This window comes from Janthinobacterium sp. NKUCC08_JDC (genome assembly GCF_019345575.1).
Taxonomy (GTDB): Bacteria; Pseudomonadota; Gammaproteobacteria; order Burkholderiales; family Burkholderiaceae_D; genus Janthinobacterium; species Janthinobacterium aestuarii.
On the sequence record NZ_JAHKQW010000011.1, the window covers coordinates 56253 to 113220 of the forward strand.

Genomic DNA, 56968 nt, shown 5'->3' on the forward strand with positions numbered 1-56968 from the left:
ATGCGTTTCATTGCGCAAATACGGCCCTATCAGGGACAGCACCTGGTAGCAGCCGCGCGCCAGTGCATCGGACATCGATTGCTGCTCGCTGTACTTGCGCGGGTTGCGCACGTACTCGTACGACAGCCAGTAGGTGGCGACGACGACCATATTTGTCGCCATGGCGGCCACTTCCATGTCCGACGCTTCGAGCGACTGTTCGCTGCGCAAGTCTTCGCACAGCTGCGTGGCCACCTTGATCTTGTGCGCCAGAATCAGTTTGAAGTGCAGTTCCAGCTTGCGGTTGCGCGACAGCAAATCGTTGAGGTCGCGATAGAAAAAGCGGTAGCGCCAGATCAGCTCGAACATCAGGTGCAAATACAGCCAGACGTCCTCGATATTCGAACGGCGCCCGTCGGGCACGGTCAGGATGCGTTCGATTTCCGCCTCAAACTGGACGAAGATCGAGTTGACGATGTCGTCCTTGTTACGGAAGTGGTAATACAGGTTTCCCGGCGAAATGTTCATCTCTTCCGCAATCACGGTCGTCGTGATATTCGGCTCACCAAACTCATTGAACAGGCGCAGCGACAACTCCAGGATGCGTTCGCGGGTACGGCGTGGTGCTTTTTGTAGCATAGCGGGCAATCTCTCTGTGTTCTGCCCCAAGCATACCACCTAAGATAGTCGTAATGAAACACTGCGCCCGCTGGCACCGGCGAAAACCGCAAGCAAAAAAAAGCCTGCGCGAGCAGGCTGGAGGAATGCGGCGCCAGCTCAGGCGGCCGGCGCTTTTTTCTTCGCCGCCGGCCTTGCGGCGGGTTTGCTCACCGCTTTGCTCGCGGCGCGCGGCGCGGCCTTGGCGGCAGCCGCTTTCGGTGCAGTTTTTGGTACGGCTTTCGGTGCGGCTTTCGGTGTCGCCTTCACGGCGGGCTTGGCCGCCGCCTTCGGCTTGGGCGCTGGCGCTGGCTTGGCTGACAGCGCCGCCACTTGCCGGCTCAAGGCATCGATCTGCGCGTGCAGCGCGGTGATGTCCTGCTGCGTGGGCACGCCGATGGTGGCCAGCGCGCGCGCCACGCGCTCTTCGAACACTTGTTCCAGCTTGTCCCAGGAGCCGCTGGCCTGCTTGCCCACGCCATCGGCCAGTTTGCCGACGCTGCCGCTGACGTCGGCCACCTTGTCTTCGGCCCGTTTCTGGAATTCCGTGCCTTCCTTCACCAGCCGGGAAAACACGCGTCCGCCCTCTTCCTGCGCCTTCGCAAAAGCGCCGAGGCCCGCTTGCCAGATCTGCTGCGCGGACGAGCGCACGGCACTCGCCAATTCCGTGTCTTCCGTCAGCGCCTTCAATTTCTTCACCATCGCCAGCTCCCGTCATGTGAAAGGCCATGCCACTTCATGGATGCGTTTTATTCTAGAGAGCAAAACTAGAGACGGGAGTCTAATCCGATGGAAAGCTGCTGCGCAAGGTGCGCCAGCGCACGCGGCGGCCAATTACCCGCTGCGGAAAATCCTCAGGCCGCCGCTTTCACCTGGCCATGCAGCAGCTTGTGCAGGCGGAAGCCTTCACGGATATTCTCGCGCAGCACGGCGCCTTTCCACGGCTTGGTATAGAAGCGGTCGACAGCGCCGCGGTTGATGGCCGCCATGATGGGCGTCAGATCGGCAAAGGCCGACAGCATGATGCGGAAGGTGTCGGGGCACAAATGCTTGACCCGCTCCATGAATTCGGTGCCGCTCATCAGCGGCATGCACTGGTCGCACAGGATCACCTGCACCTTGTGGCGCGCCAGGATGTCGAAACCCTCGGCGGCCGTCTGCGCCGTCAGGATGCGGTAGCCGTCCTGCGCCAGGAAGTCGCTGAGCACGTCGAGCATGAAGACATCGTCGTCGACGATCAGCAGGGTTTGCTGCTCTTCGCTGCCAGCATCCTGCGGCGCCTGCAGCAGCTTGCCGCCCATGAGCATCTGCTCGAATTCTTCCTGCGGCACGGGGCGGCTGAAATAATAACCCTGCATCTCGTCGCAGCCGTGGCGACGCAGATAGGCCAGCTGCGCATCGTTTTCCACGCCTTCGGCGATCACTTCCAGCTTCATGCTGTGGGCCATGCTGATGATGGCCAGCACGATGGCCGCGTCGTCCGGATTGCTCGTCACTTCGCGCACGAAGGCGATGTCGATCTTCAGCTTGTCGATGGGGAAGCGCTTCAGGTAGGCCAGGCTGGAATAGCCGGTGCCGAAATCGTCGATGGAAATCTGGATGCCCAGCGCCTTCAGGTTGCGCAGCACGGCGATGGTTTCCTCGGCATTCGACATCAGCGAGCTTTCCGTCAGCTCCAGCTCCAGCAGGTCGGGCGCGATATCGTGCTTGCGGATCGCCTTGAGCACCTCTTCTTCCAGGCCGCCGACGAAAAACTGGATGCCCGACACGTTCACCGACAGGTGTACGGGACCGATGCTGCTGGTGCCCCACTCGCTGATCTTCTTGCAGGCCTCGTCGAGCACCCAGTTACCGACGCGCACGATGAGACCCGTTTCTTCCAGCAGGGGGATGAACAGGGCCGGTGAAACCATGCCGTGGCCGGGACGGCGCCAGCGTATCAGCGCCTCGGCGCCGCTGATGCGCCCCGAGATGATATTCACCTTGGGCTGGAAGAACAGCACGAATTCCTCGTTGTCGATGGCACGCCGCAGGGCATTTTCCATGTCCAGCCGCGCCATCGATTGCGCGTTCATTTCCGCCGTGAAGAAGCGGAAGGCGTCGCGCCCTGCTTCCTTGGCGCGGTACATGGCCGTGTCGGCATATTGAATCAGGGTGTCCGCATCGGCCGCATCCTCGGGGAAGACGGAAATGCCGATGCTGACCGTCACCGTCACCTCGTGGCCCTGCAAGTCGAAGGGCTTGCGCATCGCCTCGCGGATCTTGTCGACCACGCCGACGGCATGCTGCGCGCCTTCGGGCAGCAGCAGGATGGTGGCAAATTCATCGCCGCCAAAGCGGCCGATGGTGTCGCGCACGCGCAGGCAATCGACGAGGCGGCTGGAAAACTGGCGCAGCAGGTCGTCCCCGATCGTGTGGCCCAGGGTATCGTTGATATTCTTGAAGCGGTCGACATCCATGAACAGCACGGCCACGGCCCACTGGTGCTCGGCGGCCTGGGCCAGCGAATGGGTCAGCGAGGCGTAGAACTGGCTGCGGTTCGGCAAACCCGTCAAGGTGTCGAAATGGGCCAGTTTCATCAGGCGCTGCTCGGCGTCCTTGCGCTCCGTGATGTCGCGCGCCACGGCCACCAGGATCCAGCTCTGCCCCGAGCGCAAGGTGCGCCGCTGCACTTCCACCGACAGGGGCGATCCGTCCTTGCGCTGCAGCTGCAATTCCGTCATCGGGCCGCCCTGGTCGCCGGCCAGCAGCTTGTTGTACAGCTCTTCCAGCTGGGATTCGCCCTCGTGCGCACGGCCCGGGCCCACGCGCAGGAAATCCTCGCGCTCGAAACCGAGCATGCGGCACGCCGTCTGGTTGACGTCGACGAAGCACATGCCGGCGCGGTCGACGAGGAAAATCGCGTCGGCCGTGGCGTCCATCGCCAGGCGGAAGCGGCGCAAGTCTTCATCGAGGCGGATGCGCGCCGCCATGTCCAGGGTCAGCTGCTCGTGGTGGCGCTTGATCTCGTCGTACAGCAGCAGATTATCGTAGGCGACGGCGATCTGCGCCGCCACCGTGGCGGCGACCCGTTCGTCGACTTCGGAAAATTCATTCGCCCCCAGCTTGTCGACCAGGTACAGCCAGCCGTGGCTGCGCTCGCGCGAGGCGATGGCCACGCCGAGGAAGGAGTGTACGGGCGGGTGCGTGTCGGGCAGGCCCAGCGCGCCGGGGTCGCCCTTCAAGCCATTGACGCGGTAAGGCTGGCGCTGTTCCAGCAAGCGGTTCAAAATGCCCGTGCGCGGCGTGCTGGCGATGCGATCGAGGTTTTTCTCGGCGCCGCACGAGGAAAAATAGCTGAGCTTTTCGGCGCCCTCTTCCAGTACGCCGATGCAGGCGTACTTGGAGACGCAGATATTCTGCGCCACCTTGCAGCCCGCCTCGATCAGGGCGCGCGGATCGCGTTCGGCACCCAGCTCGATGCCCAGTTCGATCAGGGCCGTCAGGCGCAGGCTCACCGCCTGCAGGCTCGACAGCGAGCGCGACAAGCGCTCCGTCATGATGCCCAGGTCTTCGGGGAGCGCAGCTTGGCCCTCGCGCTGGCTGGCCAGCTGCGAAATCTGCTGGCTGCTCGATTCGAGTTCGTCGAGGTAGCCGCTGACCTGGTGCTCGATGCCGGCCAGCTGGCCCGTGGCGGGAAGCGCCGCCCCGCCACCCGCGCCCGGCGCCGCCGGCACCTGGGGCGCCGCCGGCATCAGTCCCAGCGCCTCGTTGACGGTGCGTACGATGACTTCGGGATCGGACGGCTTGGGCAAGACCCAGCGCACGCCGCACGCCTGCGCCAGCAGGATCGCTTCCTGCTCGCGGTAGGTGGCCGTATAAAAGATGATGGGCACGTCGGCCAGCGCGGGATCGGCATGCACGCGCGTGACAAATTCGTAGCCGTCCATGTTCGGCATGAGGATGTCGGAGATGATCAGGTTGGGCCGCTCGGTACGCAGTATTTCCAGCGCGTCGGCGCCGTTGGCCGCCTCCAGCAGGCGGTGGCCGCCGTAGCCGAGAAGTGCGGTCAGGAACTCGCGGTTCAGCACATGATCATCGACGATCAGGATGGTGGCTATGTCGTTTTTAACTGGCGTCGACGGCGCCCCGGGTAAAAAAGACTCCAGCTCCGCGACGAACAGGTCGGGTTCGATCGGCTTGCCGATGTAGCCATTGAAGCCCGCTTCGAGCAGGCGCTCGCGGTCGCCCACCATGGCCAGCGCCGTCACGGCCAGCGCCGGGATCTTGCGCAGCTGCGGGTCCTTCTTCAGCTCCGCCACCACGCCATAGCCATCGAGCTTGGGCAAATGCACGTCGCAAATGATCAAGTCCGGCAACTCGCTGCGCGCCATGCGCACGCCCTCTTCGCCGTCATAGGCGGCCAGCGGCGTGTACCCGAAGGCACGCAGCAAGTACACCATCAATTCCATATTGGTGGCGTTATCTTCGATAATCAGGATACGTGCGGACAATTAGCGCCCCCAATAAAAACGGCATGGACTCATTTTTCCGCATGCGCGGGCTACATAACAATCGTATAACATCTTGCCATAGATTCAGAGAAATTTCTGGCCCACGTACGCCTGCAGAACGGCTCAAGCGGCCTCATGAACAAATTTTCCCCGCTTATCTTCTGACGTTAGCTTAATACAGTACGCCAGTGGAAAACAGCATTTTCTGCCTCGTGCGTTGTTAAACATGGGCAACAGCAGAGTCAAAAGAGACAGTCTTGCCATGCAGACAAAACACAACAGGACTCAGGCGAAATGGGGAGCGGAGGGAGGCTGGGCGACTTCGCTCTTGATAGTGATTTCTGCCAGTAGCTGGCGCAGCACGCGCGCATCGCTGGCCAGCGCCACGTGGCCGATGCCGCCGAAAGCGATATTGCGCGCGCCCGGCAGCTGCGCGGACGCTTGCGGCGCGACGATATTGTCGTGATGCGAATAGATCGACGTGATCAGGGCGCGCGTCTCGGGCGTCTCGCTGGCGGCCAGCTGCGCCAGCCAGCCGCTGGGCGTGCCATCGACGCGGCTCATCTGGCGCGCATTGGCACCCGCCGCCAGGTTGGCCAGCGCCGTGCCGTGGTGCGGCGTGCCGATCGTGACGATGCGCGCCACGCGGGCCGCGCCGTAATGGCGCAGCCAGGCGCGCGCCACCAGGCCGCCCATGCTGTGGGCGACGAGAATCACGCGGTCGGTGCCCGTGCGGGCGCATAGCTCGGTGATGGCTTGTTCCACCAGCGGCACGAACTCCTCGATATCGGCGTTGATCGGTTCCAGGTCGATCGCCTTGTGCACGATACCGGCCCGTGCCAGCTGCCGGCTCAGCTTAGTCCAATAGCCGCCGTTGCACACATAGCCGTGCACCAGCAGCACCGGCAGGCCCTGGCCGAGGATGCTGCCGGCCGCATGCAGGCGCGGACGCAGCATGCCCCATGACGACGTCCACAGGGTGGCACGCAGTTCGCCCAAAAACAGGCGCGCCGCGCCCATGGTGCCCAGCTGGTATTCAGGCGGCACGGGGCTGCCCAGGCGCCGGCTCTCCCAGAAATTGCGCACGACGATCAGCGCGCGCACGGCCAGCAGCATGGCCAGCGCCAGCAGCACGGCCAGCAGCGGCGAAGCGACGCCCCACGCCTGCATGGCCAGGTACGCCAAGCCCAGCACGGCCAGCACTTGCAGCAGCATCAACCACTTGAGGATGCGCGCGATCATGCGGCGCCTGTTGCGGCGGCAGGCATGGGAACGGGCGCCGGCTTGCCCGTCAGCGCTTGCGCCAGGCCGCTGGCCAGGCGCGCTGTCAGCGCGTAGATCGTCAGTTGCGGATTGGCGCCGATCGACGTGGGGAACAGCGAGCCGTCGTGCACGGACAGGTTGCGTACGCCGTGATAGCGGCCGTCGGCGCCCGTCACGCCCAGGCGCGCATCGTCCGACATGGCGCAGCCGCCCATCACGTGGGCCGACACCACGCGCGCCAGCAGCGCCTTCATCGGCAAATCACCGATGGCCTGCTTCGCCTGCGCCCAGCTCGTGTAGTGGCTGGCCATCTCATGCACGGGATAGACGCTCCGCGCGCCGGCCGCGAACTGGATTTCCGCCATCGACAGCAGCGCGCGCCGCACGCCATCCCAGAGAAAAGGCGTGAGCGGATAGTCGAGCACGGGCGCGCCGAAACTGTCGATGGAGACGCTGCCGCCCGCCGCATCATGGTGAAAGCCGTCGCGCAGCAGCGCCAGCAAGGCGTGCGCATGGGGAAATTCGCGCATGGTGCGCGCATGCTCGTCGCCGAAGCCGCCCATGGTGGTGGCCATCAGCAGCGGGTGCAAGGGCGGCGCTTCGAGCTTGTAGCCGATAGGGCCATCGATGGGCGCCGTGTGCAGGAAATGGTCGGAATAAATCGTCTGTGGCGCGCCCGCATAGGCGTCGACCCTCTGCTTGAACAGGCCCGCCGACACCACGGTCGGATGCAAGAAGGTGCGCCGGCCCAGCAAGCCGTGCGGGTCGGGCGCCTGCGAGCGCAGCAGCAGCGCGGGCGAGTTGATGGCGCCGCCGGCCAGCACAAAGTGTTTCGCGCGCAGCGTGAGGCGCACGCCCGTCGGCGCCTGCCCGGCAGAGTCCAGCGCCGTCACCTGCAGGCTGTCGATGCGCTCGCCCTTGAAAGTGAAACGTTCGGCGCGCGCATGCACGAGCAGGCCCGCGCCCAGCGCCAGCGCCGACGGGATCGTCGTCACCAGCATCGACTGCTTGGCGTTGGTCGGGCAGCCCATGCCGCAGTAGCCGAGGTTCCAGCAGCCGTTCACGTTGCGCCGGATGGCGGCCGTGGAGATGCCCAGCGCCGTAGCGCCACGGCGCAGCAGATCGTTGTTTTCATTGGGCGGCGCGGCCCAGTCGCTTACGTGCAGGCGCTTTTCCATCATGGCGAACCACGGCGCCATGGCATCGACGCCATAGCCGGACAAGCCAAAGTGCTTGCGCCAGTATTCGAGGGTGCCGGGCGGCGTGCGGAAGCTCGAGGTCCAGTTGACGGTGGTCGAACCGCCGACCGTGCGTCCCTGCAGGATATTGATCGCCTTGTCGCGCGTCTTGCGCGCGGCCGATTCCTGGTACAGCGCGGGATAAGCGTCCGCTTCGCGCATCTTGAAGTCTTGCGAGGACTTCAAGCCGCCCTCCTCGACGATCAAGACCTTCAAACCGGCCAGCGCGAGGATTTCCGCCGTCACGCCGCCGCCGGCGCCGCTGCCGATGACGACGACGTCCGCCTCGAAAGTGCGGTCGGCGGCCAGGCTGCTGGCGTCGGTGACGTTCCAGCCTGCGGCCAGGCCGGCGGCAATCGGGTCGGGTATGGGGGATGTGCTCATGGATGCCTTATGCGCTCAGTTCGGGCAGCGGTCCCGGATAGCCGATGGCGGCCCAGTGGGCGGCATCGGCATACCAGGCGCCGAGAATCAAATCGTGCAGGGCCAGATAGGCCGTCTGCAGTGTCGCCAGGCGGTGCGTGCGCCACGACTGCAGAAAGGCGGCCACCTGTGCCGGGTCAGCGTCAAGCCAGCCGCCATGCACGCCGGCGACGAAGCGCCGCGCGGGCGCCAGCGCCAGCAAGCCAAACAAATCCTGCACTTCCTGTTGCGCCGCCAGCGGCAAGCCGCGGATGGCCGTGTCCACGCCGGCGATGGCGCCATCGAGCGCCACAGCCCGCGCGGTCGCGTCCCGAGTCAGTGCGCTGCCCAGCATGGCCGGCACGATGGCCGCCAGCGCCGCGCGCGCTTCGCCATCGAGCACGAAGCGGCCAGGCGGCGCCGGCCCGCGCACAAGGCGGTAGGCGGCGCCACCGGCGGCCAGCACACCGGCGCCAAGCACGCCCAGTTTCAGAAACGATCTGCGTCGCATCCCCATGTCTCCCTTGTTTTGTACGGCCTTTTGCAGGCCAGTGTACGCCAAAGGGGGCGGCGATCCGCGCGCAAAAACTAGAGCGACCCGTCTAGTTTGCGCGACGGGAACCACAGCAGCAGCATGGCCAGCAGCGCCGCCAGCGCGCCGCCGATGGCGATGCTGGGCAAGCCAAAGGCGACGATCAGCGCACCGCCGAGCGCGCCACCGGCCGCCGTGCCCGCATTGAAGGCGGCGATATTCAAGCCCGCCGCCACGGCGTCGCTGCCAGGGCAATGCTGCTGCGCCAGGGCTAGCTGCCGCACGGTGGACAGGGTCACGAGGGCGAAGAACAGCAAGCCCAGGGTGCCGCACAGGGCCAGCATGGCCACGGGCTGGGCGCGCAGCGCATAAAACCCCAGCAAGTTGAGCGCCAGCGCGGCCAGGGCCAGCACGGTGGCGCGCAGCGCGTGGGGCCTATCCGCGCACCAGCCTCCCAGCAGGTTGCCGCCGATGGCGCACGCGCCAAAGCACAGCATGGCGGCGCCCAGCCAGCCCGCATCGAGTCCGCCCAGCTGCAGCAGGAACGGCGAGATATACGTGAAAAAACTGAAGGTGGCCACGCTGACCAGCGCCGCCACGCCGGCCGCCAGCAACAGGGGCGGCTGCAAGATGGCGCGCAGGCTGGCCAGCGCCGATACGGCGGCAAGCTGCTGGCGCGCGGCCGGCATGGCGAAGCGCAAGCCGGCGCCGCCGCACAGGGCCAGCACGCCGATGGCCGCAAATACCCAGCGCCACGACGAGACGGCGCCCAGCCACGTCCCCAGCGGCACGCCGCCCGCCAGCGCCAGGGTCAGGCCCAGCCAGACGATGGATAGCGCCCGTCCCGCGCGCGACGGGTCGACCAGGCTGGTGGCCGCATGCGAGGCGACGGCCATGAACACGCCATGCGCGAGTCCCACGGCAAAGCGCACACCGAGCAGCGCGCCCAGCGCCGGCGCGGCCGCCATGGCCACGCTGCCGGCCGCCAGCACGAGCATCGTGGCCACCAGCACCTGGCGCGTGGGCCGGCGCGCCAGCATGGCCGTCAGGATCGGTGCGCCGATGGCCGCCCCCAGCGCATACGCGGCAATGGCGCCGCCTGCCGCCGCCACGCTGGCGTGCAAGTCGCGCGCCATGGGGGTCAACAGGCCGGCGGCGATGAATTCGGACAAGCCGAAGGCGAAGCTGCACAACGACAGCAGATAAATGGAGAGTGGCAGCCCGCGGCTGCGCGATGAAACGATGGACATGGCAATTCCCGACAATCAAAACGCCATGCTGGCCCCTGGATCACCATCTGTAAAATATCTTATTTATCTCGAAATGAGACCTTGCAAGTCTCAATGCGAGGCAGACAGCCGCAACTGCTCCAGCAGCCGCTCGCGCACGGGCGATGGGCGCTGCGGGTCCCACGCCATGTACAGGTCGAGCTGGCGCAGCACTTCGGGCGCGCTGCTTGCCAGCGGCAGCATGATGACGCCGGCAGGCTTGGACGTCGCCAGGCTGGCCGGCAGCAGGGCCACGCCAAAGCCGGCCGCCACCAGGCCCAGCACCGTTTGCAAGCGGCGCGCCTGCTGCACCACGCGCGGCACGAAGCCCGCATGCAGGCACAGGCTGGCCAGCTGGTCGTGGAAACCCTGGCCCAGATCGCGCGGGGAAGCGACGAAATCGTCGTGGGCCAGATCCGCCAGATCCACCATCGCCTGGCCCGCGCAATGGTGGTCCGAGGGCAGCGCGATCACGATGTCTTCGCCGGACAGGCGCTCGAAGCGCAAGCCCGGCGTGCTGCAGCCCGGTGCGCGCAGCAGCGCGATATCGACCTCGCCCCGCTCCAGCCACTCGACCTGCTGCTGCGTCGACGCTTCGCGCAAGGTGAATTGCACGGCGGACGAGGCGGCGCGGAAGGCGCGCAAGGCATTGAGCACGTGGGCATACGGCGTGATATGGATGAAACTGAGGCGCAAGTGGCCCTCGACGCCCTGCGCCACGCGGCGCGCAGCGGCCATGCCCTCTTCCAGGCTGGCCAGCACCTGGCGCGCCGTGGCCAAAAAAGTGCTGCCGGCCGGCGTCAAGGCGACCTTGCGGTTCGTGCGCTCGAATACGGGGTAGCCGAGCACCTCTTCCAGCCGCAATATCGCCTGCGACAACGGCGGCTGCGCCATGTGCAGCCGTTCGGCCGCGCGCCGGAAATTGAGCTCCTCGGCGACGGCAATGAACTGGCGCAGCAGCCGCGTCTCTATCATGGACCTTTTTTGGCTACCGCCAGGATATGCCGGGCGATGCCGCGCAGGATGTTGACTTCTTCCGTTTCCAGTCCCGTGCGAGAAAACAGGCGTTTCAGGCGCGGCATGAGCTTTTTCGGGTTGTCGGCGTCGAGGAAATCGATGGCGACCAGGGCCTGCTCCAGATGCGCATACATGCCGTCGACCTGCGCCAGGCTGGCCGCGTCGCCATGGAAACCGACGGGGCTGGCGGCTTGTCCATCGCCGAGGGCCGCCACGCGGCATTCATAGGCGACCACCTGCGCCGCCTGCGACAGGTTCAGCGAGGAATACTCGGGATTGGCGGGAATGTTGATCAGCACATTGCACTGCTCGACGATCTCGTTGGGCAAGCCGAAGCGCTCGTTGCCGAAGATGACGGCCGCGTGCAAGTCTGCGCCGGCCGCCAGCTGGGCCGCGATGGCGCGCGGGGCCGTGACGGGCGGCGAGAATTCGCGCAATCGGGCCGACACGGCGGCCGCGTAATTGCAGCCTTCGAGCGCTTCGGTGATCGACGCGACGATGCGCGCGCCCGACAAAATATCCTGCGCGCCGCTGGCGAAGGCCACCGCTTCCGCATCCGTCAAGGCATCGGGAAAGCGGGGGTTGACCAGCACCAGATCGGAAAAACCCATCGTTTTCATGGCGCGCGCGACGCCGCCAATGTTGCCAGGACGACTAGTTTCGACAAGAATAAATCGCAGGCGTTTGAAAAGAGACGTGTTGATTTCGGGCAGATTCATTTAAAATAGCGCTATTGCGCGGTATCGATACAGGAAATTTCGGGAAACGGAGTCACAAAACGCTGACGCCAGGCCGGGATTTTAACCACTTCGGCACCGCTCCGCTCTTTAATTCATTCTTGCACTCTATCGTACCGGCGCCGCAAGGCGGCCATGGGCGGTCGCGTGCTTTTAACGGAAGCTCACATGCACCCAATGCTCAACACGGCGATCAAAGCCGCCCGCCGCGGCGCCGCCGTCATCAATCGCGCCTCTTTTGACCTCGACCGCGTCGTCGTCACGGAAAAACAACATAACGATTTCGTCACCGACGTCGACCAGGCGGCCGAACAAGCCATCATCGAGGTGCTGTCCAAAGCCTACCCGGACCACGCGTTCCTGGCTGAGGAATCGGGAGCTTCCGCCAACTCGCACGACGAGAATGAATATCAGTGGATCATCGATCCGCTGGACGGCACCACCAACTTCATCCACGGTTTCCCGCAATACTGCATCTCGATCGCCCTCGCGCATCGCGGCGTCGTCACGCAAGCCGTCATCTACGACCCGGTACGCAACGACCTGTTCACGGCCACCAAGGGCGCCGGCGCCTACCTGAACGAAAAACGCATCCGCGTCACCAAGCTCGACCGCATCTCGAACGCCCTGCTGGGCACCGGCTACGTGGCCGGCAGCGCCCGTGCGCTGGACGAATACCTGAAGATGTACGCGATCATGGGTGAACGCAGCCAGGGCGTGCGCCGCGCAGGCTCGGCCGCGCTGGACCTGGCCTACGTCGCTTGCGGCCGCCTGGACGGCTTCTACGAAAAAGGCTTGAAGCCTTGGGATATCGCCGCCGGCGCCCTGATGATCACGGAATCGGGCGGCATCGTCGGTGAATTTTCCGGCGAATCGGACTACCTGTACAAGGGCGACGTCATCGCCGCCAGCCCGAAGATCTTTGGCCAGATGATCACCTTGCTGACGCCATTCGCCTGATTGCCAGTCAAGGGCTGATGTAAAAAAGCTGCCGGAGGAAACTCCGGCAGCTTTTTTTTGCCCGCTCGACGACCCTTCAGCTGCCCCGCATGGCCGGCAGCAGCACGCGGTAAATCTGTAGGAACGCCGGGCCCATCAGCACGACCATCAGCGATGGAAAAATGAAAAAGATCAGCGGAAACAGCAGCTTGAGGGCGATCCTGGCCGCCGTTTCTTCGGCGCGCTGGCGCCGCTTGGTGCGCAGCTGGTCGGACTGCACGCGCAGCGATGCGGCGATGCTCGTGCCGAAGCGCTCGGCCTGGATCAGCAAGGTCACCAGCGCATCCACATCGTCCACGCCCGTGCGCAGGGCCAGGTTGCGCAAGGCCTTGTCCTTGGCGCTGCCGGCGCGCAGTTCCAGCGTCACCAGTTGCAGCTCTTCGGCCAGCACCGCGCTTTTCAGGCCGATTTCCTGCGCCACGCGCGCCAGCGCCGCATCCATCGCCAGCCCCGCTTCGACGCACACCGTCATCAGGTCGAGCGCATCGGGAAAGGTCTCGAACACTTCGCGCTGGCGCTGCCTCAAACAGTGCGACAGCCAGGCATTGGGCAGGTAATAGCCGAGGGCGGCCGCCGCAACCAGCCACAACAGCATATTCTGCCCGCCCTGGCGCAGCAGGAAATACACGAGCAGCGGCAAGCCCACGAACAGGCCCGTCTTGGCCGCATAAAACAGGGCCGGCGCGGCCTGGCTGCGCCAGCCGGCATGGACGAAGCGGCTGCGGATGGGCGAACTTTCCCAGCCTTCGTCGGGCAGCGACAGCCTGGCCAGCGGGCGCGTGAGGCTGACGGCGTGCGCCAGCCAGCGCCGCCTCGCATGGCGCTCCCGGTCGCCGGCGGCACCCGCATCACCGAGCGATTGCAGCCGCTGCTGCACGGCACTGCCGGCAAACAGGCGCAGCACCAGCACGGCCAGCGCGAAAACAATCAGGAACAGCAGGCCCAGCAAAGCCAGCTGCGCCGCATTCATGCCGCTCATCGTGTTTGCTCTTTCATGTCACACCCGGATATGGATAATTTTTCGGATACAGAGCACGCCAACCAGCAGCAAGCCCAGCGCCACACCGACCATCTTGCGCCCGCCCGCATCCGTGTACAGCACGGCAATGAACTGCGGATTCATCACGTGCATCATCAGCGCCGCGCCAAACGGCAGCAAGCCCAGTACCCAGGCCGACATGCGCCCTTCGGCCGACAGCACGCGCACCTGCCCCAGCAGTTTCAATCGGTCGCGGATGATGGCGCTGATGCTGCCCAGCAATTCAGTCAGGTTGCCGCCCGTTTCCCGCTGGATCAGCACGGCGATGACGACATAGCGCAAGTCCGTGCTGGGCACGCGCGCGGCCAGGTTGCCCAGCGCATCGGCCATCGCCACGCCAAAACTGACTTCGTCGAACACGGCGCGGAACTCGTCGGCCAGCGGCCCCGTCATCTCCTCGCCCACCATTTTCAGCGCGGTGGGAAACGCATGGCCGGCACGCATGGCGCGGCCCATCAGGTCCAGCGCGTCCGGCAATTGCTGCTCGATGCGCACCAGCCGCCGGCTCCTGGCGCGGCGCGCCAGCAGATAAGGCAGCGCGGCGCCGCCCGCGCCCAGGCCCAGGCGCACATACCATGGCAAGGGCAGCGCGCTGGCCGCCAGCAGGCCGGCGGTCGCGCCAAGCGCGCAATAGCCGAGGAAGCCGGCCACGAGCCAGCGCATGCCCGCCTGCAGCAGCAACTGCTCGATGCGCCACACGCCGGGCAAGCCTTCCAGCACGCCCTGCAGGAAGGGATTGCTGCTCAGCGGGCGCTGCTTGGTGATCGACAGCGCCTGTTCGCCATCGCTGGCCGTGTACATGGACTGCAGGCGCCGCGCCACCCGCGCCGCACTTGGGCCCCGCGCCGCCTGCCACGCCAGCCAGGCGCCCGCCACCAGCAGCACGACGGCAAGGAAAAGGAACAAATAGACAAGATAGGAAAGCATGGCGGTCAGCGTCCCGCCGCCGCAGGCTCGAACAGGGCGGCCGAGACGCCGATGCCAAAGCTTTTCAGGCGCTCGAGGAAACGGGGGCGGATGCCGCTGGCCGAGAACTGCCCCACCACGGCGCCGCCCTCGGCCACGCCCGTCTGCTTGAAGCTGAAGATTTCCTGCATCGTGATGACCTCCCCTTCCATGCCCGTGATTTCCTGGATCGACGTCACCTTGCGCTTGCCATCGATCAGGCGCGACACTTGCACCACCACCGACACGGCCGAGCTGATCTGCTGCCGGATGGCCTTGCTGGGCAAATTCGCCGCCGCCATGCTGATCATGTTTTCCAGCCGCGTCAGCGCGTCGCGCGGCGTATTCGCATGGATGGTGGCCATCGAACCTTCATGGCCCGTGTTCATCGCGCCCAGCATGTCGAGCGCCTCGGCGCCGCGCACCTCGCCCAGGATGATGCGGTCGGGGCGCATGCGCAGCGCATTGCGCACCAGCGCGCGCTGGCTCACTTCGCCCTTGCCTTCGATATTCGCGGGCCGCGTTTCCAGGCGCACGACGTGCGGCTGCTGCAATTGCAGTTCGGCCGCGTCTTCCACCGTGACGATGCGTTCCGTATGGCCGATGAAGCCGGAAATCACGTTGAGCATGGTGGTCTTGCCGCTGCCCGTGCCGCCGGAAATGAGGATGTTCATCTTCGCCTTGCCCAGGCCCTGCAGCACTTCGGCCATCTCGGCCGTCATGCTGCGGTAGGCGACCAGGTCGGCCAGGCGCAGCGGATCGACGGAAAAACGCCGGATCGACATCACGGGACCGTCGATGGCCAGCGGCGGGATGATGGCGTTCACGCGCGAACCGTCGGGCAGGCGCGCATCGACCATGGGACTCGACTCGTCGATGCGCCGGCCCACGCGCGAGACGATCTTGTCGATGATCTTCATCAGATGGGCGTCATCGTCGAAGCAGATGTCGGTCAGCTCCAGGCGGCCAGCGCGCTCCACATACACCTGTTTGTGGCCGTTGACGAGGATGTCCGACACGCTGGCGTCCGACAGCAAGGTTTCGAGCGGCCCGAAGCCCAGCATCTCGTGCTGGATGTCGCGCGTGAGGCTCCGGCGCTCGGCGTCGTTGATGACGACCGCCTCTTCGTCCAACAGGCGCTCGACGAGGCCGCGCAATTCTTCGCGGATGCGCTCCTGCGACAGGCGCTGCATGCTTTCCAGGTCGACCCGTTCCAGCAGCAGCCCATGGATGCGCAGCTTGAGGGCGCGGTAGCCGTGGTTGTCGATGGCCGCCGCGCGTTGCGGCGCGAGCGCGGCGATCTTGGCGCTGCCGAGCCTTTCGCGGATGGACAAGGCGGCGGTGGGGGAACTAGCCATGCAATGCTCCTGTTCTGGGGTGTGGGTCAAGCATGTGCATCAAGCGCGCCGCAGGACGCGGCCCAGCCAGCCCTGGCGCGCCGTGCTGGCCGCGCCGCCGCCCAGGCTGGCGGCGAACTCCTGCAGCGAGCGGGTGATCGGGCTGGCTTTGTCGAGCTGCAAAATCGGCATGCCCTGGTTGACGGAGGCGGCCGCCGAGGCGTAGTGATTGGGTACCGTGCGGTAGACAGCCGTGCCATACGCCGCTTCCAGGTCGCGCAGGCGGATTTCGCCGCCCTTGTCGTGGCGGTTGACGATGATGTGCACCTTCTCCTTCGCGTATTCGAGCGAGCGGAACATGCCCAGCAGGCGCTTGCCGTCGCGGATGTACGGCAAGGTCGCCTGCAGGACGGGAAAGATCATGTCGGCGTGGTCGAGCGCGCGCACGCTGACGGCGTCGAGGTTGCGGCCCACGTCGAGCACGATGAAATCGTACTGGCGCCTGGCTTGCCGGATGATGGCGTCGATGTGTTCGGGCGCCACTTCGCTGGCGTGGGCCGGATCCTCGGGCGCGGCCAGCACGCTGTAGTTGGGCAGGATGTGCAGCATGCTCGATCCCAGGAACGAGGAGTCGAGCCGGTGGATGTCGCGCGTGACGTCGGACAGCGTGGCCAGCGGCTTGTTCTCGGAAACGAAGAGCGAGGCGTCGCCAAAATGCAGGTTCATGTCGATCAGGGCAACGCGCTGCTGGCCGCCGGCGGCCAGCGCATAACCGAGATTGCTGGCGATGAAGGTCGCGCCGCTGCCGCCCTTGCAGGAAATGAAGGCCAGCACCTTGCCGTTGCCATGCTCGCGCCGCTCCAGCTTTTCCTCGATGCGTTCGAGCGCCGCATGCAGGTTGGCCGGCACGGCGGGAAACGGCAGCACGTCGCGCACGCCCGCGCGCATGGCCTGCAGCAGGAATTCGGGCTGCTGCTGGTGGCACAGCACGATGAAGGCCATGCGCGGATGCAGGTTGCTGAGGCGCTCGATGGCGGCCAGGTCGGCGCCGTCGTTCGACGGGCGGTCGAAGATCAGCACGTCGGGCAGCGACTGCGCCGCCAGCAGCGGTTCGAGCGATTCACCGCCCGCGCTGATCTCGTCGAGCCGGTTGCGGCTGCGCAGCAGCCGGCCCAGTTCGGACAGTATTTTTTCATCCCTGGAATTGATGGCGATTTTCACGATATGCCTTGCTGATTCTGTGGTGACGGTGCCAGGCTCACGGGCGCGCCCCGACGCCGATGGTCAGGGCGGCCCCTTGCGGCGCGGGCGCGGCAAAGCTTTTCTGGTACGCCGCGTGGGCGGCCTGCGCGGCCTTGCCGTCGATGCCGGCCACGGGGTCGCGGTTCGCGCCCGCCTGCGGCGCCAGCACCTGGCGCGCGCGCAGCTGCTCGACGCTGTGGCCGAACTGGCGGTCCAGGTTCGGCGTGGCGGCGCAGCCGCTGGCGGCCAGGGCGGCCAGCAGCACGAGGAGGGAAAGGGAATGCTGCATGGTGTGCTCCTATTGAATGTCGGGGCCGGCCGGCGCTGTCTGCGTGGCCGCTTCCTGCCGTGGCCGTGGTGGGGCGGCACCTTCCATTTTTCCTTGCAAGAAGAACTCGCCGCGGCTCGGTGCCACGTAGGCGTCGGTCGGCAGCACGATATCGGTGCCATCGGCGGTATCAAGCGGCTTGACCAGATGCGGCGTGATGATGAACACCAGCTCGGTACGGTCGGTCTGGAAATCGCTGCTGCGGAACAGCGCGCCCAGCACGGGAATCTCGCCGAGGAAGGGCAAAGCCTTGATATTGGTCGTCACATTGTTCTTGATCAAGCCGCCAACGGCAAAGCTCTGGCCATCGAACAGCTGCACCGTCGTCGTGGTGCGCCGCGTGGTAAAGGCCGGCAGCACCGCATTGGCGGCGGCGCCCCCGCCCGTGGTGATGCCGATGCCTTCGCGGTTCAGCTCCGACACTTCCGGCGCCACCTTCAGGTTGATGCGTCCCCCTTCCAGCACGGTGGGCGTGAACTTGACGGCGATGCCGAATTCCTTTTCTTCCAGCGTGACCTTGTTGGTCGTGCTGTCTTGCGCGACCGGAATGAAAATCTTGCCGCCCGCCAGGAAACTGGCTTCCTGGCCGCTGATGGCCATGATGTTCGGTTCGGCCAGCACCTTGACGAGGCCGTCGCGCTTTTGCGCATCGAGTGTCAGGCCGTTGCCATTCTTGCCGTGCACGGCGCCCAGCTGGCTGGGGTTGCCGCTGAGCAGGTTCGACAGCAAGCCGTAGCTCCAGTTGCCGCGCGTGCCGCTGATGCCCACGCTGGCACCGAGCTGGTCGACGAGGGTCTTCGACACTTCGGCGATTTTCACTTCCAGCATCACCTGTTGCGGCGCCGCGACCGACAGCATATTGATGACCTTGACGGCGCCGCCCGTACTGGCGGCGCCATCGGCCGGCGTAGCCGGTGCAGCCGCTTCGCCCACGCCGCGCTGCGCATAGGCTTGCGCCATCTCGAGGATCTGGCTGGCCTTGACGCCGTCGCTCACCTGCCCCGACAGCACGATGCTGCCGCCGGCCGCGCCAACTTTCACGGCGCGCTCGCCAGGGAAGACATAGGCCAGCTGCGCCTGCAAGCCTTCGACGTCGATCTCGACTTCAATATCGACGATCACGGGGCGCTGCTGCCGGTCCCACAGGATCAGGTTGGTGCTGCCCGGGGCCAGGCCCCACACGAACAGCTGGCTGGACGAGCCCAGCATCCTGGCGCCGGCCACGCGCGCATCGTTGACGGCGATCTGCGACACCGGCAGGCTCAGCTTGCGCAAGGTGGACTTGCCCACGGCGATGCGCACGGGCTCGCCCAGACGGGCGATATCGGCGCCCAGCGACATGGCCGGTGCCGCCACGGGCGACATGACGGCCTGCCTGGCCGGCGCCGCCGCGATGGCGATGGCAGGCCAGGCCAGTCCTGCCGCCAGGGCCAGGCGCATGCCCGCACTCGCGGCGTGCTTACGAAATGTATTCATCGGTCATCCTTGCTTGCCTGCTGATTGTTAAAATTGCTGGACGCTCGTATCCATGCCCTTGACGACGGTGACGCTGTCGCGCGCGGCGGCGCGTGCCGGGGCCGCCTGGCGCCGCGCCGCGCGCACGGGCACGGCCGCCGGCGCCGGCGCCTTCAGTTCCAGCAACGACTCCTTGGTGGCGCCGCCCGTGTTGACGGGGTCCGGATCGACCTGGTTGCGCAGCACCAGCGACAGGCTGCCCACGCTGCGCGCCAGGTCCAGCTTTTCCACCTGCTCCGGCGTCAGTTCCAGGGTCACGGCGTTGACCACCTTGGGCTTGTTGTCGTCACGGCCCGACTCCTGCGCCACGGCCAGCACGAGGATGCGTTCAAGCACGATTTTGGAAATGGCCAGTGGCGCGCCGCCTGCCGGCCTGGCGCGGTCATCCTGCGTATGGACGAGAATGTCGACGAAATTGCCCGGCAGGGCGAAGCCGGCCACGCCCACCACGTCATTGACGCGCACGGTCATGGCGCGCTTGCCGGCCGCCACGATGGCCGACAGGCCGCCGGTGGCGCCGGGCGGCGCGAGTTTGCTTTCCAGCACGGGCTCGCCTCGGCTGACGGCGCTGCGCGTGATGCGCCCGTCCAGCGCGCCGGCCTCGCCGAACGCCCCGGGCGGCATGGCGCCGGCGGGCCAGTCCATGCCGCGCAGCATGGCCGGCGTCACCTTCGCGCCCACGTCGATATCGACCAGCGCGACCATCACCGTCTGGCTGGCCGGCGCGCCCTGCCCCGACATCCAGCGCGCGGCCGCCAGCACGGCGGCCCCCGCCATCAGCAGCGCCAGCAGCAGCACGATCGCAACGCGGCTATTTCTCATTGTTTTTCCTCTTGATCAAGCGTGGGGTTCCGGACGGGCGTGTCATGCATGGCCGCCGGCCGCCAGGGCCAGCCAGATGGCGGTGCCGGCGGCAATGGCGATCGCGTACGGCAAGTTGCCGCCCGGCGCGGCAGGCGCACCAAGCTGCGGTGCCTCGCCCGCTGCGGCGCGCAGCCAGCCTTGCAGCAACAATTGGCGGGCATTCGCCAGCGCCTGGCGCAGCGTGCCCTGGCACAGAGCGACGGCCAGCGCCAGCACGCCGCCGGCAAGCAGGCTGCACAGCACGGCAAGCACGGTGTGGCGCGGGCCCAGAAACGCCCCCACCATCGCCATCAGCTTGACGTCGCCCGCGCCAAGCGCCTTCATCGCATGCATGGGCAGCAGCAAGCCCAGGCCGACGGCCAGGCCGCCCAACGCCAGCCACGGTCCGGCCGTCGTTACCCCGGGCAAGGTCAGGCTGTTGAGCAACACGCCCAGCACGGCGCCGGAAAACACGAGCCGGTTGGGAATGCGCCGGCGGCGCACGTCATGCCAGACAGCCGCGGCAAGCAGCCCCCACAAGACTATGGCGGGGCTGAACGTCCAGAAAGAATGAGGGTCCATCGTGTACCTGATGCAAGCCGAGCGCAGCACAGCATGCGCATCGTTGGGCGGGAAGTCGGCAGGCCGGGCCGGATCGGCAGCCGGCCTGTCGGGGTGCAGCGCGGTGGGCCGGCGTTTTAGATCGCCGCGCCCGTCAGCTTGGTGCCGATCGCCTTGAAGGCGCCATCGAGGCCGGTGGTGAAATAGCCGACGGCCGTTACCAGCGCCGCAGCCACCAGCGCCGCGATCAGCGCATATTCGATCGCAGTCACGCCGTCTTCTTCGGCGATAAAGTTTTTAATGCAATTCATATTATTCCCTTTCAGGTCAAGTTTCAAACATGATAAAAACTGAAAATACAGTCTGAAAATAAAAACATCATCCTTGTTCTTATTTGCTAATTTCTGATGCGTGTATTTTATATAAACAAACATCAAATCGAATCAGAGAAAAGTCATTTTATGTGCAGTACAAAACATCTTAATTTTTTATTCACACCCAGTACATATGTACCGTCATTCCACATGGATGGGCTCGGCCAGCCGGTTGCGGGTGGCGTACACATATAATTCCAGGCGGTTGGTGACATCGAGCTTGCTGTAGATCGATGTCAGATGATTACGCAAGGTTTGCTCCGAGATAAAAGCGCGCTGGGCTATCGCGCGGTTCAGCGCACCATTTCCTTCCACCATCATGGCAACGATCTTGCGCTCCTTCAGCGTCAGCCTGGCGATCCGCTGCTCTTCCGGATCGGGCGCCGCTTCCGGCTTGTTCAGCACGCCCAGCATGCTGTCGAGCAGCGCCGGATCCAGGCACAACTCGCCTTGATACAGGCGGGCGATAGCGTCGACCATCTGCTTGACGGGCGTTTCCTTGCCCACCACCGCGCGCGCGCCGCTGCGCACGGCGCGCCCGCATGCGGCCTGGTCCTGCGTGCCGCTGAACAGCAAGGCGCGCGACACGCCATTGCCGAGCAGCTGCGGCAGATAGTCGATGGCGCAGGCGCTGGCGCCGCTGCAGCCCAGGTCGGCGTCCAGCACGATGACGTCGGGACACAGGGTCCGCGCCAGCAGCAGCGCGCTGTCGATCTCGGTGGAGCTGGCCACCACCTGCATCGCCGGCTGGGCACCGGCGAGCAACTGCTCCAGGCCCCACAGCCAGGTCTTGTGGTCCGACACCAGCATGACGCGGATGACATTTTTTGTTGACATGCTTTACCTCTTTACTTGAAGCCCACTCCCCTCGGGGGAATGTTGTTGATCCGAATCGGCTTGCCTGCCTCGCCCGCGCACGCCTTCCGCGGCTGCGCGCAGGGGAAAGAAGTCATGGAGGCACGAGGGAAAAGGCATTGGGCCGGCACGCGCAAACGCGGTGCGTGGCCCAGGCCAGCGGGCGCCGCATGGCGGGCGTGTGCCGATGGATGGGCAGCGTGGCCAGGGCGTATATGGCGCGGGCGCGCCATCGCGGCTGCCACCGCTGCTGTTGCTTACATTGCAGCATTTTTGTTGCATCACCTTGCAAAACAAGTCCTTGCCTGCACGCAGGACAATCCTGACACCAGGCCTGTTTTCATACCCGCGCATATTACTCCCGGCCTTGTAAGGACGGGGCCGGGACAATTGAAATATGGCGATTAATTTCGATTATCTTGACCTGTAATAATTTAAATGGCGGCCACGCCCTTGAAAATCGATATAGAATAATCGCCAGTCAAATGGCGCATTGCCATCCGCCCGACATTCGTCATCGCGAAACTTTACCGGATTATTCCCATGCGTTTAAAAAAGGCCGATTCCCGTATATTGCGCAAGCACGGCGGACAAGGCGGCACCACCTTGCTTGAATTTGCCCTGATAACGCCGGTCTTTCTCATGCTGATAATCGGCATCATCGAATTGAGCATGGCTTATTTTGCCAATATGACCATGCAGCACGCGGTGCGCGAAGGCGCGCGCTATGCCGTCACGGGGGCCAAGGACCTGGACCCCGACAGCGCCAACCAGCAGCGCTACCAGGCCGTGATACAGAAGATCAGGGACAGTTCCATGGGCATGTATGACAAGGTCAGCCCCGTGATCGCCGTCAACGGCAGCGATGCCGTCGGCGCCGCCATGTTCGGCCAGGCCGGCGATATCGTCGTCATTTCCGTCGATTGCCGCTGGGCGTTTGCCACGCCGATGATCCGTGCCCTGTTCCGCGATGGGCAGGCGCATTTCGTCGTAGCCGCCACCATGCGCAATGAAAGCTTTGGCGGCCTGTGATGCGCGGCTACTTTCCTGCGCGCGCCGCGCGCGGCATCGCCGCCGTGGAATTTGCCATCGTGCTGCCGCTGCTGGCGCTGCTGCTGTTCATGGTGGTCGATCTGTCACGCGCCATCCAGGCCAAGACCATCTTGCTCAACATCAGCCGCGAAGGCGCCAACCTGGCTTCGCGCTCCACCTCCGACCTGAGCGGATCTAGCCAGGCCATCATGAACGCGCTGGCGGCCAGCACGCCGCCGCTGGACATGAACCAGCGCGGCATGATCTACATCACCAAGATCATGGGCTACACGGCCAAGAGCGGCATGCGCAACATCGTGCTGGAACAGTACCGCTGGGATGCGGGCACGAAGGCCAGCGGCTACCTGCCCGCCAGCCAGGTGTGGCAATGCGGCAGCTGGAGCAATGGCGCGTGCACGGGCATCGCCAAGGACGAGTCCGCCCCCACGGTGGCCTTGATGCGGAACCAGCTGTCCGACGGCGAACTGATCTACGCCGTGGAAACTTTCTACAATTTCGACATGCTGTTCGGCACCTTGAAATTTGGCAACAGCACGACGCCCGTACTGGGCCCCAACCTCACTTCGATGACGGTATTCTGATGCGCATTCCACACAAGCGGCAAGGCGGGCAAGTGCTGATCATGGTGGCGCTGTCGGCCGTCGTCCTGATCGCCTCGGTGGGCCTGGCCGTCGATTCGGCCCTCGGCTACTTCGTCAAGGCCAAGCTCAACGCGGCCGTCGACTCGGCCAGCCTGGCGGCGGCGCGCGGCGTCACGGCGGGCAGCTCGGAAGAGGAACAGCGGACCAATGCGCGCCAGTCGGCCAAGGAATTTTTCGACATCAATTATCCGGACCAGTTCCTGCTGTCGACGCCGACCCTGCATCCGGTCGGCGTCACGTTCGACAAGGGCAACGTCACCATCGACGTCTCTGCCACCGCGTCGCTGCCCGTCTCGCTGATGGGCGTACTCGGCTTCAAGACCCTGAACGTGGCCGCCAGCGCGCAAACCATCCGCAAGGACCTGGACATGGTGCTGGTGATGGATACCTCCGGTTCGCTGAAAAACAATGCGGACGCCGTGCGGGCGGCGGGCAAGTCCTTCCTGAACAAATTCAACTCCACGGTCGACCGGGTCGGCTTGCTGCATTTCGCTTCGGAAGCGCAGATCGATGTCCCGATCAGACAGGTCGAGCGCGGTTTCGACCGCGCCAGCATGACCATGAAAGGTGGAAAGATCGATCAATTCGCCTTTGTCGGCGGCACCAATTCCTCCGCAGGCATGTACCAGGCACGCAAGCAGCTGAACGACATCGGACAGGTCAACCGCTCCAGCCTGCGCGTCATCGTGTTTTTTTCCGACGGCTCGCCTGCGGCATTTTCCTCGTACTTCCCCAATACAGGCGGCAAATGCAAGACGGCGGGCGCGCTGGCCACCTTTACGGCTTTGCAAAACCCAGCGCTGGCCGGCCTGTACAGGATGGCAGTGAGCGACACGCGCCAGTACGGCGACTGCGATGCCACACAGATCACGGCGCTTCCTCCTTGGTACAACGCGAATAATGCGTACGCCAAAGCCAACGACGTAGGGCTGCGCGAATTTCCCATCGTCACCAGCACACCGCGCGTCGTGACCTCGTCCATCGCCTCGGCGCAGGTGCAATGGACGAATGTGCACCGCGCCTCGCGCAACCTGGTCGAGGCGATGGCGGCCAAAGCGCGCCAGGAAGGCATTTACGTCTTTACCCTGGGCATGGGCGCCTCGCTGAAAAGCAAGGAAGGGCCGGACAAGGAGCTCGGAGAAGACTTGCTGCGCTGCCTGGCCAATACGACCGATGCGAAAGCGGCTTGCCGCAAGCCGGCCGAACCCGTGGGCCTGTACTGCTATGCCGCCACGGACAGCGACCTGAGCCCGTGTTTCACGCGGCTCGCCTCGGCCATCCTGCGTATTTCCAGATAAGGCCCGGCCAGCTACTAGAAGGCGAAGCAGCTGCAGCCCAGGGTGCCCCAGAAGCCGGAAAAATCGCTGACCGGCACGGCCGACTTGCGCGCCCGGTCGTGGGCGTGGGCGTGCACGCCGCAGGCGCCCGCGCACTGGTGTGGCATGGCGGCTTGCACCTGCTTGGCAACCGGCCGGTAATGGCCGGGCACCGTGCGCACGGGCGACCACTCTGGCAGTACGGGAATCGGTGGCGGCGCCAGATTGGTGAACTCCCCCTGACCATAGACGACCTTGCCGCCCACCATGGTCAGCACGGATTCGATCGACTTGATCGCCTCTTCCGGCACCGTGAAATAATCGGCCGACAGCACGGACAGGTCGGCCAGCATGCCCTCGCGGATGCGCCCCTTCTTGCCTTGTTCGCTAGAGAACCAGGCGCTGCCCGCCGTCCACAGTTCCAGCGCCGTGTCGCGCGACAATCTGCCCGCCGCATCCGTCAAGGCCAAGCCGCCCACGGTGCGCCCCGAGACCAGCCAGTACAGCGCCGTCCACGGGTTGTAGCTGGCGACCCGCGTGGCGTCCGTGCCGCCGCCGACGGGCACGCCCGCGTCCAGCATGCGCTGCACGGGCGGCGTGGCTTTGGCCGCGTCCGCGCCATAGCGCTCGACAAAGTACTCGCCCTGGAAGGCCATGCGGTGCTGGATGGCCAGGCCGCCGCCCAGCGCCTTGACCCGGTCGATATTGCGCGGGCTGATGGTTTCCGCGTGGTCGAACAGCCAGTGCAGGCCACCGAACGGCGTGTCGCGGTTGACCTTTTCGAATACGTCGAGCATGCGGCTGATCGATTCGTCATAGGTGGCGTGCAGGCGGAACGGCCAGCGCTGCTCGACCAGGTGGCGCACGACCTTTTCCAGCTCGTCTTCCATGCCGGCCGCCAGCTCGGCGCGCGGCTCGAGGAAATCCTCGAAGTCGGCGGCGGAAAACACGAGCATTTCGCCGGCGCCGTTATGCCGGTAAAAGTCCGTGCCGTCACCGGGCTTGATCATGCCCGTCCACCTCTGGAAGTCCTGCAATTCCGCGCCCTTGTTTTGTGTGAACAGGTTGTAGGCGATGCGGATGGTCAGCTGTTCTTTTTGCGCCAGCTCGTCGACAACGGCGTAATCCTCGGGATAATTCTGGAAGCCGCCGCCCGCGTCGATGGCGCTGGTGATGCCGAGGCGGTTCAATTCGCGCATGAACTGGCGCGTGGAGTTCACTTGCAATTCCAGCGGCAGCTTGGGGCCTTTCGCCAGCGTGGCATACAGGATCATGGCGTTCGGGCGGGCGATCAGCAAACCTGTCGGGTTGCCGGCCGCATCGCGTACGATCTCGCCGCCGGGCGGGTTCGGCGTGTTCTTGTCGTAGCCGACGGCGCGCAGTGCGGCCCGGTTCAGCAAGGCGCGGTCGTACAGGTGCAGGATGAAGACGGGCGTGTCGGGCGCGGCCGCATTGATTTCATCGAGGGTCGGCATGCGCTTTTCCGCGAACTGGAACTCCGTCCAGCCGCCCACGACGCGCACCCATTGCGGGTTCGGCGTACGCAAGGCCTGTTCCTTCAGCATGCGCAAGGCATCGGCCAGCGAGGGCACGCCTTCCCAGCGCAATTCCAGGTTGTAGTTCAAGCCGCCGCGGATCAGGTGCAGGTGCGAGTCGTTCAGGCCGGGAATCACCGTGCGGCCAGCCAGGTCGATCACCTGCGTGGCGGGGCCGCGATGGCGCATCACGTCTTCCACGTCGCCCACGGCGAGAAATTTGCCATCGGCGATGGCGACGGCGGACGCCAGCGGCTGCGTCCTGTCGACCGTGTGGAAACGGCCGTTGAGCAAGATGGTGTTTGCGTGCATGGGAACTCCCGGATCAAATGAAAACACGGCCCCGCCGGCGGGTGGCGGAGCCAAAATCAGCGAAAAATCAATGGCCTTCGCTGGCGTTGAACATCGATTTGGCGTAGATCAGGCCCAGGCCATAACCGCCGCCGTGCGCCACGGCCGTCGCCACCGTCTCATTGTAGGTCTCGCCGCGGGCCCAGTCGCGCTGCAGTTCCAGCAAGTATTGCACGGACGTCATCGGCTGCGCACCCGCCTGTATCATGCGCTGCATGGCCATCGCATGGGCTTCGTCGGAGACGTCGCCGCTGGCGTCGGCAATCACGTAGACTTCAAAGCCCTGCTCCAGCGCCGACAGCGCAGGGCCGACGATGCAGACGGAGGTCCACAGGCCGGCCAGCACGATCTTGCCCTTGCCGTAGCCATTCACCTTGTCGGCGATGCGCGCATCTTCCCAGGTATTCATGCTGGTGCGGTCGATCGGCGCCTGATCCGGGAAGACGGACTGGATCTCGTCGAAGATCGGGCCGGAGAACGATTTGGCGGCCACCGTCGTCAAAATCGTCGGCACCTTGAATTCCGCCGCCGCCTTGGCCACCAGGGCCGCATTATTGCGCAGCAGGGCCAGGTCGATGGAGCGCGTGGCGAAGGCCATCTGCGACTGGTGGTCGATCATGATCAGGGTATGATCGTTCGGGGTCAGCAGTTTTTGGGCGGCTTGGGCGGTGGCGATAGGCATGATGTTTTCCTTAGTGAAAATAATTGAATATAAAAATACGGATGTCGTTATACGGTGCTGCTGCTCCTGCCCTTGCGTCACGCTGTGTGTGCCGGGCCAGTGCTATGCAGTATGGACGAGATACTTTGAAAACAAAAACGGAAAGAATGCCAAGCTATATGCAATTTTTTCGATAATGAAAAATGGCCGCGACAGCAGCCTGTCCTCTAGGAGACAACATGGGATTTGAATTCAGGATCACGGCCGGCCTGACGCCAGAGCAGCGTCAGCACATCGCGCAGCTGCTAGAGTTGGCGGCGCGCCCGCCCGGCGGCGCCATGCCCGATACCGACGCCAGGCTGACGGACGCCGGCCTGTATATCTGCCAGTACCTGCGCCCGGAGCCGTGGCACGGCCTGGAAGCCCTGCGCGCCTGGTTTGATACGCACGGCGTGCGCCACACCGTCGGCGAGATCGACGACTGAATAAAACCTACAAGGAGCCTTCGAGCATGACGCGCAGGGTGCGGTAGCTGCCCGTATCGACCGTGCGCAGCAGGCTGCCGCCGCCATCCGCATACAGGCTGCGCGTACGCTCAAGCTGGCGCAGCAGATTGGCGCCCGACACGCGCAGGCGCAGCTGGTCGCTGAAGGTCCACAACGCGTACAGATCCAGTTCGCGCCGGGCGCCCTGCCAGACCAGCAACTGGCTTGACTCGCGCGTCCGTCCGCCGCCCTGGAAATGCAGATTGCCGCCCAGGGTCAAGGGCTGGCCGGCCAGCCGGTAATCGGCGCCCAGGTTGGCGCTCCACGGCAGCTGGCCATCGAGGCGGTTGTCCGGGCCGGCGACGGCGTCCAGCGTCGACCAGTTGCGCGCCACGTTCGCCCGCAGGTCCAGCGCCGGAGCGCCCGCCCACAGCGCCGACAGCGGCAGCTTCGCTTCCAGTTCGATGCCGCGCACCTGCGCCCTGCCCTGATTGACGGGCGTGGCCACCCAGCGCCCCTGATCCTGATACAGCCGGTCCAGCATTACGTCGTCGATGCGCCGCAGCGAAGCGCTGGCGCCCAGCATGGCGCCTTGCCCAAGATAGTATTCGTAGGCCGCATCCAGGCCCCACGCCAGTTCCGGGCGCAGCGCCGGGTTGCCCTGGCTATCGGGATTCACGGGACTATTGCCGTTGTCGTTGAGGTAGGGGCGCGGGATCAGCTGGAAAATCTGCGGCGCCTTGTAGGTGCGGGTGACGGCCAGGCGCACCTGATCCTTGCCGGCCAGCTTCCACAGGCTTTGCAGCACGGGGCTCCATACCTGCGCGCGCACGTCGACGCGGCGCTGCGCGCCACCATTGGCGCTGGCCGTGCGCAAGGCTTCCCAGCGCAGCCCCAGATACAGCGACCAGCGCGCGGAGATATCCCATTCATCCTGCGCGAACAGGGCCAGGCGCCGCACTGTGGCCGCATAGTCTTCGTCCGGCAGCACGGGTGGCCCGCCCGGCGACAGCTGGCGTTCGCGGCGGAACTCCGTGCGCCGCCGGCTGCCCGCATCCCAGCCCGTCGCCAACGCATGTCCCTGGCCCAGAGTCCGGCGATAGGTGCCGCTGGTCTGCACGCCCACATCATCGAGGCCCGCATCGACCCGGCGCACATTCGCCGGCCCGGGCGCGCCGCTGACGCCCTGGAACAGATAGTCGCTGCCACGGTGGTTGGCATCGAGGCCCAGTTTCATATCGAGGCTATCCCCTTGTCCGAACTTGCGCAGCCAGTGCAGATCGCTGCGCACGGTGCTGCTGTCCTGAGTGAACGCGGCGTCGTTGTCCGGATAGTCGGTATGGCCGCCCAGGTAAGCCGTTTCCACGACTTGACGGCGGCTGGCCAGGCGGCGCAAGCTGACTAGGCTTTGCCAGGCCAGGCTGTCTTCGCCCGCCAGCGCCCATTGCAAACGGGGCGCCAGCTCGAACGTATCGCTGGTCACGCGCTCGGTCAGCGGCATACGGCGCACCACCGTGGGCCTGCCTTCGCCATCAAATGCGCGGTTCCATTCGTCGAGCAAGCCCCGGCGTCCCGTGTGCGCGAGCGTGCCGGCCAGCGCATACGACAGGCGGCCGTCCTTGTCCGCCCACTGTACGGTGGCGCTGCCGGCGGGCATGCCGTGGCTGCCGGATGCCCCCAGCTTGAAGGTGCGTTCGCGCCGCTTGCCCGATTTTTTCAGCACGATATTGATGGAGCCGGCGATCGCCTGGGCGGAAAATTGCGCCGTGGCGGCACGCATGATTTCCACGCGCTCGACCAGTTCCGGGTCCAGCGAATCGAGCGAAAAACCGGGCGGCACGGGCACGCCGTCGAGCATGATCAAGGTGTAACCCTGGCCCAGTCCGCGCAGCTGGATTTGCCCGCCAGCCGTGCCCGAAGCCGTGCCGCCGATAGTAATGCCGGGCAGGCGTTTCAGGGCGTCGGACAGGGCACGGTCGCCCTGGCGTATCAATTCCTCGTGGCCGACGACGATGGCGGTGACGGTGTCGTTGCGGCGCTGCTCCACCTTGCCCGCATTGACCGTCACGGAAGGCAGGACGTCTTCTGCACGCACGTGCGCCGTCAAGGGCAGCGCAAGGCTGCACAATAAAATACTCAATCGCATGGAAAATCCTGAAAAGGGCTGTGGTGGTGTCGGCTAGCGCGTTCCCGCGCTCAGCCGACCTGCGGCCAGCTCACGCTAATGGCCGAACTGTTCCTTGCGCACGCGCAGGGCGCGCGCGGTGGCGTTGGCATCAAGGCCGGCCAGCCACTGTTGCGGATCCTGCAAGCGCCCGTCCCGGGTGACCTCGAAATGCAGATGCGGCCCCGTCGCCAGACCGGTGGCACCCACGGTGCCGATGGCCTGCCCTGCCGTGACGGCCATGCCGGTCGTCAGCGTGACCCGGTCGAGATGGGCATACAGCGACGCGACGCCAGCGCCGTGGTCGATGCGGACGGCCTTGCCAAGGCGCGCATCTTCGCTGACGCTGGCGATGCCGTCGGCCGCCGCATGCACGGGCGTGCCGCGCCTGGCGCCCAGATCGATGCCGCGATGGCCTTGCGGCGTCAACTCGCGCACGACGCCAAAGAAGCCGGTCACGCGCATGCTGTCCAGGGGATTGCGCAAGAGAGCTGGCGCCGTCGCCGGCGCAGCGAGCATGCTTGCCGGCGCGGCTGCCACGGCCCACGCCAGTGCCGGCTGCAGCGCCAGGCTGGCCGCGCCGATCGCGCACAGCAGCAGCGCCGTCAGCACCCGCAAGGCCGGAGGTGGGCGACCCTGGCCGTCACGCATGCGCAGCAGGCGCTCGGCCATGCTGCCGCCGCCAAAGGCCAGCCCCGGCAGCGGTTGTGCCTGCAGGCCCAGTTGCCTGACCAGCGCCGCCGCATATTGCTGGCGCTGGCGCGGGGGCCGGCCAGCCAGTACCTGGCGGTCGCAACCGAGCTCTTGCGCCCAAGCCAGCTGGCCGGCCAGCCAGCGCGCGGCAGGATTGAACCACAGCAGCGCCTGCAGGACGGTGGCCAGCAGCCGGAGCACGGGGTCGCGCCGGCGTGCATGGGTCAGCTCATGGGCGATCACCAGTTGCTGCTGTTCCGGCGTAAATTGCGCCAGGTGCGCCGGCAACAGCAGACGCGGCCGCCACACGCCCACCAGCATCGGCGAGATCGGCGCCGCCACTTCCAGCACATCCATGTCATGCAGCCGACGGCGCCGCGCAAGCCGCAGCAAGGTGCGCAACATGGCGTGGCCACGCCGCCAGCGCCAGACGGTCCAAGCGACGCCCAGCAGATAGATCAGGCACCAGGCGGACGGTACCAGCACCAGCCACGAAGCAGCGGATGGCAGCCCGGCGGCTGGCGCAGCCATGGCCAGCTGCACGCCGGGCGCCGCGCCGGCCAGGGAAACGGGCACGCTCAGTTCGGGCACCACGCTCAGTTGCCGCGTGTCAGGCAGCAGCGGCAGCACAAACACGGCGACCAGCACGAGCTGAGCACCCAGCCACACGCTGCGCTGCGCCGCCAGCGCGGGCCAGCGCCGTTGCGCCAGACTCAGCAAAGCCCACAGCAGCGGACCGGTCACGAGACAGGCGACGCTGGCCTGCAACAGCGTGAGGGAAAACAGCAGCATCGCTTATTCCTTTCCCTCGAGCGGCCAGTCCTGCAGCAGTTGCTCCAGCGCCGCCAGTTCCTGCTGATCCACCAGTTTGCTGCCCGTAAACATACTGACCGGCAAGGGACTGTCGATTTCCATCACGCGCCGGCCAAAGTCGTGGGCGAACGCTGCCAGGGTGGCCACCTTGTCCACGTTCGCTTCATACACGAGCACGCCGTGCACGCTGCGCTGCAGCAGCATGCCCTTGTCCAGCATGCGTTCAAGCGTCTTGCGCGTGGATGAAAACGACCATCCCAATTCTTCTTCCACCCTGGCGTGCAATTCACGCGCGGATAGCGGGTGGTCTTTCCACAAGGCTTTCAATAACGACAGTTCGGTGACGGAGGGCGTGCTCATAGTGCATCCTTTTAGTGACTATTGACGCAATTATGCGACAAGAGTCACACACACGCAAGCGCTATGTGCGACAGCTGTCGCATGCACTAAAACGCCTCCCGCGCGTCTTGCGCTCGGGCACGGCATTTCCAGGTGGCGGCGAAAGGCCGCCTTGCCCGTGATCACGTCGCCGCTGCCCCGTTTCCCTATCGTATAGCTCAGGCTTTCCAGGACGGCAGCGCGCCTTGGCCTGACTTTTCTTTACTTGCGACATTGCAAACCTGAAACAAAACAGGCGCGTTTTTGCCAGGCTGTTATACTTCGCGTGTGCGGCACATATGACCAGTCCCCTTGCCGCTGTCTTTCGACCCCTAATCTGATTGCCTGCGACTGGCGCCTCACGATGGCGACAGGCCGATCTCACAATAAAGTTACCATGTCCTTTTCCTCCCTCGGATTGTCCGACGCTATCGTACGTGCCGTTACCGAACACGGCTACACCGTGCCGACCCCGATCCAGTCGCAGGCGATTCCCGCCGTGCTGGCTGGCGGCGACTTGCTGGCCGGCGCACAAACCGGTACCGGCAAGACGGCCGGCTTCACCCTGCCCGTGCTGCACCGCCTGTCGACGGACGCCAATGGCGCATCCATCACCAGCAACACCTCGACGCGCCCTATCCGCGCCCTGATCCTGGCCCCGACGCGCGAACTCGCCGCGCAGGTCGAGGAAAGCGTGCGCGCCTACAGCAAGTACACCAAATTGAACTCGACCGTGATTTTCGGCGGCGTCGGCATCAACCCGCAAATCAAGCAGCTCAAGCATGGCGTCGACATCCTCGTCGCCACGCCGGGCCGTTTGCTGGACCACATGGGCCAGGGCACGGTCGACCTGTCGAAAGTGGAAATCCTGATTCTCGACGAAGCCGACCGCATGCTCGACATGGGTTTCATCCGCGACATCAAGAAAGTGCTGGCCGTACTGCCGCCAAAACGCCAGAACCTGCTGTTCTCGGCCACGTTCTCGGAAGAGATCAAGGCCCTGGCCGACGGCTTGCTGAACAAGCCAGCCATGATCGAAGTGGCACGCCGCAATTCGACCGTGGAAGTGATCAAGCAAAAGATCCATCCGGTCGACCGCGACAAGAAGCACCCGATGCTGTCCTACCTGATCAAGTCGAACAACTGGACGCAAGTGCTGGTATTTACGCGCACCAAGCATGGCGCCAATAAACTGGTCGAACAGCTGGGCGCGGACGGCATCGGCGCCCTGGCCATCCACGGCAACAAGAGCCAGTCGGCGCGCACGCGTGCGCTGTCCGAGTTCAAGGATGGCACCTTGCAAGTGCTGGTCGCCACCGACATCGCCGCGCGCGGTATCGATATCGACCAGTTGCCGCACGTCGTCAACTACGACTTGCCGAACATTCCGGAAGACTATGTGCACCGTATCGGCCGCACGGGCCGTGCCGGCGCCAAGGGCGAAGCCGTGTCGCTGGTCTGCGTGGATGAGCACGAAATGTTGAAAGACATCGAAAAGCTGATCAAGCAAACCCTGCCGCGCGAAGTCATCGAAGGCTTCGAGCCCGACCTGAACGCTCGCGCCCAGCCTGTGCAATTGCGCAGCGGCACCGGTGGTCACCGCAACAACAGCCGCGCGCCAGCGGGCGCCGTCGTGCGCGTGAAAACCGGCGGCAGCGGCGCCAAGCCACGCAGCGCCGGCCCATCGGGCGGCGGTGGCGGCGGTAACCGCAGCGGCAATGCGCCGCGTTCGGCAGCATCGCACCGTTCCGGCGGTCGCGGCCGTTAATACCCGCGGGTAAGCGTATCGCAGCAATCAAAACCGTTCCAGAACTTGTTTCTGGAACGGTTTTTTCATGCCCGCCACCAATTGCCGATTTGGGCTAGGATAGTGTCCATTGCCCCCACCTGCGTGCCGCCATGCCGAACTTCGCTGCCAACCTCAGCATGATGTTTACCGAACTGCCCTTCCTCGACCGCTTTGCCGCCGCCAGGGAAGCGGGCTTCGATGCCGTCGAATTCCTGTTTCCCTATGCCGTCGAGGCGCGGCAGATTGCCATGCGGCTGGAGCGCCACCATCTGCAGCTGGCCCTCTTCAACTTCCCGCCCGGCGACTGGGAGCGCGGCGAGCGCGGCATTGCCTGCGACCCGCGCCGGGGCGAGGAATTCCGCGGCAACGTGCAGCTGGCGCTCAACTATGCGCTGGCGCTCGGAGCAAAACAGCTGCACTGCATGTCCGGCATCGTGCCGCCCGGCATGAGCCTGGAGCGGGCGCGGCAAAGCCTGATCGGCAACCTGCAATTTGCGGCCGACGCCTGCCGTCCGCATGGCATCAATGTGCTGATCGAGCCGATCAACCACCACGACATGCCCGGTTACTTTCTGAACCATAGCCAGCAGGCGGCCGACATCATCGCCGACTGCCAGCGCAGCAATATCTTCCTGCAGTACGACATTTATCACATGCAGCGCATGGAGGGCGAGCTGAGCAACACCATCCGCGCCATGCTGCCCCTGATCCGCCACATCCAGATCGCCGACACGCCGGGCCGTCACGAGCCGGGCACGGGCGAGATCAACTACCGCCACCTGTTCAAGCTGCTGGACCAGATCGGCTACGTAGGTTGGGTCGGCTGCGAATACCGTCCCGCCAGCGACACCGTTGCCGGACTGGGCTGGCGCGAGCAATTGACGGGCGCCTGATCGCAGCCTGCTTGCGCCCGCACAAGGCGGGTTGCGCAGGCCGGCACGACAATACCTTTCCATACAGTATTTCCTGTCGAGAGGTGACGTGTTTGCCATGCCCGCCCGCCATCGCCGCGCTCTTTACCTGCACCTGTACCTGAGCCTCTTCCTGGCTGCCGTGCTGTGTGGCTGCGCCACGGCGCGCCCCGAGCTGGCGCACGTGCGCGCCCTGGCGGCCGGCACCGATGCCTTGACCGCCTTCAGCGAACTGTCGCAGCGCCACGTGGACAGCTACCAGCGCGCGCGCCCCTATCTGTCGCCGGCCGAAGACGCGCGCGAACGCCTGCTCGATGCGCAGCGCCGCGCCGCGCAGGGGGACGCCGCGCGCCTGGCGCAAGCCGTGCGCCTGTACCTGCAGGCGCTGGGCCGGCTGGCCGATGCCGACGCGTATGACGTGCGGCCGGAACTGGCGGGCGCCGGCGCCGCCATCCGCACCTGGCCGGATAGCGGCATCGACGACCACCATGTCAGCGCCTATACCCAGTTGCTGCAGCAACTGTCGCGCCTGAGCAGCGCGGCCAGTCAGCAGGCGCACCTGGCGCAAGTGCTGCACGATGGCGACGCGCCGCTGCAAGCCTTGCTGGCCGCGCTCGACAGCTTGCTGGCGCTGTACGACAAAAGCGGCGACAACGAGCGCGACATGGTGCTCGGCCTGCTCGACGTGGAAATCGCGTATGCGGACACGCCGCAGCAGCGCCTGCTGGCCGTGCTGGCGAAAAACATGCAGCAAAGCAAAACCGAGGAATACCGCCTGGCTGGCTTGCGCCATACCCTGGCGCGCCGGCAACTGGCGGCACTGGGGCGCGAACACGCCCGGCTCGCCGCTACCCTCACCACCACGGAGGCACAATGGACGGATCGGTAGGCAGGAGCAGCAACAGCGAACGCCGCGAAGCGGCTCTCAGCAGCGCCATGCGCGTCGAGCAACTGGCCGACAGCCTGTCCCAGGCGGCCGTCACCCTGCACGGCGCCGTCATGCGCGCCATCCGCAAGCGCGCCAGCCAGGGGGCCGACGGCATCAGCCACAGCCAGGCACAAGCCGTCTTCGCCCTGGAAGTGGCCTTGCGCCAGCAAGCCAACCAGCTGTATGCCGATGCGGCCGGGCACACGGTGGCGGGCCTGGAGACGGCGCAGCGCCAGCTCAGCGGCCTGCTCGACACGGTACGCCTGCGCATCGCCCGCAACGACGACGTGCGGCACTGGATCAGCCTGGCGACGAGCTTGTTGCACCTGGGCAGCGCCGTGCTCGCCGGCAATCCCGAGCGCATCCTCAGCACCCTGGGCAAGGTGCGTGAGCGGCTGCAAGAGATGGCCCCGGAGTGATTGAAATCGGCCGGCGAGCGCCTATACTGGGACCTCCCCCGCGTGGCAATCGTGCCTGCGGGACGATGACCAGAGGAGACCAAGATGCGTATCGAACCGTATTTGCAATTCAATGGAAACTGCGCGCAAGCGCTCGAATACTACCGCCAGCACCTGCATGGCACGGACCTGTGCCTGATGCCATTCCGGGGCACGCCGGGCCAGGAGCAAGTCAAGGAAGACTGGTATGACAAGATCATGCACGGCTCCGTGCAGCTGGGTCCCACCATGCTGATGGGTTCGGACGGCGGCTGTACCGAGGATGGCGCCAAGGGCATGCACGGCAGCTCGATCTGCCTGACCGTCGATACGCCGGAAGAGGCGGAACGGGCCTTCGACGCGCTGGCGCGTGACGGCACCATCCAGATGCCCATGGAAGAAACGTTCTGGGCCAAGCGCTTCGGCATGCTGAAAGACCAGTTCGGCGTCGCCTGGATGGTCAACTGCCTGAAAGAGCCAGCATAGAACGGCCGCTGCCAGCCTGCGCCGCATCAAACGCGGCGCGGGTGGTAGCGCAAGCAGAGCCGCCAATCTTGGACTACCATGATGGAAGTAACCTCTACCGGGTGATGGCCATGAATGGATTGCCGCAAGACCAGTTGCAGCGCCTGCAGGGCGTGCTGGAGCAACGCAAGCTGGCGTTGCTGGAACAGATCGAGAACGAAGCGGCCGAAGCGGACGCGCGCGCCTCCTTGCTCAATGAAATCGAAGCCTCGCCGGCAGACAACGCCAGCGTGCGCACCTTGAACGCCCTCGTCAGCGAAGCGGCCGAACACAACCTGGCGCAGCTGGCCATCATCAAGCACGCGCTGGCCAAGTTTGCCGATGGCAGCTACGGCCTGTGCGACAACTGCGGCGAAGCCATCGGCCTGTCGCGCCTGAACGCCCGCCCCGAAGCACGGCTGTGCATCGATTGCCAGACGCGGCTGGAAAAAGCCCGGCGCCCGGTACCATAACGGCTGCATGACTGCGCAACAACAAAGGGCAAGGCATCGCTGCCCTACCCTTGTTTTCCAGCGTGACTGCCATTGCCTGCCGTCCGCCGCCAGCGTCTGTGCGCCAGCTGGGTGGACGGGTCTCCTCTACTGCCATTGCCTCTGTGCAAGCTGTACGCTTGCTTAACTCATGTGCTGTCCGCCATTGATGGCGATGTTCGCGCCCGTGACAAACGCGGCCTCGTCCGACGCCAGGTAAGCGACCAGGGCCGCCACTTCGTCCGGCTCGCCCAGGCGGCCCAGGGGAATTTGCGGCAGGATCTTCGTTTCCATGATATCGGCGGGCACGGCCGTCACCATCTGCGTGCGCAGGTAGCCGGGCGAGACCGTGTTGACGGTGATGCCGTGGCGCGCCACTTCCAGCGCCAGCGCCTTGCTGAAGCCATGCACGCCCGCCTTGGCGGCCGCATAGTTGCACTGGCCAAACGCGCCCTTCTGGCCATTGACGGACGAGATATTGATGATGCGGCCCCAGCGGTTGGCCAGCATCGGTTCGAGCACCTGCTTGCTCATGTTGAACAGGCTGTCGAGATTGGTGCGCATGACCTCGGACCAGTGCGGCAACTCCATCTTGCGCATGCTCTGGTCGCGCGTGATGCCGGCGTTGTTGACGAGCACGTCGATGCGGCCGAACTGCGCCAGCACGCTGGACACGGCTACGCTGCAGGCATCGAAATCGCTCACGTCGATGGACAGCGGATGAAAGTAATACTGCTGCGCCTGCTGCTCGTCGAGCCAGCTTGCCACCCGCGCATTGCCCGGCGTATGCGCGGCCACAACGGCAAAGCCCGCCCCATGCAGGCGGCGGCACAAGGCCGTGCCCAGGCCGCCCATGCCGCCCGTGACCAGCGCTACCTTTTGTTCCTTCATGACTGTCTCTCCCCGCTTGTTATGGTTGTTCTGCGTGGCACCAAGTGTAGGAGCAGTTTTTATTGCCAGCCTTGCGCCAGATCAAGTGCTCAGCCTGATGCAGTCGTGCGCGGCCGGCACCCCGGACTGTGCCAGAATGGCCGCTACTGCAAAGCGAGAGGACAAGCCATGACGTACAAGACCGTATTGCTCCACATCGACGACAGCGCCGGGCGCGCCGCCCGCATCGAAGCGGCGGCCAGCATCGCCCAGGCTTGCGGCGGCCACCTGACGGGTGTGGCGCTGACGGGCGTGTCGCGCCTGCTGTACCAGAACCAGCCCGACCTCGATGCCGACCCGAACCTGAGCTTGCACCTGAACTTCCTGCGCGACCGGGCCACGCGCGCCCTCGACGGTTTCGAGGCGCAAGTGCGCGCGGCCGGCGTCGCCTCGTTCGAACAGCGCGTGCTCGACGACGAGGCGGCGGGCGGCATCAGCCTGCTGGCCCGCTACGCGGACCTGGTCGTCATCAGCCAATACAATGCCAAGGATAAGTCGCCGTCCGTGATGCGCGACTTTCCCGCCTACGTGCTGCTGCATTCGGGACGTCCCGTGCTGATCGTGCCGTATGCGCCGCCGCTGCCCCTGCTGGCGCCGCCGGCGGCCGCGCGCAATGTACTCATATCCTGGAACGCCAGCAAGGAAGCGAGCCGCGCCGTGAGCGCCGCCCTGCCCCTGCTGCAGCGCGCCGGCCAAGTCCACGTGGCCATCTTCGACGCCCAGGTGCATGCCGCCGAGCACGGCGAACAGCCGGGTGCGGAACTGACGCAATACCTGGCGCGCCACGGCGTGGAAGCGCGGCTGCATTTGCTCGATGGCGGTGGCGTGCGGCGCGGCGATATCGGCGAAGCGCTGCTGTCGCAGGCGGCCGACCTGTCGGCCGACTTGCTGGTGATGGGGGCGTATGGCCATTCGCGCCTGCGCGAAACCATCCTCGGTGGCGTCACGCGCACGATTCTGCAAAGCATGACGATCCCCGTGCTGATGGCGCACTAGGGCGTATTGAAAGCGGCGGGCTAGCCGCCCTGCCAGGGCTGGCTGCGGATCTTCGCCACCTGGCGCTGCGCCAGCCACTGCCACAGCTGCAGCGCGTCGTCCTGCGGCAGGGCCGACATGTGGCGCGGACTGGCCAGGGCGATTTCGCAATCGCGGTCCGACCATTCCTCGAAAGTGACTTCGCCTCCGCTAGCGACCTCGACCTGATACATCAAGCCATCGTCGTAACCAAAACGCAACAGGACGGCGGCCGGGCTGCCATCCTGCGCCACGGCGCCGCCGCGGTAGACCTCGGCCAGCGCATCGGCCAGCTGTGCCGGCGAGGGCGCGCAGATGTCGCGCCCATCGGCCCGTGTCAGAATGAACCATGCCTGTGTCATGACGCGACCTCCTATTCATACCCGTTAGCATGCGAGGCAAGTACTACAGGCAGTCACCTTGGTCCAGTGTCACTTCGGGCGCGCGGAAACTATCCCTGTCGGCATTGTTTACCAATAATTACGAATACTAACAAGGATCATACCTAAATTTCATGCAGCGCGGAATTTATGCATATTCCGCGGCTGGCGCGCCGATTCACGCCACCAGTACGGGTATGCTGAGCGGATCGAAATCCAGCCAGTCGCCATTGGCGATCGTGCCTTCCGCTTCCTCAATGTGCTCGGCGCCGAGACGGTGCAAGGTCTCGAGCGCCCGTTCGCGCTCGTCGGGGCCACCGAGCGCGACGGCGATCAGCATGCCCGGATGGCGGGGCTGGCGGCGGTTTTCGCCATTACCCTCGCCATTTGCTTCGGGTTCGCCCGCGTCTTTCATTTTATTGAAACTGTAGAGCGAACCCACATGGGCGCCCACGAGCGCCCCCACCACCGGGCCCAGCGGCCCCGTCGCCAGGGTGGTGGCCGCGCCGATGCCCGCACCGACGGCGGCCCCGACGGCCGCGCCTTCCACTACGCCTTCCGGCGTTTCCTTGGCCCCAGGCGACATGTCGCGGTCGCCGCCAAGCGCGTGCAAATCATGCTGGCCCGGCTGGTTGACAAAGAAGGAACTGATGCGGCTGTCGGGAAAGCCCGCCTGGTTCAGGGCCGCGCGCGCGGCGTCGATCTGCTCCTGCAACTGAAAATGACCTGCGATGATGCGTGACATGATACGGCCCTCCTGGTCGGCTGCTGGCGCACCGTGCGCCGCTTGCCTGGCTAGCGTGCGCTTGCCGCCGGCGAAATACCGTTCGCTTGCGCACACAGCCGCCAATCATGCGGCTGCGCCGTACGGGCTACGGATATCGGACAGGAATTGTTGTGCGCGCAAAGCCCATTAGCTGTTCTAAGGCGCCAGCGCCTTCGTCTCGCCAGCGAGGCGGATGATCGCCGCTTTTGCGCCCACGGCGCCCGGATAGCGGGGATCGAGCCGCAGCGCCTGCCGGTAGGCCTCGACAGCCTGCGGGTGCAAGCCTTGCTCGACATAAAACTCGGCCAGGCTATCCTGCAGATTCGCGTCGCGCGGATGCAGGCGGACGGCGGCCTGCAGCACGGCCATGCCTTGCGCCACGGCGCCGCTGCCTTTCAAACGGTAGGCTTCCAGGTTCAGCGCCGCCGGGCTGGCCGCACCGAGCGGATCGCGCTCCAGCGCCAGGCGCAGGGCCGCGAGGGCCGCTTCCGTCTTGCCGGCGTGCAGCAGGGTCAAGCCTTGCAGCGCATGCGCACGGTCGCTGAGCGGATACAGTTCCACGGCCAGGCGGCTGGCCGCCAGCGCCGTATCTATCTCGCCGCGCGCGGCCGACGCTTGCGCCAGTTCCTGCAGCTCGGGCACGAAATCGGGATAGGCGCGCTGGCCACGGAAGGCCGTGCGCAGCTGGCTATCGAGCGCGGCGATGGATGGGGCCGCGGCCGGCCAGGCGATGGCGGCCGTGCGGTCCCAGCTGCCGGCCAGGGTCATGATGGCTTGCTCGAAGGCAGGGTCGAAACGGGGCAAGGCGCCGGCCTTTGTTCCTTGCGACAACAGGACATAGTCGCGCGCAAACGCCAGCGCGCCGCCACGCGCGTATTGATTCAAGTCGACGCCCGACTGGCGCAACTGCCTGGCCATGCTGGCGCCGGCCGTGAGAAACACGCGGCCACCTGCGGGATGGCGGGCCGCGTCGATGTAGGCGCGCGCCGCCCTGACATCGGGCGCCAGCGCTTGCCGGTTGATTTGCGTAAATGCTTCGCGCGTGGCGGCCGCATCGGCATACGGTTGATCCGTGCGCTCGGCGTACGCCCTGCCCTCTTCGAACAAGCCTTGCGCCACCTGGTACGCGCGCTGCGCGCCCGCATCGGCGATATACGTGTTCAGCTGCCACGCTTCGCCCGTGACGACTTCGAACAGGCGCTGCACGAACGCCTCGGGATTGACGCGCTCGAGGTTGGCGGCGACGGCAACGGTGAGCTTGCGCGAGGGAAAACTGTACAGATAGGTGACGGTCTCCGGCTGCTGGCCGCTGTGGGCAATCGCGTAGCGCCCGCCCGTCGGGACGACTTCCCAGCCCATGCCATAGTCCGTCAAGCGGCCGGCGCGCGTGGCCATCGGCTGCACCATGGCGGCCACGCTGGCCGCCGAGAGTATCTTGCCTTCATGCACGCCCCTGCCGAACGCCAGCATGTCGGGCACGCTGGCGCGCGTGCCGCCGGCGGAAAAGCGGCTGCTGATGTCGACGAATTCCGCATTTTTCCACTCCTTGCCGGCCAGCCGGTAGCCGCGCACGCGATGGGCGATCACGGCGTCGGGGTCATCCATCATGATCGTGTCCATGCCCAGCGGCCCCCATACGTGGCGCCGCATGTAGCCGCCATAGCTTTCGCCCGAGGCACTCTCGATGACGGCGCCCAGCAGGTTGTAGCCGTAGCTGGTGTAGCGGAAGCGCGTGCCCGGTTCGGCGATCAGGTCGAACTGCTCGAAGACGGCGATGGACTGGCGCGTATCCTTGTGCTCCTTGAAGTGCTTCTCCGCCTTGCTGTTACGGTAGGCGTCGATGCCGCCCAGGTGGCCCAGCAACTGGCGCACCGTCACGGGAAACGGTTTGACGGGGAAATACGGCACATACGTTTGCACGGGCGCATCCAGGTCGATCTTGCCCTGTTCCACCAGTTGCAGGATGGCCACCGCCGTCATGGGCTTGGTGACGGACGCGAGCCGGTAGCTGGACCGGGCTGTGGCCGGCACGCGGTTTTCCAGGTCCGCATAGCCATAGCCTTTGACCCATTCCACGTCGCCCTGGCTGAACCCGACGGTCACGCCCGGGATGCGTGCCTTGTCCATGCGCTGGGCGACCCAGCCGTCGAAATCGGCCAGGCGCGCGGCCAGAGCAGCGGAAGGAGCGGATGAGGGAGCGGCGGCGGCTTGCGCCGCGCCGCAGAACAGCGCCAGCGCGCCGGCGAAACCGTAGTATTTGCTGCTTTGCATAATTAATATTCCATGGTGAGGGCCGTGTCCACAGCACGGCGCTGATGCATGGTAAGTGTCTTTTACACACTGTTGGCGGGCCGTGCACGAAATGCACGTGGCCCGCATGAACGGCACCGAAGTGGATGAAAATGTTGCAAAGGGTTGGCAAATGAGCAGCTACAATGCCCGCCATGCCCTCCTGCTTCCGCTACCTGCTGCTGTGCTGCCTGGCCTTGCCCTCTTTCGCCATGGGCATGGACAGGCTATCGCTGGCCGAAGGCTGGCGCGCCTGCGGCACAACGCGCGCCACGCCCGCCGCCTCGCTGTACCAGCTGCTCAAGCCGGGCCTGCTGCTGTGCGTCGAGCGCGACCTCACCGTGGCCGCCACGCCCTCGTCGACGCAGTTGCTGGTGCTGTCGGCGCTGGCTTCCAGCGAAGTCTGGCTCGATGGCATATTAATCGGCAGCAATGGTCAGCCAGCCCGCCAGGCCAGCGGGGAACGCGCGGGCGACATCGATTTCGCCGTCCACCTGAGGCCACGGCAGTTGGCCATGGGCAAGCATCACCTGCGCCTGCTGCTGTCGACGCAGCAGGCGCCTGAACGCCTGGCGTCGCCACTGTACGCGCTGTACCTGGTCGACCGGCAAGACTACCGCGCGGCGCTGGCCTGGTACCGGCTGCCGCCGCTGCTGCTGGCCGGCGCGCTGGGTGCCGTCGCCCTGCTGTTTCTCGCCTTGACGGCGCTGTACCAGCGGCAGCGGCACTGGGCCATGTTTGCCGCGCTGTGCCTGGTGGCGGCGCTGCTGCTGGTGGTGGAACTCTGGCGCAGCGTTGCCGGCTATGCCTACCCCATGCATTTGCCGCGCCTGTACGCCGTCAGTGCCCTGACCTGGCTGTTTTCCGCCTTGCTGCCTCTGTATTTTTATACGGCATACCGGCTGCCGCGCTGGCCGCTGGCGGCGGCCCTGCTGCTGGCGGGCATCGCGCTGGCCAGCGCACTGCCCGCGCATTTCAACTCGCGCTGCTGGTCGATGTTCTTGACGGGCCTGGCAGCGAGCCTGGCGCTCAACCTGGGCGCCCTGTGGCGCCGCCTGCCGGGCAGTCTCGGCGGCACCTTGATCGCGCTGGCCTCGTGCGCCCTGTTCCTGCTGACGGGCAGCCAGTTTGCCGAAGGGGGCTTCGCCCTCATCGTGTGCTTCATGCTGCTGCCCCTGTGCGCGCAACTGCTGGCGCAGCTGCTGCGCGAACGCAGCAAGGCGGCACGCGCCCAGCAGCTGGAAAACCAGCTCTTGCGTAAAAGCATGCAACCGCATTTCCTGATGAATTCCCTGAGCCTGATCAGCGAACTCAACGCGCAATCGCCACAGGCGGCCGAATCCTTCATCGAGGCGCTGGGCGCCGAATTGCGCATGCTCAACGAGTTCGCCAAGCAACCCAGCATCGCCCTGACGCAGGAACTGGCCCTGTGCGAGAACTACCTGAGCATCATGGGCACGCGGCTGCAGCAGCCATGCAGCCTGCAGCTCGATGGCGAGGCGGCGGGCATCACCGTGCCGCCCGCCACCTTGCTGACGGCGCTGGAAAATGCGTTCAGCCACAACCGCTACCGCCACGGCGCCACCTTTATCCTGCGCATCGCATACCATGCGCAAACGCACGTGCTCACCCTGATCCTGCCCGAAGGCGAGACACGCCAACATGCGGGCGGCGGCGTGGGCGAACAATACATCCGCAGGGGGCTTCGCCCTCATCGTGTGCTTCATGCTGCTGCCCCTGACCAGCCTGCACGCCGTGTTTGGCGATGCGGCCCGCTATGAGCGTGAATATGCCAGCGAACAGCAGCAACCAGGCTGGCGCCTCACCTTTACCTTGCCGGCGGCGCCATGAATGTGTTGATACTGGAAGATGAACCGCTGATCGCGCAAGGCCTCGAACGCGAGGTGCGTGCACATTTCGGCGCGCGCCTCAGCAATCTCGTGCTGCATGACAATCTCCCGCAAGCGCTGGCCGCGCTGGCCCAGGAACAAGTCGACTTGCTGCTGCTGGACTTGAACCTGCATGGCGCGGACGGCTATGACTTGCTGCGCCTGGCCCAGACAGCCCCGTTCCAGACCATCATCGTCTCGGCCCACGCGGAACGCTCGATCACCGCCTTCGAATTCGGCGTGCTCGACTTCGTTGCCAAACCTTTCAGCCGCGAACGCCTGCACAAGGCGCTGCAACGCTATACGGGGCGGCATACGGAAGCGGCCTCGCTGGCTGTGAAAAAACGGGGGGCGCTGGAATGGATCGCCATGGCCGACATCGACCATGTGCAAGCCGATGGCCACTACAGCAATATCGTGCTGCGCAGCGGCGAACAGTGTTTTCATGACTTGGCCATCGACAAGCTCATGGCCCTGCTGCCGCCCCACTTCCTGCGCGTGCACCGCTCCTACATCGTCAACAGCCTGGGCTTCAAACGGCTGCAGATCGCGGCGGGCGGCAAATACGCGCTCGACACGCAGACCAGCACGGGCATCCCCGTGTCGCGCAGCAGTTATCCCGCGCTGAAACGGCGGCTGCTGGGCTGAACGCTTACCAGTGCGGCGCGTAGTTGGGAAACGGCGAAGCCATGTGCTCGGGTTCCACGGGCGGCGCCATCCAGTCGCGCGGGTCGACCTTGTAGTACTGCAATAATTGCGCGTACAGTTCTTCGTGGTGCTCGGCCATCTGGTACGGTTTTTCAAAGAAGGTTTCCGTGGCCACGGCAAAGAATTCGGCGGGATTCGTGGCGCCGTAATGGTCCAGCACGCTGTGCTGCTGGTAGATGGCGTCGTGGCGCAGATTGTCGAAGTCGCGCGACAGCACGGTGGCCCAGCTGCGGTAGCTCGACACGCTGGGCAAATACGGCGCGCCATTCGCGGCGCCCGATTCGCTGTCGAGCTGGTGGGCAAATTCATGCAGCACGACATTGTGCCCATCGGTCCAGTCGGCCGCGCCGCGCTGCACGTGGTCCCAGGCCAGCACGACTCTGCCATCGCCCCAGGATTCGCCCAATAAACCATTGGCCGATGGCGTGACCACGCCGCCCGGCCCCACTTCATCGCGCGTGACGATGAATTCCGTGGGGTACACGAGGATGGTGTCGAGTTCCGGATACACCTGCGTCTGGCGGTTCAGCAACAGCAGGCAAGCCTGGCCGGCGATGGTATAGCGCATCTCGTCCGTGATCTCCAGGCCGCCGCAACCGACGAATTTCTTCTGATACAGGAATTGCACGACGAGACGGCGCAATTGTTCCTGCAGCGGCGCCGGCATGCGCGGATACACGGGAATATTCTTTTCCAGCACGGCCAGGCCTTCAGCCGGCAAGGGCCTGGCCAGGGCCCGCTTCAGGCGCCAGCGGGGAAACCACAGCGAAAAGACGATGGCGGCCGTGACGAGGGCGATCCACAGCAGCGGGTTCATGCGAAGTCCCGTTGCAAGCAAGGCAGTGGCGGACACGATAACAAGGCGGCATAGGCAGACAAGGACAAGCTCCTTCAAGTGAACCCGCGCGTTGCGGGCAACAGTCCAGCCCACATGGGGATGCTTGCTGTCTTTTCAATCAGACGACATGAAACGGTCTGCCCCAACGCCAAAAGCCGGGTTGCAACCCGGCTTTCGACATGCATCTGAGAATCAAAACCACAAGCATTCCGCCCGCCGGCCGCCAGGCGGCCGCTCAGACGCGTTTTTACTCGGCAGATTTTTGCTGCGGCGCTCCGAACAAGGCTGCCACCAGCGGATCGCGCGTCACGGGACCGCGGTTGACGCGGATAGCGTAATGCGTGTCATCGGCCAGGATGTGGAAGTGACGGCCGCTGCCTGCCATGCTTTGCTCGCGCAGGCCCGGACGGTCCTTGCGCGGTGGCGCGCCCTCGCGTTTCGGCTGGACGATGGCGGCCAGGAAAGCGCGCACGCGCTCAGGATCCGGCGTCAGCTGGTACACTGCCTTGCCCAAATAGGTGGCGGTGCCTTCGATGTAGCGGGCCAGTTCGATCACGCCCGCTTCGCGCAGGTCGCGGATATATTTGCGGGCGCCCGATGGCGAAAACTTGAGGAACCAGGCGATTTCGTCTGCCAGCATCTCGTGCAGCGACAATTCGCCGATCAGCTTTTGCATGTTTTCGATGCGGCGCAGGGTGGCCGACGTCGAACGCACGCGCTCGATCGGTGCCATGGAAATGGGATTCATGCGTTCCGGGGGGATAGGTGCTGCGCGTTCTACCATTTGCGAGCCTTTTTCGGGGCTACGAAGTTCCTGGTGCGCTGCCTTTAATTCGCTCTTCACGTGAGACTGAGTCATTGCATGCATTTGAATACTCCTTTTAAACGATTGCCGGTAGCCCGGATTGTTAAGTTCTTGGCAATTTTTATACCAGAACGCCACGAATCCTGAGCGTCTGGGCACAGAATGCCATCCTGCTCCTCACTGGTCTGTGCGTTAACGAACATTAGAAGCAAGAAAGTGAAAAATATTGCCTTGTTGAATTATTTCTCTCAGTGCATCTATAAAAGACATCTAAAAACGCTGCGCTCGCATACGCGCACAAAGTGAAATAGCGAACAGAAGCGTCGGCATCCTTGCAATAAATTCAAGCTTCGCGCGTGGCACCCGCCGCCCGCATTGCGCCAATCTTGATACTTTGCAAAGGAACCATCATGAATATGCCCAGTCTGCTGGCAGCCGCCGCCCTGATCACCTTGTCCGCCTGCAAAAAACCGGCCGACGCGCCGCTGCCCGAAACGGCGCCCAACCCCGCTTCCGCGCCACAAGTGATGCCGCCCCCCGTCGCGCCAGCCACGCCGGAAGCGGGTCCTGGCAGCACGACGCCGCCTGCGCCGCTGACGGACCCGGCCACCGCGCCGGCCCTGCCGCCCGCCACGGCGCCAAAGTAAGCCCGGCAGACAGAGCTATCCATCAGGCGCCCGCGCGGCGCCGCCCCTACTCCACGGGGGAGTTACGCGTTGCCAGCCTGTTTGCAACGCGTTTTTTTACGATTGGAGTCGGCCGCGCCATTTAGGTTCACCTGCTCCGAGCCCGCAAGCCGGTATCGAACCCGCCCGCCACAATGCGGCAATCCGCACAGTCTTTCCCCTCGCCGTGCGGAAAGGCGGAATCTCGCCATTTCCCAATTTCAATAGATTCAAATTAAACCTTTATAAACAATCACTTGCAATAAACGCCAAAATGCGCTCCACTGGCACGGAAGATGCTTTTATATTTTCATAGCCGCCATCAGAGCGGCGGCCTGACCCACTATATAAAAACCATCTACCTTTTGGAGACAACAGCATGGCAAGCACCTTCCGCATCTCGTCCTTTCTCAACACCAAGGCACTGGCCGTGGCCGTCGCCCTGGCCGCGCAATTCCCGCTGGCCGTCCACGCGGCCGATACCGTACGCCTGGGCAACCTGAAATTCGCCCATTACGGCGCCGTTGCCTACATGAAGGAAATCGCGCCGAAATACGACCTGAAGATCGAAGAGCGCATTTTCGCCAAGGGCCTCGACATCGTGCCGGCCATGATCGCCGGCGAAATCGACGTGTCCGCCAGCGCGCTGGAAGCGGCCATCACGGGCCGCGCCACGGGCTTGCCCGTGTATCTGGTGGGCGGCTTTGCCAAGGGCGGCGTGCAGATCGTCGGCCGTCCCGACCTGAACATCAAGGGTATCGCCGACCTGAAAGGCAAGAAAGTCGGCGTCACGCGCGGCGGTCCGCAGGAAATCCTGCTGTTTGCCGAATTGACCAAGGCCAAGCTGACCTGGTCCGACAAGCCGGGCAAGGACGTGCAGATTCTGTACATGGGCTACCCGGACTTGAACCAGGCGCTGCTGACCAAGGATATCGATGTCATGAGCCAGTCCGAGCCGTACTCGACCCAGGCCATCCACAAGAAATATGGCGCGGCCATCATCAAGCCCTACGACACGCCGCTGGGCGAGCCCGTGCGCGCGCTCGTGATGACGGAAAAAATGTACAAGGAAAAGCCGGCCGTGGCCCAGCGCTTCATGGATTGCTTCGTCGCCGCCACGCGGGCATTTTTGGCCGACCCGAAACTGGCGGAAAAATACGTGCGCGAATCGATGTTCAAGAACCAGATCACCTCCGACGATTACCGCGACGCCATCGACAACGCCATCTTCACGGAAGACATCACGCAAAGCCACGTGCAGCTGACCACCGACTACATGGTGAAATTCGGCGTGGGCCGCATGGCCAAAGCGCCTGCCGCCAAGGATTGGGTCAAGCTGGATCTGCTGGAAAAAGCCAAGAAGTCCTACGCACCTCGCTAATCTGAAAGTGTCACGATGAATATTCAAATGATGAAACGCTTCGCGCACGGCGCCGCCGTGCCCGTCGCCGTGCTGCTGCTGTGGCAAGCCATGTCGACGTTCGGCTGGATCAACCCGCAAATCCTGCCCTCGCCCGTCGCCGTGGTCGTAAAATGGTATGAATACCTTATCCCCATGGAAGCGTACACGCCCGAAGCGGGCAATTACCTTGTGTGGATGTTCTCCGGCGAATTGCCGCACGACGCCTGGGCCAGCCTGTCGCGCGTGCTGGGCGGCTTTGCCATCGGCGCCGGCCTGGCCTTGCCGCTGGGCTTGCTGATGGGCACCAACAAGACCATCTATAAACTGTTCGACCCGCTGGTGCAGGTGCTGCGCCCGATTCCGCCGATCGCCTACATTCCGCTGGCGATCTTGTGGTTCGGCCTGGGCAACCCGCCCGCCTTCTTCCTGATCAGCATCGGTTCCTTCTTCCCCGTGCTGATGAATACCATCGCCGGCGTGCGCCAGGTCGACGGCATCTACATCCGCGCCGCGCGCAACCTGGGCGCCAGCCAGATGACGATGTTCCGCCGCGTCATCCTGCCGGCCGCCACACCGTACATCCTGGCCGGCGCACGCATCGGCATGGGCACGGCCTTCATCGTCGTGATCGTCGCGGAAATGATCGCCGTGAACAGCGGCCTCGGTTTCCGCATCCTGGAAGCGCGCGAGTACTTCTGGTCCGACAAGATTATCGCCGGCATGTTTACCATCGGCCTGTTCGGCCTGGCCATCGATATCGCCATGAATGCCCTGAATAATCATTTGCTGCAGTGGCACCGCGGCCTGGAACACTGAGAGGAACGGCCATGACCACGATCAATATCAATGCAGTCAATAAAATCTTCACCACGGGCGGCGCGGACGTCATCGCCCTGAAGGACATCAACCTGGAAATCGCCAGCGGTGAGTTCATCTGCCTGCTGGGACCGTCCGGCTGCGGCAAGTCGACCCTGCTCAACGCCATCGCCGGCTTCTCGCAGCCGACGTCGGGCCAGATCCTGGCCGGCGGCAAGCTGATCACCGAACCCGGCCCCGACCGCGGCATGGTGTTCCAGGAATACGCGCTGTTCCCATGGATGACCATCGAGAGCAATATCGCTTTCGGCCTGGAAATCGCCGGCAAGACGCCAGCCGAGATCAAGGAACGGGTCGACATGCTGCTGAGCATGCTGGGCTTGACGGAATTCCGTGCCCGCTACCCGAAAGACTTGTCGGGCGGCATGCGCCAGCGCGTGGCCATCGCCCGCGTGCTGGCCCTCGATTCGCCGATCATGCTGATGGATGAACCGTTCGGCGCGCTGGACGCCTTGACGCGGCGCAACCTGCAAGATGAATTGCTGAAAATCTGGAAAGTCTTCGGCACCACCATCGTGTTCGTCACGCACTCGATCGAGGAATCGATCTACCTGGCCGACCGCACCATCGTCATGACCTACCGTCCCGGCACCATCAAGCGCGACGTGGCCATCGACCTGCCCCGCCCGCGCGACCCGAGCGACCCCGAGTTCAACCGCCTCAAGCGCATGCTGGGCGAGATGGTGATGGAAGAGCAGCAGCGTCATCACAATGCCGAAACCATGGCCAGTACCGCCGATTGAGGGAGCTTGATTAAGCGACCGCAAACTTATTTGGGGTCTGACCCGGCGGGTCAGACCCCAAGGCCATTCGTCCCCCTGCTGGCCGTGGGGTCGCTGGCCGTGCTGACGTGGGCCTCGTATGCCTGGGTCAAGCAGCGCCAGCTCGACGAATTGCATCGCACCCTCGATTCGCGCGCGGAACTGTATGCGGCATCCATCGGCGGCGCCCTCAACAAGTACGAATTCCTGCCCCTGGCCGTGGCCCAGAGCGATGCGGTGGCGCAATTGCTGGAGCAGCCCAGCGCCGACAAAGTCACGCAAATCAACGCCTACCTGGTCGACATGAACCGCCGCGCAGGCGCCTTTGCCGTCTACGTGCTCGACGACAAGGGCACGACCCTGGCGTCGAGCAACTGGCAGGACCGCAGCTCGTATGTGGGCGTCAACTATGGTTTTCGTCCGTATTTCAAGAACGCCATCGCGGGTGGCATCGGCCGCTTCTACGGTATCGGCTTTTCCACCTTCGAGGCCGGCTATTTCATTTCGCAGCCCGTGCAGCGCAACGGACGCATCATCGGCATCGTCGCCGCCAAGGTCAACCTGGACTGGATCGAGCAATCGTGGCGCACGCCCGGCGCGGGCGAACAGATCTGGGTCAAGGATGCGAATGGCGTGATCATCCTGGCCACGACACCGGCCTTCAAGTTCAAGACCCTGGCCTCGCTGTCGCCGGACGCCAAGAAAGACATCAGCGAACAGCGCCAGTTCCTGCAAGAAAACCTGCCCATCTTGCCGCACCGCGTCAGCCGCCAGTTTGCCGACGGCGCGAGCGTGATGACCCTGGAACGTCCGCAGACGAGTGACACCCCCGCCCTGTCCGGCAGCGCCGACTACCTGGCCGTGAACCGCGCGCTGGGGCCGCTGCAATGGCAGATCACGGTGCTGGCCGAACTCGACCAGGTCGATGAGGCGGCGCGCAACGCGGCCATCGCCGCCGCGCTGGGCTGGGCCTTGCTGCTGCTGGCCCTGATGTATGCGCGCCAGCGCCGGCGCCGTATCGCCGACAAGCTCAATGCGCAACTAACCCTGGCGCGCGCCTATGAACAGCTGGAAATCAAGGTAGAACAGCGCACGGCCGACCTGGTCCACGCGAACGGCCGCCTGCAGGCCGAGGTGAAGGAACGCGAACGGGCCGAGCAAACCTTGCGCTATGCCCAGGCGGAACTGGTGCAAAGCGGCAAGCTGGCGGCCATCGGCCAGATGGCGGCCGGCGTCACGCACGAGCTGAACCAGCCGCTGGCCGCCCTGCAAACATTTTCCGATAATGCCAAGGTGTTCCTGGCGCGGGGCCAGATCGACGATGCGCTCGACAACCTGTCGACCATTTCCGACCTCGTCAAGCGGCTCGGCTATGTGACGTCGCAACTGAAAGGTTTTGCGCGGCGTAGCGACGATGCGCGCAAACCCGTCAGCGTACGCCAAGCGTTCGCGCAAACCATGCTGCAAATCCGCACGCGCAAGAACTCGCAGCGTTTGACCCTGCATGAAAGCTGGCTGGAGGACGACATCATCGTGCTGTGCAACGCCATTGGCCTGGAACAGGTGTTTACCAACCTGATCACCAACGCCATGGATGCCGTGCCGGAAAACGAGCCCGTGCAAATCTGGTTCCAGGTGCGCCGCGAAGGCAGCCTTGCCGTGTTGCATATCACCGATAATGGCCCCGGCATCCCGCTGGCCTCGCTCGACAAGATCTTCGACCCCTTCTATACCACCAAGGAACACGGGCTGGGCTTGGGATTGTCGATCAGCGCAGGCATACTGCGCGCGGCGGGCAGCGCCCTGGCCGTGCGCAACCGCAGCGCACAGGAAGGGGGCGGCGCACAATTTACCATCACCCTGAGCTGCGACCCGGGGGAGAGAGACAAGGAAACATCTGATGCACGAGAATAATTTTGAAGGCATGCAAGTGTTGCTGGTGGAAGACGATGCCGTCGTGCGCAAGGGCGCCCGGCAATCGCTGGAACTGGCGGGTTTGCAAGTAACGGCCGTCGCCACGGCCGAGGAAGCGCTGCCCTATCTGGTGCCCGAATTTGCCGGCATTTTATTGAGCGACATCAAGCTGCCGGGCATCGATGGCTTGAAACTACTCGATATCGCCGTGGCGCAGGATGCCAGCCTGCCCGTCATCCTCGTCACGGGCCACGGCGACGTGTCGATGGCCGTGGGTGCCATGCGTCGCGGTGCCTACGATTTCATCGAAAAACCGTTTTCCGCCGACTTGCTCGTGGAAGTGTGCCGTCGCGCCCTCGACAAGCGCCACCTGGTGCTGGAAAACATGAACTTGCGCCGCCAGCTCGAGCAGCGGGTCGGCATCGAAGCGCGCATCGTGGGCCGCAGCGCGGCCATGGCCAAGGTGCGCCAGCTGGTGCTGAACCTGGCGCCGAAATCGGCCGACATCATCATCCTCGGCGAAACGGGCACTGGAAAAGAACTGATCGCCCGCTGCCTGCACGACTTCAGCGAGCGGCGCGACCATCCATTCGTGGCTATCAACTGCGGCGCCCTGCCCGAATCGATCTTCGAATCGGAACTGTTCGGCCACGAGGAAGGCGCATTTACAGGCGCGCAGCGCCAGCGCATCGGCAAGATCGAGTACGCGAACGGCGGCACCCTGTTCCTCGATGAAATCGAAAGCATGCCGCTGGCCCTGCAAGTGAAACTGCTGCGCGTGCTGCAGGAGCGGCAGGTGGAGCGGCTCGGTTCAAACAAACTCATTTCCGTCAATTTCCGCGTGATTGCCGCCGCCAAGGAAGACTTGAATGTGCTGGCGGAACAGGGGAAATTCCGTCCCGACCTGTATTACCGCCTGAACGTGGCCAGTCTCACTCTCCCCGCCCTGCGCAACCGGCGCGAGGATATCCCGCTGCTGTTCGAGTTCTTCGTGCTGCAGGCGGCGCTGCGCTACAGCCAGCCGGCCGCCCTCGTCAGCGGCGAACTGATCGCGTCCCTGATGGCGCAGCGCTGGGCCGGCAATGTGCGCGAGCTGCACAATGTGGCCGACCGCTTCGTGCTGGGCTTGCTCGACGACACCCTGAGCCCGGCCGGCTGCCGCGAAGCGTCGCTGGCCGAGCAAGTGGACACGTTCGAAATTTCCATCATCGAGGAAGCCTTGCGCCGCCACAACGGCAACGTCATCGACGCGGCGGCCAGCCTGAATATTCCCAAGAAAACCCTGTACGACAAGCTCAAGCGTTTCGATATTTCGACCGAGCAATTCCGCTGACGCCTGCGCCACGGCCAGCCATGCACCCACAGCCGCGGGCGGCGCGCTCCTACTTTCCGCCCTGCCCGCGCGTGCCAGAATCGGTACTCCACTTCATGCCACGAGAAGGAGTTCCCATGAAACCATCTGCATTGATGCTGACCGCCCTGCTGCTGGGCAGCGCAGCCGCCCTGGCTCAGGCGCAATCGACGGGCAATAGCAATACCACGGGCAACACCGGCAACACGGGCACGGCGGCCCAGCAAGATACGCAGCAAAATACGCGACAGGATGACACGACGCCGCGCAAGCATGACAAGAAACAGAAGCAGAAATCGGGAAAATCGCGCAACAACGATACGACGGGACAGTCCACCAGCGGCACCAACTCGGGCGGCGGCACCCCGGGCAGCGCCGGCCAGTCCGCAGGCAACGCCGCGCGCAGCGGCACGCAGAACATGAACGGCAATACGGGCGGCACAGGTACGTCAGGAACTTCGGGAACGTCAGGGACGTCGGGGACTTCCGGCAACTCTGGCACCTCGGGTAACACCGGCAACACGGGCAATTCCGGCACCTCGGGCAACACGGGCGTGGTGCCGCCGCGCCAGCCCGGCCGCTAAGCGCCAGCAACGCGGCACGGGATAGCCATGACGGCGCTGCAGGCCGCGCTGCTGCTGCACGGCCTGCTGGGCGGGGCCGACGTCATCCTCAACCACGAGCTGCTCGTGCGGCTGCCGTCGCGCCCGGGCGCAGCCGCCGAGCAGCGCCTGCACAGCGCGCGCGAAGTCATCTTCGGCCTGCTGTTCCCCTCGCTGGGCCTGTTCAGCTGGCATGGCTGGCTGGCCTGGTGGCCCGTGGCACTGCTGCTGGCGGAGATACTGGTCTCGCTGCGCGACACCGTGGTCGAAGGCGACACGCGCCGCTTGCCCGTACCCGAGCGCATCCTGCACGTCTTGCTGTTCATTAACTTGGGTGTGATCGCCACCTTGCTGCTGCAGGCGCTGCGCGGCTGGCTTGCCCTGCCGGCCGCCATGCAGGCCCTGCCGCCCGGCGGACCCGGCCAGTGGCTGGCCGCCATGGGCGCCATCTCGCTGGCATGGTCCGTGCGCGATGGCCTGAGCGCGCGGCGCCTGCGCCTGCGTGCGGGCCAACATGCGTGAACACTGGCAATATGCTCACACGCGCATGCGGCATATTCCTACTTGGAAACGGCAGCACGCATGTGACAATCTAGTCTCGACAGCAACTCCCAACTTCCCATACAGGACACGCACCATGAAAACTCCCGCTCTCTTGCTGGCCGCCACCCTGATGACCGTTGGCGGCGCCTGGGTGCAAGCCCAGTCGACGACGAATCTGAACCAGACGGGCAACCACACCAACAATGCCAGGGACCCGGGCCAGCAATCGGATGCCTCCGACAAGCTCGACAACAAAGGCAAGCTGGTCCACGACGGCAAGGCCAGCAAAACCCGCACGGACAAGCGCACGCGGCGCGGAAAACAGACGGCCAATCATGGGGTCAAACCGCACAGCGGCACGCCCACCGAGCCGCCAGCGTCCACACCTGCGGTGCCCAGCATCCCCGTCGCCCCCGTGAAATAGCATCAGCGCTGCGCCACGTTGCTTCCAGTCACGCTATCATCGCGCTTTTACAAGATAGCCAGGAAGACAATGAAAGCAGCATGGTGTGGAATGATGGCGGCAAGCGTATTGGCAGCCGCGAGCGTACAGGCGGCCCCCACGGTGGGCGAATGCATGGAACTGACGACGGGCATCAAGTTCAGCAAGAACAATGGCGATGCGCAAGTCAACATCGAAGAAATGTTCGAGGGCAAGAAACAAAAGGGCACGCAACTGATCCTCAACGGCGGCGTGCTGCTGGCCACGTCCTACCAGGACATCCGCGATGGCCAGGTATTCCTGACGGGCAACGTCCACTACAATGAAGACGGCACCGTGCGCAGCAAGAACGTCTACACGCCGCAGTCCGCCATCCCCGCCAACATGCGCCCCGGCCAGGAAGTGCGCGTGCAATTTTCGGACACGCAAACGAGTACCCACTACCCGCTGGCGGGGCTGTCCGACAAGATCACCACCTCGACGCGCACGGACGAGCGCAATTTCTCCATCACCTTCCTGGGCTGGGAACGCCTGGAACTGGGAGGCCGCCGCTTCCCCGACGCCTGCAAGTTCGAACTGCATGACGTGGGCGGAAAAAGCAAAGGCAAAAGTGGCGAATACGTGTGGTACGCGCAGGGTTTCGGCGTAATCATGACGGACAAGCTCGACAAGAATGGCGACGTGCAACCGGCGTATCGGATTGCGCTGACGAAGATCATCAGCGCACCGTAAATATTTTTTGATTATATTGCGCTAGAAGCTGGCCAAGGACACGGTTCACCCCGCCTAGTTCAGCGACGCCAGCGCATTGCCCCGCACTTGAAACGCCACCTGCGCCACCGTCTTGCCCGCATCGTCGACCAGCGCCAGCAGATGCTTGCCCGGCACGGGGTGCCAGCTGATGCTGTCAAGCGCCGCGCCCAGGTCCTTGCCGTCGAGCACCCAGCGCAAGGCATGGCTGCCCTGTGCCTGGAAGAACACGCGCTGCAGGGCGGGCGGGATGTCGGGGTCGATGGCGAGGATGCTGTCTTCGGCCGGATACACGATGGCGGGCGGCTTCACGGTGTCGCCCAGAACGGCGATGACGGGGCTTTCCGTGCCGGCGATAAACCATTCGCGGCGCGGCGCTTCGAGCGCGGGCTGGTACGCCACCATCTGCTGCAATACGCCTGGCGGCGCTTTCGGGGCGTGGCTGGGCACGTTCTTGTGCAGGTAATCCATGACGTCGCGCCACACGGGCGCGGCGCCCGTCACGCCCGATACGTCCCACATGGGCTTGCCGTCGAAGTTGCCCACCCAGACGCCCACCGTGTAGCGCGCCGAGTAGCCCATGCACCAGTTGTCGCGCATGTCCTTGCTCGTGCCCGTCTTGACGGCGCTCCAGAAATTCGTCCCCAGCTCGTTGCGCAAGCCAAACGTCATGCTGCGCGCGGCGCGGTCGGCCAGGATATCGCCGACGATGAAGGCGGCGCCCGGCTCCATCACACGGCGCCGGTCCTTGCCAGCCTGGCCCGGCTGCAGGCTGGCCGTGCTGTATAGCCCGCCATTGGCCAGCGCGCGGTAGGCGTTGGCCAGTTCCAGCAAGGTCACTTCGGACGAGCCCAGCGCCAGCGACGGGCCGTAGTACTCGGCCGGTTCCGTCAGGCTCGACAGGCCCACTTCCTTGAGGCGGTTGTAAAAACCGTCCTGCCCCGTCAGCAGCACCGTGCGCACGGCGGGAATGTTCAGGGAGCTGGCCAGGCTGGTGCGGGCGCTGACGTAACCCTTGAAATTGCGGTCGTAGTTTTGCGGCGCATACATGCCGGACGCCGTGGCGACGTCGAGCGGCGAGTCGTCCATGACGGACGCGGCCGTCATCAGCCTGCGCTCGATCGCCAGTTCATATAGAAATGGTTTCAGGGTGGAACCGGCCTGGCGCAGGGCCGCCACGCCATCGACATGGCTGCCGCCCGCATTGCCGACATACGCGAGGATCTCGCCGCTGCGGTTATCTAACACGATGATGGCGCCATCGTTGAC

The 56968-nt window shown here is 64.8% G+C and carries 55 protein-coding genes (2 of these 55 only partly in view); 24 read left to right on the forward strand and 31 right to left on the reverse strand.

Annotated features, from left to right (window positions below; translation table 11 throughout):
* The 9 genes from KO538_RS21640 to KO538_RS21680 form a co-directional block, all read right to left on the reverse strand.
* Nucleotides 1-618 carry the 5' portion of a TetR/AcrR family transcriptional regulator gene (locus KO538_RS21640; RefSeq protein ID WP_034758777.1) on the reverse strand. 54 nt of this gene lie to the left of the window's left edge, so the window shows 618 of its 672 coding nt (coding positions 1-618); its start codon is at nt 616-618; its stop codon lies beyond the left edge, outside the window.
* 138 nt (nt 619-756) lie between these two features.
* Nucleotides 757-1338, reverse strand: coding sequence for a phasin family protein (locus KO538_RS21645; protein WP_219329607.1), 582 nt, complete (start codon nt 1336-1338; stop codon nt 757-759).
* Nucleotides 1339-1490: 152 nt separating this feature from the next.
* On the reverse strand, nt 1491-5129 hold the full coding sequence (locus KO538_RS21650; RefSeq protein WP_219329608.1) for an EAL domain-containing protein: 3639 nt from the start codon (nt 5127-5129) through the stop codon (nt 1491-1493).
* A gap of 285 nt (nt 5130-5414) precedes the next feature.
* On the reverse strand, nt 5415-6371 hold the full coding sequence (locus tag KO538_RS21655) for a triacylglycerol lipase (RefSeq protein ID WP_072456528.1): 957 nt from the start codon (nt 6369-6371) through the stop codon (nt 5415-5417).
* Nucleotides 6368-8014 (reverse strand): GMC family oxidoreductase, encoded by a 1647-nt coding sequence (locus KO538_RS21660; protein ID WP_219329609.1) that lies wholly within the window; start codon nt 8012-8014, stop codon nt 6368-6370. Before KO538_RS21660 ends, KO538_RS21655 begins: the two co-directional genes overlap by 4 nt.
* Before the next feature lie 7 nt (nt 8015-8021).
* The gene (locus tag KO538_RS21665) at nt 8022-8549 is read right to left on the reverse strand and encodes a hypothetical protein (RefSeq protein WP_070304067.1); all 528 of its coding nucleotides are present in this window, start codon (nt 8547-8549) and stop codon (nt 8022-8024) included.
* A gap of 71 nt (nt 8550-8620) precedes the next feature.
* Nucleotides 8621-9814, reverse strand: coding sequence for an MFS transporter (locus KO538_RS21670; protein ID WP_257620490.1), 1194 nt, complete (start codon nt 9812-9814; stop codon nt 8621-8623).
* A gap of 90 nt (nt 9815-9904) precedes the next feature.
* Nucleotides 9905-10807 (reverse strand): LysR substrate-binding domain-containing protein, encoded by a 903-nt coding sequence (locus tag KO538_RS21675; RefSeq protein WP_219329610.1) that lies wholly within the window; start codon nt 10805-10807, stop codon nt 9905-9907.
* Nucleotides 10804-11568 carry an RNA methyltransferase gene (locus tag KO538_RS21680; protein WP_219329611.1) on the reverse strand — a complete coding sequence of 255 codons (765 nt, stop codon included), beginning with the start codon at nt 11566-11568 and terminating at the stop codon, nt 10804-10806. Before KO538_RS21680 ends, KO538_RS21675 begins: the two co-directional genes overlap by 4 nt.
* Before the next feature lie 195 nt (nt 11569-11763).
* On the opposite strand from KO538_RS21680, the gene KO538_RS21685 reads away from it, so the two are divergent.
* Complete coding sequence (locus KO538_RS21685; RefSeq protein WP_034758799.1) at nt 11764-12546, forward strand: inositol monophosphatase family protein; 783 nt, start codon at nt 11764-11766, stop codon at nt 12544-12546.
* A 76-nt stretch (nt 12547-12622) separates the two neighbouring features.
* Here the strand turns inward: KO538_RS21685 and KO538_RS21690 are convergent, their stop codons facing one another.
* The 10 genes from KO538_RS21690 to KO538_RS21735 all read right to left on the reverse strand — a co-directional run bounded on the left by KO538_RS21690 (nt 12623) and on the right by KO538_RS21735 (nt 21606).
* A complete protein-coding gene (locus tag KO538_RS21690) occupies nt 12623-13564 on the reverse strand; it encodes a type II secretion system F family protein (protein WP_257620493.1) in 942 nt (313 codons plus the stop codon).
* An 18-nt stretch (nt 13565-13582) separates the two neighbouring features.
* Nucleotides 13583-14551, reverse strand: a complete 969-nt coding sequence (locus KO538_RS21695; protein WP_219329612.1) for a type II secretion system F family protein — start codon at nt 14549-14551, stop codon at nt 13583-13585.
* 5 nt (nt 14552-14556) lie between these two features.
* The gene (locus KO538_RS21700; protein WP_257620503.1) at nt 14557-15903 is read right to left on the reverse strand and encodes a CpaF family protein; all 1347 of its coding nucleotides are present in this window, start codon (nt 15901-15903) and stop codon (nt 14557-14559) included.
* 63 nt (nt 15904-15966) lie between these two features.
* Nucleotides 15967-17127 carry an AAA family ATPase gene (locus KO538_RS21705; protein WP_219329614.1) on the reverse strand — a complete coding sequence of 387 codons (1161 nt, stop codon included), beginning with the start codon at nt 17125-17127 and terminating at the stop codon, nt 15967-15969.
* Nucleotides 17128-17164: 37 nt separating this feature from the next.
* Nucleotides 17165-17437, reverse strand: coding sequence for a pilus assembly protein (locus tag KO538_RS21710; protein ID WP_219329615.1), 273 nt, complete (start codon nt 17435-17437; stop codon nt 17165-17167).
* A 9-nt stretch (nt 17438-17446) separates the two neighbouring features.
* Nucleotides 17447-18952: a type II and III secretion system protein family protein gene (locus tag KO538_RS21715; protein WP_219329616.1), complete on the reverse strand. Its 1506-nt coding sequence runs from the start codon at nt 18950-18952 to the stop codon at nt 17447-17449.
* Between the two features lie 27 nt (nt 18953-18979).
* Nucleotides 18980-19813 carry a Flp pilus assembly protein CpaB gene (cpaB, locus tag KO538_RS21720; RefSeq protein WP_219329617.1) on the reverse strand — a complete coding sequence of 278 codons (834 nt, stop codon included), beginning with the start codon at nt 19811-19813 and terminating at the stop codon, nt 18980-18982.
* 42 nt (nt 19814-19855) lie between these two features.
* Nucleotides 19856-20416 (reverse strand): prepilin peptidase, encoded by a 561-nt coding sequence (locus KO538_RS21725; RefSeq protein WP_219329618.1) that lies wholly within the window; start codon nt 20414-20416, stop codon nt 19856-19858.
* Between the two features lie 116 nt (nt 20417-20532).
* Nucleotides 20533-20706 carry a Flp family type IVb pilin gene (locus tag KO538_RS21730; protein WP_070304077.1) on the reverse strand — a complete coding sequence of 58 codons (174 nt, stop codon included), beginning with the start codon at nt 20704-20706 and terminating at the stop codon, nt 20533-20535.
* Between the two features lie 204 nt (nt 20707-20910).
* Nucleotides 20911-21606: a response regulator transcription factor gene (locus tag KO538_RS21735; protein ID WP_257620494.1), complete on the reverse strand. Its 696-nt coding sequence runs from the start codon at nt 21604-21606 to the stop codon at nt 20911-20913.
* A gap of 561 nt (nt 21607-22167) precedes the next feature.
* Here KO538_RS21735 and KO538_RS21740 point away from each other — a divergent pair.
* From KO538_RS21740 to KO538_RS21750, 3 genes are read left to right on the forward strand one after another with little or no spacing between them, the layout of a single operon-like run.
* Nucleotides 22168-22656, forward strand: coding sequence for a TadE/TadG family type IV pilus assembly protein (locus KO538_RS21740; protein WP_072456489.1), 489 nt, complete (start codon nt 22168-22170; stop codon nt 22654-22656).
* Nucleotides 22656-23258 carry a TadE/TadG family type IV pilus assembly protein gene (locus tag KO538_RS21745; protein ID WP_219329619.1) on the forward strand — a complete coding sequence of 201 codons (603 nt, stop codon included), beginning with the start codon at nt 22656-22658 and terminating at the stop codon, nt 23256-23258. The genes KO538_RS21740 and KO538_RS21745 overlap by 1 nt, the downstream gene beginning before the upstream one ends.
* Nucleotides 23258-24616, forward strand: a complete 1359-nt coding sequence (locus tag KO538_RS21750) for a VWA domain-containing protein (protein WP_219329620.1) — start codon at nt 23258-23260, stop codon at nt 24614-24616. The genes KO538_RS21745 and KO538_RS21750 overlap by 1 nt, the downstream gene beginning before the upstream one ends.
* 14 nt (nt 24617-24630) lie before the next feature.
* On the opposite strand, the gene KO538_RS21755 is transcribed toward KO538_RS21750, so the two are convergent.
* On the reverse strand, nt 24631-26481 hold the full coding sequence (locus tag KO538_RS21755; RefSeq protein WP_219329621.1) for an amidohydrolase: 1851 nt from the start codon (nt 26479-26481) through the stop codon (nt 24631-24633).
* 67 nt (nt 26482-26548) lie between these two features.
* Nucleotides 26549-27202 carry a hydrolase gene (locus tag KO538_RS21760; RefSeq protein WP_034758835.1) on the reverse strand — a complete coding sequence of 218 codons (654 nt, stop codon included), beginning with the start codon at nt 27200-27202 and terminating at the stop codon, nt 26549-26551.
* Nucleotides 27203-27420: 218 nt separating this feature from the next.
* On the opposite strand from KO538_RS21760, the gene KO538_RS21765 reads away from it, so the two are divergent.
* Entirely contained in the window at nt 27421-27666 is a 246-nt protein-coding gene (locus tag KO538_RS21765) for a hypothetical protein (RefSeq protein WP_219329622.1), read from the forward strand.
* 7 nt (nt 27667-27673) lie between these two features.
* Here the strand turns inward: KO538_RS21765 and KO538_RS21770 are convergent, their stop codons facing one another.
* The 3 genes from KO538_RS21770 to KO538_RS21780 all read right to left on the reverse strand — a co-directional run bounded on the left by KO538_RS21770 (nt 27674) and on the right by KO538_RS21780 (nt 31696).
* On the reverse strand, nt 27674-29812 hold the full coding sequence (locus tag KO538_RS21770) for a TonB-dependent siderophore receptor (protein ID WP_219329623.1): 2139 nt from the start codon (nt 29810-29812) through the stop codon (nt 27674-27676).
* Nucleotides 29813-29887: 75 nt separating this feature from the next.
* Nucleotides 29888-31315 (reverse strand): M23/M56 family metallopeptidase, encoded by a 1428-nt coding sequence (locus KO538_RS21775; protein WP_219329624.1) that lies wholly within the window; start codon nt 31313-31315, stop codon nt 29888-29890.
* 3 nt (nt 31316-31318) lie between these two features.
* Nucleotides 31319-31696, reverse strand: coding sequence for a BlaI/MecI/CopY family transcriptional regulator (locus tag KO538_RS21780; protein ID WP_219329625.1), 378 nt, complete (start codon nt 31694-31696; stop codon nt 31319-31321).
* A 415-nt stretch (nt 31697-32111) separates the two neighbouring features.
* Here KO538_RS21780 and KO538_RS21785 point away from each other — a divergent pair, with 415 nt between their 5' ends.
* The 6 genes from KO538_RS21785 (at nt 32112) to KO538_RS21810 (ending at nt 36756) form a co-directional block, all read left to right on the forward strand.
* Complete coding sequence (locus tag KO538_RS21785; RefSeq protein WP_034758850.1) at nt 32112-33482, forward strand: DEAD/DEAH box helicase; 1371 nt, start codon at nt 32112-32114, stop codon at nt 33480-33482.
* Nucleotides 33483-33613: 131 nt separating this feature from the next.
* On the forward strand, nt 33614-34396 hold the full coding sequence (otnI, locus tag KO538_RS21790) for a 2-oxo-tetronate isomerase (RefSeq protein ID WP_219329626.1): 783 nt from the start codon (nt 33614-33616) through the stop codon (nt 34394-34396).
* Nucleotides 34397-34493: 97 nt separating this feature from the next.
* Entirely contained in the window at nt 34494-35303 is an 810-nt protein-coding gene (locus tag KO538_RS21795; protein ID WP_219329627.1) for a hypothetical protein, read from the forward strand.
* The gene (locus tag KO538_RS21800; protein WP_051992001.1) at nt 35288-35761 is read left to right on the forward strand and encodes a hypothetical protein; all 474 of its coding nucleotides are present in this window, start codon (nt 35288-35290) and stop codon (nt 35759-35761) included. The genes KO538_RS21795 and KO538_RS21800 overlap by 16 nt, the downstream gene beginning before the upstream one ends.
* An 84-nt stretch (nt 35762-35845) precedes the next feature.
* On the forward strand, nt 35846-36265 hold the full coding sequence (locus tag KO538_RS21805; RefSeq protein ID WP_034758858.1) for a VOC family protein: 420 nt from the start codon (nt 35846-35848) through the stop codon (nt 36263-36265).
* A gap of 110 nt (nt 36266-36375) precedes the next feature.
* Nucleotides 36376-36756: a TraR/DksA family transcriptional regulator gene (locus tag KO538_RS21810; RefSeq protein ID WP_257620495.1), complete on the forward strand. Its 381-nt coding sequence runs from the start codon at nt 36376-36378 to the stop codon at nt 36754-36756.
* 162 nt (nt 36757-36918) lie between these two features.
* Here KO538_RS21810 and phbB read toward each other — a convergent pair whose 3' ends face one another.
* The gene (gene phbB / locus KO538_RS21815) at nt 36919-37665 is read right to left on the reverse strand and encodes an acetoacetyl-CoA reductase (RefSeq protein WP_219329628.1); all 747 of its coding nucleotides are present in this window, start codon (nt 37663-37665) and stop codon (nt 36919-36921) included.
* A 168-nt stretch (nt 37666-37833) separates the two neighbouring features.
* Between phbB and KO538_RS21820 the strand changes: the two genes are divergently transcribed.
* Complete coding sequence (locus tag KO538_RS21820; protein WP_034758861.1) at nt 37834-38700, forward strand: universal stress protein; 867 nt, start codon at nt 37834-37836, stop codon at nt 38698-38700.
* 20 nt (nt 38701-38720) lie between these two features.
* Here KO538_RS21820 and KO538_RS21825 read toward each other — a convergent pair whose 3' ends face one another.
* The 3 genes from KO538_RS21825 to KO538_RS21835 form a co-directional block, all read right to left on the reverse strand.
* Nucleotides 38721-39080, reverse strand: coding sequence for a hypothetical protein (locus KO538_RS21825; protein WP_034758862.1), 360 nt, complete (start codon nt 39078-39080; stop codon nt 38721-38723).
* A gap of 196 nt (nt 39081-39276) precedes the next feature.
* The gene (locus KO538_RS21830; RefSeq protein WP_034758864.1) at nt 39277-39843 is read right to left on the reverse strand and encodes a glycine zipper domain-containing protein; all 567 of its coding nucleotides are present in this window, start codon (nt 39841-39843) and stop codon (nt 39277-39279) included.
* A 177-nt stretch (nt 39844-40020) separates the two neighbouring features.
* Entirely contained in the window at nt 40021-42135 is a 2115-nt protein-coding gene (locus KO538_RS21835) for a serine hydrolase domain-containing protein (RefSeq protein WP_219329629.1), read from the reverse strand.
* A gap of 164 nt (nt 42136-42299) precedes the next feature.
* On the opposite strand from KO538_RS21835, the gene KO538_RS21840 reads away from it, so the two are divergent.
* Complete coding sequence (locus KO538_RS21840; protein WP_219329630.1) at nt 42300-43934, forward strand: histidine kinase; 1635 nt, start codon at nt 42300-42302, stop codon at nt 43932-43934.
* Nucleotides 43935-44000: 66 nt separating this feature from the next.
* The gene (locus KO538_RS21845) at nt 44001-44690 is read left to right on the forward strand and encodes a LytTR family DNA-binding domain-containing protein (RefSeq protein WP_219329631.1); all 690 of its coding nucleotides are present in this window, start codon (nt 44001-44003) and stop codon (nt 44688-44690) included.
* Between the two features lie 4 nt (nt 44691-44694).
* Here the strand turns inward: KO538_RS21845 and KO538_RS21850 are convergent, their stop codons facing one another.
* Complete coding sequence (locus KO538_RS21850; protein ID WP_219329632.1) at nt 44695-45567, reverse strand: zinc-dependent peptidase; 873 nt, start codon at nt 45565-45567, stop codon at nt 44695-44697.
* Between the two features lie 268 nt (nt 45568-45835).
* Nucleotides 45836-46336, reverse strand: coding sequence for a winged helix-turn-helix domain-containing protein (locus tag KO538_RS21855; protein WP_223278908.1), 501 nt, complete (start codon nt 46334-46336; stop codon nt 45836-45838).
* A gap of 467 nt (nt 46337-46803) precedes the next feature.
* Between KO538_RS21855 and KO538_RS21860 the strand changes: the two genes are divergently transcribed.
* From KO538_RS21860 to KO538_RS21905, 10 genes are all read left to right on the forward strand, one after another.
* The gene (locus tag KO538_RS21860; RefSeq protein WP_034758874.1) at nt 46804-47040 is read left to right on the forward strand and encodes a hypothetical protein; all 237 of its coding nucleotides are present in this window, start codon (nt 46804-46806) and stop codon (nt 47038-47040) included.
* A 397-nt stretch (nt 47041-47437) separates the two neighbouring features.
* Nucleotides 47438-48439: an ABC transporter substrate-binding protein gene (locus tag KO538_RS21865; RefSeq protein WP_070304092.1), complete on the forward strand. Its 1002-nt coding sequence runs from the start codon at nt 47438-47440 to the stop codon at nt 48437-48439.
* Between the two features lie 27 nt (nt 48440-48466).
* Nucleotides 48467-49276: an ABC transporter permease gene (locus KO538_RS21870; RefSeq protein WP_370385376.1), complete on the forward strand. Its 810-nt coding sequence runs from the start codon at nt 48467-48469 to the stop codon at nt 49274-49276.
* A gap of 11 nt (nt 49277-49287) precedes the next feature.
* On the forward strand, nt 49288-50079 hold the full coding sequence (locus KO538_RS21875; RefSeq protein WP_034786306.1) for an ABC transporter ATP-binding protein: 792 nt from the start codon (nt 49288-49290) through the stop codon (nt 50077-50079).
* Nucleotides 50080-50109: 30 nt separating this feature from the next.
* Entirely contained in the window at nt 50110-52011 is a 1902-nt protein-coding gene (locus tag KO538_RS21880; protein WP_219329633.1) for an ATP-binding protein, read from the forward strand.
* On the forward strand, nt 51998-53344 hold the full coding sequence (locus KO538_RS21885; protein ID WP_070304094.1) for a sigma-54 dependent transcriptional regulator: 1347 nt from the start codon (nt 51998-52000) through the stop codon (nt 53342-53344). The genes KO538_RS21880 and KO538_RS21885 overlap by 14 nt, the downstream gene beginning before the upstream one ends.
* A 116-nt stretch (nt 53345-53460) precedes the next feature.
* The gene (locus tag KO538_RS21890) at nt 53461-53946 is read left to right on the forward strand and encodes a hypothetical protein (protein ID WP_219329634.1); all 486 of its coding nucleotides are present in this window, start codon (nt 53461-53463) and stop codon (nt 53944-53946) included.
* A gap of 27 nt (nt 53947-53973) precedes the next feature.
* Entirely contained in the window at nt 53974-54486 is a 513-nt protein-coding gene (locus KO538_RS21895) for a hypothetical protein (protein WP_219329635.1), read from the forward strand.
* Nucleotides 54487-54601: 115 nt separating this feature from the next.
* Entirely contained in the window at nt 54602-54931 is a 330-nt protein-coding gene (locus KO538_RS21900) for a hypothetical protein (RefSeq protein ID WP_152546559.1), read from the forward strand.
* 108 nt (nt 54932-55039) lie between these two features.
* Nucleotides 55040-55681 (forward strand): hypothetical protein, encoded by a 642-nt coding sequence (locus tag KO538_RS21905; RefSeq protein WP_219329636.1) that lies wholly within the window; start codon nt 55040-55042, stop codon nt 55679-55681.
* Between the two features lie 54 nt (nt 55682-55735).
* On the opposite strand, the gene pbpC is transcribed toward KO538_RS21905, so the two are convergent.
* Nucleotides 55736-56968, reverse strand: the 3' portion of a protein-coding gene (pbpC, locus tag KO538_RS21910; protein ID WP_374106872.1) for a penicillin-binding protein 1C. Its footprint extends 873 nt past the window's final position; the window shows 1233 of its 2106 coding nt (coding positions 874-2106); its start codon lies off the right edge, out of view; it ends in the stop codon at nt 55736-55738.

Coding starts and splice junctions, on each gene's coding strand:
- KO538_RS21645 (WP_219329607.1), bottom strand. CDS start 1,338: ATGGTGAAGAAATTGAAGGCGCTGACGGAAGACACGGAATTGGCGAGT.
- KO538_RS21655 (WP_072456528.1), bottom strand. CDS start 6,371: ATGATCGCGCGCATCCTCAAGTGGTTGATGCTGCTGCAAGTGCTGGCC.
- KO538_RS21660 (WP_219329609.1), bottom strand. CDS start 8,014: ATGAGCACATCCCCCATACCCGACCCGATTGCCGCCGGCCTGGCCGCA.
- KO538_RS21665 (WP_070304067.1), bottom strand. CDS start 8,549: ATGGGGATGCGACGCAGATCGTTTCTGAAACTGGGCGTGCTTGGCGCC.
- KO538_RS21670 (WP_257620490.1), bottom strand. CDS start 9,814: ATGTCCATCGTTTCATCGCGCAGCCGCGGGCTGCCACTCTCCATTTAT.
- KO538_RS21675 (WP_219329610.1), bottom strand. CDS start 10,807: ATGATAGAGACGCGGCTGCTGCGCCAGTTCATTGCCGTCGCCGAGGAG.
- KO538_RS21680 (WP_219329611.1), bottom strand. CDS start 11,568: ATGAATCTGCCCGAAATCAACACGTCTCTTTTCAAACGCCTGCGATTT.
- KO538_RS21685 (WP_034758799.1), top strand. CDS start 11,764: ATGCTCAACACGGCGATCAAAGCCGCCCGCCGCGGCGCCGCCGTCATC.
- KO538_RS21690 (WP_257620493.1), bottom strand. CDS start 13,564: ATGAGCGGCATGAATGCGGCGCAGCTGGCTTTGCTGGGCCTGCTGTTC.
- KO538_RS21695 (WP_219329612.1), bottom strand. CDS start 14,551: ATGCTTTCCTATCTTGTCTATTTGTTCCTTTTCCTTGCCGTCGTGCTG.
- KO538_RS21710 (WP_219329615.1), bottom strand. CDS start 17,437: ATGCAGCATTCCCTTTCCCTCCTCGTGCTGCTGGCCGCCCTGGCCGCC.
- KO538_RS21715 (WP_219329616.1), bottom strand. CDS start 18,952: ATGAATACATTTCGTAAGCACGCCGCGAGTGCGGGCATGCGCCTGGCC.
- cpaB (WP_219329617.1), bottom strand. CDS start 19,813: ATGAGAAATAGCCGCGTTGCGATCGTGCTGCTGCTGGCGCTGCTGATG.
- KO538_RS21725 (WP_219329618.1), bottom strand. CDS start 20,416: ATGGACCCTCATTCTTTCTGGACGTTCAGCCCCGCCATAGTCTTGTGG.
- KO538_RS21730 (WP_070304077.1), bottom strand. CDS start 20,706: ATGAATTGCATTAAAAACTTTATCGCCGAAGAAGACGGCGTGACTGCG.
- KO538_RS21735 (WP_257620494.1), bottom strand. CDS start 21,606: ATGTCAACAAAAAATGTCATCCGCGTCATGCTGGTGTCGGACCACAAG.
- KO538_RS21740 (WP_072456489.1), top strand. CDS start 22,168: ATGCGTTTAAAAAAGGCCGATTCCCGTATATTGCGCAAGCACGGCGGA.
- KO538_RS21745 (WP_219329619.1), top strand. CDS start 22,656: ATGCGCGGCTACTTTCCTGCGCGCGCCGCGCGCGGCATCGCCGCCGTG.
- KO538_RS21750 (WP_219329620.1), top strand. CDS start 23,258: ATGCGCATTCCACACAAGCGGCAAGGCGGGCAAGTGCTGATCATGGTG.
- KO538_RS21755 (WP_219329621.1), bottom strand. CDS start 26,481: ATGCACGCAAACACCATCTTGCTCAACGGCCGTTTCCACACGGTCGAC.
- KO538_RS21760 (WP_034758835.1), bottom strand. CDS start 27,202: ATGCCTATCGCCACCGCCCAAGCCGCCCAAAAACTGCTGACCCCGAAC.
- KO538_RS21765 (WP_219329622.1), top strand. CDS start 27,421: ATGGGATTTGAATTCAGGATCACGGCCGGCCTGACGCCAGAGCAGCGT.
- KO538_RS21770 (WP_219329623.1), bottom strand. CDS start 29,812: ATGCGATTGAGTATTTTATTGTGCAGCCTTGCGCTGCCCTTGACGGCG.
- KO538_RS21775 (WP_219329624.1), bottom strand. CDS start 31,315: ATGCTGCTGTTTTCCCTCACGCTGTTGCAGGCCAGCGTCGCCTGTCTC.
- KO538_RS21780 (WP_219329625.1), bottom strand. CDS start 31,696: ATGAGCACGCCCTCCGTCACCGAACTGTCGTTATTGAAAGCCTTGTGG.
- KO538_RS21785 (WP_034758850.1), top strand. CDS start 32,112: ATGTCCTTTTCCTCCCTCGGATTGTCCGACGCTATCGTACGTGCCGTT.
- otnI (WP_219329626.1), top strand. CDS start 33,614: ATGCCGAACTTCGCTGCCAACCTCAGCATGATGTTTACCGAACTGCCC.
- KO538_RS21795 (WP_219329627.1), top strand. CDS start 34,494: ATGCCCGCCCGCCATCGCCGCGCTCTTTACCTGCACCTGTACCTGAGC.
- KO538_RS21800 (WP_051992001.1), top strand. CDS start 35,288: ATGGACGGATCGGTAGGCAGGAGCAGCAACAGCGAACGCCGCGAAGCG.
- KO538_RS21805 (WP_034758858.1), top strand. CDS start 35,846: ATGCGTATCGAACCGTATTTGCAATTCAATGGAAACTGCGCGCAAGCG.
- KO538_RS21810 (WP_257620495.1), top strand. CDS start 36,376: ATGAATGGATTGCCGCAAGACCAGTTGCAGCGCCTGCAGGGCGTGCTG.
- phbB (WP_219329628.1), bottom strand. CDS start 37,665: ATGAAGGAACAAAAGGTAGCGCTGGTCACGGGCGGCATGGGCGGCCTG.
- KO538_RS21820 (WP_034758861.1), top strand. CDS start 37,834: ATGACGTACAAGACCGTATTGCTCCACATCGACGACAGCGCCGGGCGC.
- KO538_RS21825 (WP_034758862.1), bottom strand. CDS start 39,080: ATGACACAGGCATGGTTCATTCTGACACGGGCCGATGGGCGCGACATC.
- KO538_RS21830 (WP_034758864.1), bottom strand. CDS start 39,843: ATGTCACGCATCATCGCAGGTCATTTTCAGTTGCAGGAGCAGATCGAC.
- KO538_RS21835 (WP_219329629.1), bottom strand. CDS start 42,135: ATGCAAAGCAGCAAATACTACGGTTTCGCCGGCGCGCTGGCGCTGTTC.
- KO538_RS21840 (WP_219329630.1), top strand. CDS start 42,300: ATGCCCGCCATGCCCTCCTGCTTCCGCTACCTGCTGCTGTGCTGCCTG.
- KO538_RS21845 (WP_219329631.1), top strand. CDS start 44,001: ATGAATGTGTTGATACTGGAAGATGAACCGCTGATCGCGCAAGGCCTC.
- KO538_RS21850 (WP_219329632.1), bottom strand. CDS start 45,567: ATGAACCCGCTGCTGTGGATCGCCCTCGTCACGGCCGCCATCGTCTTT.
- KO538_RS21855 (WP_223278908.1), bottom strand. CDS start 46,336: ATGAATCCCATTTCCATGGCACCGATCGAGCGCGTGCGTTCGACGTCG.
- KO538_RS21860 (WP_034758874.1), top strand. CDS start 46,804: ATGAATATGCCCAGTCTGCTGGCAGCCGCCGCCCTGATCACCTTGTCC.
- KO538_RS21865 (WP_070304092.1), top strand. CDS start 47,438: ATGGCAAGCACCTTCCGCATCTCGTCCTTTCTCAACACCAAGGCACTG.
- KO538_RS21870 (WP_370385376.1), top strand. CDS start 48,467: ATGATGAAACGCTTCGCGCACGGCGCCGCCGTGCCCGTCGCCGTGCTG.
- KO538_RS21875 (WP_034786306.1), top strand. CDS start 49,288: ATGACCACGATCAATATCAATGCAGTCAATAAAATCTTCACCACGGGC.
- KO538_RS21885 (WP_070304094.1), top strand. CDS start 51,998: ATGCACGAGAATAATTTTGAAGGCATGCAAGTGTTGCTGGTGGAAGAC.
- KO538_RS21890 (WP_219329634.1), top strand. CDS start 53,461: ATGAAACCATCTGCATTGATGCTGACCGCCCTGCTGCTGGGCAGCGCA.
- KO538_RS21895 (WP_219329635.1), top strand. CDS start 53,974: ATGACGGCGCTGCAGGCCGCGCTGCTGCTGCACGGCCTGCTGGGCGGG.
- KO538_RS21900 (WP_152546559.1), top strand. CDS start 54,602: ATGAAAACTCCCGCTCTCTTGCTGGCCGCCACCCTGATGACCGTTGGC.